Source organism: Oceanobacillus caeni (assembly GCF_019037185.1).
GTDB classification, from domain to species: Bacteria; Bacillota; Bacilli; order Bacillales; family Amphibacillaceae; genus Oceanobacillus; species Oceanobacillus caeni.
Genome location: NZ_JAHHXM010000010.1, coordinates 1 through 57671, shown reverse-complemented (window position 1 = coordinate 57671; position 57671 = coordinate 1). Strand labels below are relative to the sequence as shown.

Genomic DNA, 57671 nt, shown 5'->3' with positions numbered 1-57671 from the left:
CGCAAGTAACTCTGCATGTCCACTCACATCATGTCTTTTGTGTAATTCATTGACTCCTTCTGCAATCACTTTTTCATTTTTTACAAGGACTGCACCAAAAGGCTGTCCACCTTCTTCTACATTTTGAAGTGCTAACTCCACTGCTCGGTTCATAAATTTATCCATACTAAACCCTCCCTTGTATTCATTCCTTATTAATAAACTACTAAAAACCATCCATAAAAGAAAGCAACTTATTCATAAGGCATTAATGATATACGCCTTTAGAAAAAGAAGTTTCCAATCTTATTTTAAATCTTGCTTCCGATGAATCAAGCTAAGTACTGGTTCAGAATTAGTAATGGATGGTGGAATTGCTGCCCAATAAGTATTATAATAAAAAGTGAGTAGTTTATATTACCATGTAATAAACTTTATAGTTAAACATTGTTTTTAATATCTGATAGTGTGTTTTCAAAAAAGAGGATGAAAAGCAAGCCAACGAACTTTTTTAAAGGAAGGCCGACTAAAAACGGGCTTTGCGCCCAACTCACGCCTCTCCTTTTTTAGTGGCATGTCATTTTCACCGGTTTTTTTGAACATCATCTAATAAAGATACTAAATATCCTCATCTGTTTATTGAAGGGCTTTCCATTGTACTTTTAGGTTATTCCGTCCTTCATTGACTTGATGAAGGATTTTTTTCACTGTTTCTAAGTTATTCGCCTTATAAACAATTAGAATCAATATTAGACAAAAATAATATTCCAATAACGTATCACGGTGCTAACTTGAACCAATCGAGACATTAGATATTTTTTCCACAATTAACTATTAAATTACTCCATATAATACAATTGTTTACATCATGAATAAGGACGGTGGGAATGTTGAAATGGCAAAAGCAATTATTAGATTTAATCAACAAATCACAGGATAAGAAAATTGCTCTAGGTGTTGATGTATCCACAGACGAATACCCAATTGAAACAATACGTCAAATCATTGAATTATTTGAGCAAGTGAGAGCAGAGACTCCTCTCGTTTTAGCTGATTTTAAACTTAGAGAAGTAACAGACACAAAACAAGCAAAAAACATTACATTTCATACGCATGGAAGAGCTTCCTATACGGAGGCATTAGAATGGGGACAAGAAAATGGGATTGAAACTTTCTTTTACATTACAGATGTCACCGGATATTTTTGGGATGAGCTAAAAATTGACTATGAAGTGATTTGGTTAATTCCAGACAAATTTAAACCACAAGTTCCGTTTGGAAAAACATTGAATTTGGTTTAATAGGATAAAGCCGCCTTTTAAATAAGGCGGCTTTATTCATTTAACTAACTTTACCTTTACGTTTTTCATTTTCCGAAATAATATAGGCACATACAGCATCCCCGGTTATATTTAAAGAAGTTCTAAGCATATCCAATAAACGGTCAATACCAATAATGAGCGCAATCCCTTCCACTGGGAGACCAACCTGTGTGAGAACCATGGCAAGCATGATCAATCCAACACCAGGTACACCAGCAGTTCCAATACTAGCTAAAGTAGCAGTAATAATAATCAAAATAATGTCGGTAAAATCAAGAGGTATAGCATAGACCTGGGAAATAAATACTGCAGCTGTTGCCTGCATGATAGCCGTTCCATCCATATTAACAGTAGCCCCCAATGGTTGGACGAAACTACTAATACTTTTACTAACTCCAAGATTCTCCTGGGCCGCTTTCATGGAAATTGGTAAAGTTGCATTTGAACTAGCAGTACTAAAAGCAACCGACATCGCCGGAAAGAATCCTTTATAAAAAGTTATCGGATTTCCCCTACCAAGAAACCAAATAGCTATCGTATACGTGACAGCCGCATGAATAAACAGACCTAAAATAACAGTCCCCATATATGCACCCATCGATCCAATGGCATCTAAACCCGCTCCCCCAATCGCGGAAGCAATCAATGCAAACGCACCATATGGAGCTGCTTTCATAATTACGTTCACCAGGTACATTAAAACCTCATTTGCTTGATTAAATAAACGGTGAATCCCGCTGGTTTTATCTCCTAAAATGGCAAGAGCAATTCCGACAAAGATAGCGAAGGCAATAATTTGTAGCATATCACCAGCGGCCATAGAAGAAACCGGATTCGTTGGAATAATATTTACGAGCGTTTCCATAATTGGAGGGGCTTCATTTACTTCATAATCCGCGATACTTACATCAAAAACCCCTTCAGTACCGGGTTTAATAGCAAATGCTAACGCTAGACTAATACATAATGCTATGGCAGTTGTTACAAGGAAGAAAGTAATCGTTTGTATTCCAATTCTCCCCAATTTTGCCGGTTCTCCTAAACCAGCTGTCCCAAGAACGATGGAAACAAAAACAATTGGTACTACAAGCATCATGATTAGATTAATAAATATTTGACCAACTGGAGTTAAAAGATACGTATCTAATTTAGAAAAAACAGCTTCTGGCACAAAAGTTAATATGATACCCGTTACCACACCAAGAACAAGGGCAATTAAAATCTTTTTGGTTAAACTCATTTTACTACCACCTTTCGTTATAACAAAATTGGGAATTTAACCAGAATGGCAGTTTAATGGACGTTTTCTTAGTTAACTTTTTTATAACTTCTTTAAATAAAAAAGTACACCTCCCTTCATTAGTTGAATTGAATTCATTCCCCACACTGACTTGAGTGCGGTTACAATTCCAGCAGCAACTAAACATGAATGTAGCGTGTACCAGGCCATGTATTGTGAATATTATATATTAATACGAAAAACGAAGATATAATAGAACATCTTTTTGTCTTTTTTATTAGGCCTTTACGGGCAGTTGATCTCCCACCCGCTTTCTTTGTTACCCCAGAAGCTCAAGGTGGGATAAAGTAAATTTTATTCACTACCGAATGGCCTTCCTTATGATATGATTTATAAAATAATTTTTTATTATAATTCTTACAAAAAGAATGACGCTTGGGCATTTAAAACGTCCCAAGCGTCTTTTACTTTCTCACCAATTAAAAATATGGAACTTCTTTCATAACACCGTCTTTCACTACAGTATATTTGAAATTGGGGAGTTTTGCTTTTTCTTTTATATATTCCAACAACTCATAATGCATGGAATGAAACACAAAACGAAGTACATCATCAAAAACATGATAAAACAGGGTATAGCAACTTTTTATAATTGGTAATTTCCGAATATAGACAACTAATTCATGTTCATTATTTAATTTATCAAACAAATAATTTCTTTCTTCGTCATTAATATTATCTAATATTTCAGTTGGTTTCATTAGTTCCTCTATCGGATGAAAAATAAGAATATTACTGTTTTTTTTTCCAGAATATATCGATAGTCCGTTTGACTGTTTCGATAGTAAAAGGAAATCATCTTTAAGTCCTGTTAGTCTCATTGATTATTCGTCCTTGTCATCGTTGTAATAATGCGTGTTCAAAAAGGATTGTTGTCGGCTAAATGCACAATGTCCATTGCGGATATTGCCGGCGTTAGCCACAAAGGCTGTTTTTAGTCGGACTTCCTTCATTCTTTTCCTGTGCGTCGCAGTTCGAGACGGCGTAGCTTTGAGCACTAGAAAAAGCCTCTTTGATTCCACGACTTACTAGGAAAAGCAAGCCAACGTCGATGTGTCATTTTCACCGGAGTTTTTGTACATCCTTTTATAGAAACCTATAATCCATACTTTTATCAGGTCGTTGACTAATCTCAACGCTTAGTCCCATTTCATTGTTTAATCTATGATACAAATACTTCCGTTTAATCTTGGGTATTAGAGCTAGCATCTTAATAGGATCATCTGTCCGCTCGTTTCGCAAAAAAATTAAGTGATTCTTATTGTTTTCGCCTAAATAGGCAGCAAATACTTCTTCTGTCTCATCATCTATCTGCTTATAATCATCCTCTAAACCAAGTAGCTTTACGATGGTTTCTTCCATGGATAGCGCCTCCTTAAATACACAGGATTTTTTAATCATTTTATCCATCTGGGTTAAATATAAACTTCGAAAATGACCGATTAGAAAAGATGATGAAGCAAATAAATTTTAGAAGAATGCATGAAGTAAAGGCAGATATTATAAAGGGACTTCCATCAGTGGGAGTTTCCCTTCATCCCATACTGATAGTTATTATTGGGCCATTATGGGCAGTTGACCTCCCACCTACCTTCTTTGTTTCCCCAGAAGTTTGAGGCGAGATAAACATTCAAGAAAATATGAGGTAAAAGTAATTGAATGCGTTAACATTTTCGAAAGTGCATGGTAGATACTGCCATGCACTTTCATTATTATTTACTATTTTCCCTACTCTTCATCACTACCACGATAACGCTTGTACGGTAATGGATTCCAAATGCGGTATTCTAAGTCTTTCTCACGTAATGCTGCTGGGATATCATCAAAAATTTTCCGTGCTACTTCAAGTTCGTGCTGGGCTTCTCCCCGATCTTGATACATAAATTCATCTGAAGCCTTCTCTGGTGCTTTATTCACTTTTTCTTCCAAATATTCTACAACCATTTCCTGTTGTTTATAAATAGACTCACGCGCTTCTGAAACCCAATCATCTTGAGTGGAACGCAATGTATCGGTTACATAACTAAATTCATCAAATATTCCTTTGTAAACTCGGTCTGCATTGGTACGAACATCACGAATTACATTTTCCAAGTCTTCAATCGTTAATTCTTCAACTTTTAGAGGACTTTTTCTCTTCGGCCCTCCAATCCGTGAAGATTCTAAGTAATAAGGGAAAATACTTTTAATTGTTTTTCCAACTGGATTAATTGCCTGATTGTTCTCATCCACCCCTTTAGGTTGCACCCCTTGCATCGCAATCCGAGCTGATTCCGGACGAACGATTTCTTTCGGTGGAAGAACCCCATAACGCAGAAGCTCCCTGATTCCAGTTCCAGAAATATTTATGCGATATTGTTTACCATGCGGACATGTTTGCTCCGTTGCAGGGTTATCGCATCGCGTACAATAAAACACTTCATGGAACAATCGAATATCAATACCTAACTCATCGGCTGTGAATTCATCGAAAATGGAATGACTTGCATATTTATCATAATAATCTCCAATACCTGCATGGTCGCGGCCAATTAGCGCATGTGTGCATCCATAATTTTTCATGATTAACGCATGAAGAACCGCTTCACGAGGACCAGCAAAAATATACGTAACACGCAATGGCGCAAGCACGGTTCTGTCTTTCGGATAGTACGTATCTAGCACACTACGATAAGATAACATGCGAAACTCATGCCTTGTGTACTCACGTTTCGCCATTTCTACTAAGGGCTGTACAAATAAACCATCCAATTCTTCAAGTGCATTTCTATGAATATACTCATGACCACGGTGCAGTGGATTTGCTCCAGTAATAAATCCGCCGACAGAGTGAAATTTCTTTTGTTCATAAAACAATTTCCACGTATCCTTTGGTTCCATTCTAAGGTTTTCAAATGGTCCCCAATGCACCCTTCTAAGTAATTGAATTGGCCCACCTAAAGCCGTATCCCCCATCCTTCTATAAATAGAATCTACACCTGGATGGTTCCGATCCTTCGTACCAAATAGATGTGTAGCCCGAAAATCTCTTTCATAATGAAAAATATCATCTAATTTAAGAATGGCGACCGGTTCCTTCGTTTCATCCGCTAACACTACTTCATCTCCAACGGACAACGTTTTTATCACTTCTTTATTTCGATCTCCAATTGGAGCAAAACTTAAAGGAACTGGCCAAACAACCCCATTTTTCAGACGACCTTCTGTTAAAACGGAAATGTAATCTTCCTCAACCATAAAACCTTCATTTGGAGATAAAACACCAGTTGCAATCATTTCCAATGTAATAACTGCCTCCAAGTCTACCATAATCATCGGTAGTTCCTTCGCTTTCTCCATAGCCTTTTCTAGTTCTATTCCCGTTAAAACACCATTTACCAATTTTCCACCATGAGGCTTCTGGGGAAAACTCGCAAAATTTATTTCAGACATTATATCCCCTCCCTACTATTTTGTATATTCAAACAAAAACTGTTATATTCTAAAAATAAGAGCTAGTGGACAAGTTCTCTGTTCTTGTTAAACGAGATTATTTCACCCTATTATGGAGGTTTTATAATGGTAGAATCGGCATCAATAAGTACTTTAAAAGCATTAGTTGAAAAGAAAACAAAGAAAAAAATATTGGTTAAAATAATGTGGAATGACAATGAAAAGTTAACACTATTCATTACGCCAAACATGAAAATCAATTCATTTATATATGATGAAAAAGAGGGTTATTTATTTTATGATTTAGAAGGAAAACCAATAAAATGGGTAATTCCATGTGTATTATCGGAAAATATGTTGATGGATGGGAAAGCACTCCTTAAGGAAGATATACAAATTAACGGACAATCTCTATCTAAAGATGATAAAAAATTTTTAATGGAACATTCGGATTAAACATCCTCGGGAACAATTAGAAAACCTGTCATTCACCATCCAGGATGTGCGAATGACAGGTTTGTACTTGTGTAGGAAGTCCGATTTGAACGGTAAACTAGATTAATTGGATTTGACTAAATCAACAAACTTTTCAATAACACTATCTAAAAATGTTAATGTATCCTCATCTAACTGGCCATTTTCCTCGATTTTCTGTTGAACAAAATTAATAAGAACTTCATTGCCACCTGGGGAAAGAACATTTGCCTGAATCCCAGGTGCAGATAAAATTTGTCGTAAATGTGTTTGGGCACGAAGCGTTCCAACCATTCCTGAACTAGCTCCTAATGGCATCACGGGTTTCTTCATAAACACCCTTTTCCCACGAGAAGCCCAATCTAATGCATTCTTTAATACTCCTGATATAGACCAATTATATTCTGGTGTTACAATGATAATCCCATCGGCAGAAAGAATTTCTTGTTTGAAGTCTTTCACGACGGACGGTGGATCTAATTCCTCGTCTTGATCAAAATGGGGCAAAGAACGAATATCTGCTATCTTTATGTTCATTTTATCCTTATAACGTTCTTGCATTATTTTTGCGATTTGCATATTGTACGACTCTTTTCTAATACTCCCAACAAGTGCAACAATGTTCACTATTACATCCCCTTTTCCAATGATTGTTATGTTTAATAAATTCATGCATAACTTTGCATTCCGGCACTCACCGGACTTTTGAGTTGCGGAACTCCTAATTGCTTTTTCTTTCAACTATGTTGTTTAGAGTGGTGGGAGCGACTTCATGATAGTTAGCCTCTTATTACTTATCGTCCAATGAATGGTATTTCCCACCGTAAAATATAAGTGGTTTCTTTTCTTCTACATGAGTATCAGTCACTTTTCCAATAAAGAGGATGTGATCCCCTTCTGTATGTTCTTGAGTGACCTCACACGTTATTTGTGCTAAAGATCCTGGTAAAACTGGTTTTCCGTCTAGATAGTCAAATTCTATGCGAAAATCATCTTTCAATTTTCCCGAAAACACTCTTGAATATTCTTCTTGATTGGAAGCTAATATATTAACCGAGAATACTTTACTACTTTTAATTTTATTTAGAAGACGGGCATTTTCACTTATCGAAACAGTCACTAATTTTGGATGTAAAGACACGGACATGAAAGCGTTTGCTGTCATTCCATGAACTGCCCCGTTCACCTCAGTTAAAACCACTGTAACCCCTGTCGCAAACTTTCCCATTGCATTTCGAAATTGGTTGTCATCCATTAAAAATCCCCCTTCACTTTCTTTAAAAATAATAATCCCCTTTATTTTAAAATATTCCCACTATACAAAACCATTGCATATATAGTATTATATCATATAATATACTATTCCTAGTTACAAACTATGGTTAATTCTTTCAAATACTATGAAATCGTTTAATAAGTAATGGAATAATAGTTCTAATTATTCAGATTGAATTTACTAAATCATCACTGGAGGGAAAACAATGAATTTACTAGAACTAAATACAATGGAAGAACGGATTGAATTATTAACAAAAACAGTAGAACCTTTTACCGCACGCGCTTTAGGCCATGATAAAAATGGAACATTCCCTTATGAAAACTTTAAGGAATTAAAAGCAATTGGATACCCTGCATTAGCAGTACCAAAGGAATACGGTGGGCTAGGAATATCTCTTTATGAAATGTTATGCTACCAAGAAGTAATTGGGAAAGCGGATGGATCAACTGCCCTTTCCATAGGATGGCATATGGGACTTATGAAACAACTGGGTGAAAAAAGAAACTGGAAGAAAGAAAAGTACGAGTCTGTTATTCGTGATGTTGTAAAAACGGGTGCATTACTAAATAGTGCCGCATCTGAACCAGCAACAGGCAGTCCTACCCGTGGGGGAAAACCAGAAACTTTTGCAAAAGAAGTAGATACCGGATGGGTGATCAACGGAAGAAAAACTTTTACAACACTATCCCCCATTCTTAGTTATTTTATTGTGAGTGCGTCCATTGATGGCACGGATGATGTGGGGAATTTCCTAATCAAGCGTGATAGAAAAGGAGTAAGTGTGGATGAAACATGGGATTCTATTGCCATGCGTGGAACTGGAAGTCACGACCTTGTATTAGAAGATGTTCATGTGGAAAAAGACGATCTTGTTGAAATCATGACACCGGGTAATAAGACACCTGCTGGTTGGCTTTTACACATTCCTGCATGCTATTTAGGAATTGCACAAGCTGCACAAAAGGCTGCATTAGAGTTCGCAACTACTTACTCACCAAACAGTATTAAAGGAACTATTTCGGAATTACCAAATGTAAAACAAAAATTAGGAGAAATGGAACTTGGTATATTAGAATCGAAACATTTTCTGTACTCCGTTGCGAAGAAATGGGATGAAAGTAATGAAGAAACAAAAGCAACAATGGGACCAGAACTTGGTGCTGTTAAGTTATCCGTAGTAAACAAGGCTGTAAACGTTGTTGATTTGGCTATGAGAGTTGTTGGTGCAAGAAGTCTTTCAGAGAAAAGTAATCTTCAACTCTACTACCGTGATGTTCGAGCAGGACTTCATAACCCGCCTATGGATGATATGACCATCATGCAATTAGCAGGAAAATCTATTGCTGAATTTTAGAGACGGAGGGACAGATCCCTTGTCTCACTTCGTCACTAATCCGACTAAACAGGGGTAAATTATAATAATAATTTCATTTTTAATTATATAAGTTTGTTCAAAAGAACCGAGGTCGGCTAAATTGCCAACGAGAAACGTCGAAGTGTTTTTCACCGAACTTTTTGAACAACCTCTATAAATATGAAAATAAAAAGTGGATGAGGAGAATGTAAAGATGAAAAAGGGGAAGTTTCTAAAAGGGATAGTAACAGGAATTGCTTTAATCACCTTGTTAGCAGGTTGTGGTGGATCAGATAATGCATCCAATACGGATTCAGGCAATTCGGGGGATTCAGATGTTAGAACAGTAAAAGTAGCTTACGACCAAGCCTCTAAACCTATTTCTTGGTTGGATGATAACGGAAATCCTACCGGTTATGATGTTGAGGTATTAAAATTAGTTGATGAGCTATTACCAGAATATGAATTTGAATATGTAGGGACAACTAGCGATGACTTACTAATCGGTGTTCAGCAAGGGAAATATCACGTAGGAGTTAAAAATGCTTTCTGGACAGAAGAAAGGGCAAAAAACTTTATCTATCCTGAAGAATTTCTTGGTTTAAGTAGCATCGGTCTTGTGCTGAAGAAAGAAAATGAACATATCAAATCCTTATCAGACTTTGCTTCTAATGGCATGACTTTGGCACCAATTGCAGCAAATAATGCACAATACACTGTCATTGATGAATACAATCAAAAAAACCCTGACAATCCAGTTCAATTAGATGCGGGAGATCAATTCACTGTTGATGTGGTGCAATGGGTGAATGAAGGACGTGTAGATGGAGGAGTCATCATTGAAGGTCCCTTTAAGAAGCAAGTTATCGCTGAAGATGGTCCATATCATAATTTAGTAGAAAATGTTGTTTACAATGAATTCGATGTGATTAAAACATGGCCATTATTCAATTTAAATGAAGAAGAGTTCGCCGCTGCATACGATGAAGCAATCAAACAACTTAAAGAGGAAAAGAAACTGAATGAACTTAGTGAAGAATTTTATGGCAGAGACTTATTCGAAGTATTAGAATCTGTGGACAGATAAACAAGAAAATAGAGGTGCAAAATGGAGAAATATTTTGATGCCACATATATATGGGAATCGATCCCTACGCTCATCCCCTATTTAAAGGTAACCTTTATCGTAGCAGGCCTTTCCGTCCTATTCGGAAGCCTGCTAGGATTAATCTTAGCTGTGATGAAACTAGGAAAAAACAAGATTTCCCAAAATATTGCCCATGGGTATACAACCGTATTAAGATGTACCCCATCCATCGTTCTACTATTTTTAATATATTATGGGGTTCCAGCAATTGCTATAAACTTTGGAATCAATCTGAACGATATGAGTGCAGCTTTTTTTGTCGTAATTACTTTCACCCTTCAATTTGGTGCACTCATGTCTGAAGTCATTCGATCAGCCTATGAATCTATTGATAAGGGACAATATGAAGCAGCAGTATCTGTTGGTTTAAGTAACACTCAAGCATATTGGCGAATTATTTTCCCCCAGGCTTTTGTAGTAGCCTTACCAAACTTTGGAAATAGCTTATTGGAATTAATGAAAGAAGGGGCTCTAGCCTACACCATCGGATTAATCGATGTAATGGGTAAGGCAAATCTTATTATAGCAGGGAACTATAATTCACATGCACTAGAAATCTACATTGGACTTTCTATCATTTATTGGATCCTTTCCATTCTAATAGAACAGTTTTTCTTAAAACTGGAAAAAATTTTTAGTAAAGGGAAGAAGAATCTGAAAACAGTTTAAGGGGGTGACAGTGTGTCAAACGGATTGGATTTTGAGTTTCTAATAGATACCTTTTTCATAGCACTATCTGGGGTTCCTGTGGCCATGATTATTACAGTTATTTCATTACTCATTGCCTTGCCACTAGGATTTTTGCTAGCGTTAACACGTATCAACAAAATGCCGATTTTAAGTCAATTTTCTCGGGTTTACGTTTCATTTGTTAGAGGGACGCCTGTCATCGTTCAGATCTTTATCATCTACAATAGTGTTCCCCTTCTACTCGCAACCATATTTGAAAAATATAATATCCAAATGAATGTTTATGATGTCAACCCTATTTGGTATGCATTAATTGTTTTTTCATTGAATACAACGGCAACATTAATAGAAGTATTTCGTTCGGCGATCAATACCGTTAGTAAAGGACAACTAGAAGCTGCTTATTCGGTTGGACTAACGACTGTTCAAGCATTTATTAGAATTATTATTCCGCAAACATTAGTAGTCGGACTACCTAACATATGTAATGCTACCGTCAATCTTATTAAGGCAACTTCTTTAGGATATGCCATGTCTCTACCAGAAATCACGTTAAAAGCCCAAGTAGCGGCAAATGCTAGTTACAACTATATCGAGGCTTACATGGATATTTTTATCATATACCTAATTATTTGTAGTTTAGTAGAATACGGATTTAAACGAATGGAAAAACGATTAAGAAAATACAAAATCGCTCCCGCTGCGTAAATCTATTTTGGTGGTGAAATCATGTTAGAGATTCAAAGTATCAAAAAATCATTCGGAAAAAACACAGTTTTAGATGGGGTAAATTTAAAGATTGAGAAAGGCGATGTGGTGGTCGTCCTTGGACCAAGTGGTTCTGGTAAAACAACCTTACTACGATGCATTAACTTTTTAGAAAAAGCAGATGAAGGTAAAGCCATTTTTGGGGATATTCAAGTAGACCTTCATAAGGCTTCTAAAAAACAAATAAATACCATCAGAAAAAGAACTGCTTTTGTATTTCAAAACTACAATCTCTTCAATAATAAAACTGCGTTAGAAAATGTAACAGAAGGACTTATTATTGGCAGAGCTATTCCTAAAGATAAAGCAATAAAAATGGGAAAAGAAGCATTGGATAAAGTAGGATTATCTGAAAAATACAATGCCTATCCTAGTGAGTTATCAGGTGGACAGCAGCAACGTGTTGGGATAGCAAGGGCTGTCGTCTTAAATCCAGACATCATCCTTTTTGACGAGCCAACATCAGCATTAGACCCGGAATTAGTCGGTGAAGTTTTAGAGGTGATGAAAACCATCGCTAAAGAAGGAACAACCATGCTAGTCGTTACCCATGAAATGTCTTTTGCTAAAGATGTAGCGAACAGAGTAATCTTTATGGATGGTGGTGTAGTTGTGGAAGAAGGTTCACCAAAAGAATTCTTTGAGAATCCGAAAGAAGAACGAACCCAACGTTTTTTAAGAAGAGTTTTACCTGAGGATTACATTTATAATATTTAAGAACTTTTACCCTACAAATGTGTTTTTGTCACATATGTAGGGTTTTATTCTTTCAACGCGCTTCAATCATTCCATATGATGGCTGGCATTCCCTTTTTAAATCCTCACAGAACGTTTTAACCAGACCTCCATTAACGATAACCCACCTAAATGTGCAGTAAGTGCGACTAATCTTTATAAGGAATTTTAGTAATTTTTGAATACTAGACATCTCTTTCAACATATTGTATAATACAAAAGTTACCCATGATAACTATTACCGAAGATAACTATTTAAGGAGGTGCTTTCAATTAAGACTTCACAAAAGTTTTTTCACAAGCTTATTTTATTATATCGGCCATTTGAAAATCGTCTCAATGAACAACTCAATAAACACCAATTACATCGGGCACAGTGGACTGTGCTTTACTATTTATATAATAATGGTTCTGCGACGAATGTTGAGATTTCCCATTATCAAGGTGTTGAAAAACCTACCATCACAAGAACAGTTAGCCGCCTAGAGGAATTGGGTTATGTGGAACAAATTCCCGGAAAAGATAAGCGTGAAAAAAGAATGAAGCTTACAGAAATCGGTATGAACATTTATGAAGATGTTCGTGTTACCATTGATCAATTTGAAGAGAGTATTCTAAAAGGAATAACTGAAGAGGAACGGTTAGAGGCCGTTCGAATTATGGATGTAATTAGAAATAATATCAATAAGTAAGGAGTTAGATTTTAGTGAATCAATCGAAAGCAAAATTATGGACCAAAGACTTTACTATCGTTTCTACTGCAAACTTTTTCTTATATTTGGTTTTTTATTTACTATTAGTAACAATGGCAGCTTATGCGGTAGATCAATTAAACGCGTCAGAGAGTCAGGCTGGACTTGTAACAGGTATTTTTATTATCGGAACATTAATTGGCCGACTTTTTCTCGGACGTTTGATTACCACCATTGGTAATAAGAAAATGTTATATTTTGGACTTATCTTTTTTATAATTACTTCACTCTTATATTTTGTAGAATCCGGAATAACATTCTTACTTTTTAACCCGTTTTCTTCATGGACTTGCACTTGGAATGGCTAGTACTGCAACAGGAACCATTGTAGCCGAAGTTATTCCAGAGTCACGTAAAGGAGAAGGAATTGGATATTACAGCATGAGTATTACACTAGCTACAGCAATCGGCCCCTTCTTCGGTCTATATATGGGGCAACATACAAGCTATCAAACCATTTTTAGCTTTTGTACTGCGTTAGGAATTATTAGTTTTATAATCGCACTCTTTGTAAATATTCCAGTAATAGAAAGGCTAGAGGAAGATACAGTACAAAAACATAAACATGCGTTTAAATTTTCCAATTTTATTGAACCAAAGGCATTGCCAATTGGATTAGTTGTTATTATTCTATCCTTTGCCTATTCTAGTGTTCTATCATTTATTAATTTCTATGCAATGGAGATTGACTTGGTTAATGTGGCAAGTCTATTTTTTGTTGTCTATGCTGTGGCTATATTGGTTTCACGACCTTTCACAGGCCGATTAATGGATAAAAAAGACGCTAATTCGGTCATGTATCCAGCTTTTATAATTTTTGGGGTAGGTTTACTACTTTTAAGCGGAGTAGCAACAAGCATTCCATTACTATTAGCTGGTGCCTTAATTGGACTCGGATATGGAAATATGCAATCAACCGCTCAAGCGATTTCTGTTAAGTCGACCTCTCCAGAGCGTGTTGGCCTTGCAACATCAACCTATTATATCGCACTTGATGCAGGACTTGGTTTTGGACCATACGTTTTAGGATTTATCATTCCACTAACTGGTTATCGTTATTTATACGTGACAATGGGAATATTAGTGCTAGCAACTACCATCCTTTATTATTTCATGCATGGAAGAAAGGAAGGTTCTATTCTTCCGCGCGATAGTAAAGCTAAGGTAGGAGAGATAGAGGAGATTTAATGATTAACTCTCTTATATCTTCATAAATATATAAAGAACAAAAGAGGCGATCACTGTTTGATCGCCTCTTTTGATTTATATAACATAACTATTATTCATTTGGTACCTAACTATTTTCTTAATTCCTTAATTTCCTCTAATTCCTTTAATACTGTCTTAACTAATGGATGGTCAGATTCTAGTCCAGATACTGTTTGTAAAGTTTTTTCATAACCATCTTCTGTAATCATCTGCTGAAGTTTTTGCGCCTCATCATCCTGTTCATTTTTATATTCAAGGACTGCTGCGATAACTTTAGCTAGATAGATTGGCTCTTTTCCAGTTACATCTAGGTACATTGTTGCTGGTTTGACTAAGCGGTCTTGGGACCCGAGTTTACGGATTGGTCCTCTAGCAACTCTTGTTACTTCGTCAGATATATATGGATTTTTGAAGCGATCAATAATTTTGTGAATATACGCTTGATGTTGTGTACGATCAAATTGATAGGTTTGAATCAATGCTTCACCAGACTCATTTAATGCACCTTCAATAATCTCCTGAATATTTTTATCCTTCATTGCCTCATTAATGGTTGCGTAACCCATGTAACGACCTACATATGCTGGTACGGAATGTCCTGTATTCACGGTAAATAATTTACGCTCAATATATGGTTTTAAATCTTTCACATAGGTAACACCATTAATTTCTGGTTTATCTCCTTTAATGGCGGTTTCCTCAACTACCCATTCAAAATAAGGCTCCACGGAAACTTGGAGGAGATCATCATTTTTCTGGTTTGGTACAATGCGATCTACTGCTGCATTTGGAAAGGCATAAAGTTCATTAAACGTAGCTTTTTCATCTTCTGAAATATGTTCAAAGACTTTTTCCTTTAATAAAGCACTTCCGCCAATCATATTCTCACATGCAATCAAATTTAATTCCTTTGGATTGGTTTTCGCACGTTCTCTTAATCCTTTAGCAATTAATTCAGAAATGATTGCTAGGATGTTCGGACCTACTGCTGTTGTAATAATATCTGCTTTTGTAATTGCTTCTACTACTTGATCTGGATTCGAAACACTGTTTATTCCAGAAACATTTTTAACCGTTAATGTTTCACTAGCTTCTGAAGCAAGGACAACATTATATTCTTGTTTTTGATTGATTTCATTAATAATGGTCTCATTCACATCGACAAACGTGGCATGATAATTTGCTTGGTAAAGTAAGGCGCCAATAAACCCACGGCCAATATTCCCAGCACCAAAGTGTACAGCTAGCATTTAATTCACCTCTTCTAATAGGCTAAGAATTTCATCTTGGGATGTTGCATTTACGATTTTTTCAATATTTTCAACTTCAGAACAGATAATCGCAATTTTAGATAAAATTTCTAAATGCTCGTCTCCTTTTCCAGCAATACCGATTAATACTTTGACAATATTTCCACCGCCAAAGTCAACCCCATCAGGAACCGTGACAACGGATAAACCTGTTTCTAATACATTTTTCTTTCCATCTTCCGTACCATGTGGAATGGCAAGATAATTTCCCATATAGGTTGATGTTACTTCTTCTCTCTCTAACATTTTTTCAATATAAGATTCTTCGACATAACCACCATCGACTAAGATCTTACCTGTATAGCGAATGGCTTCCTCTTTTGAATTTAGTTTTACTTGAAGATGAATATTGTCTTTACTTAAAATTTCTTTTGCCATGTTGTCACACACTCCTAAGTTAAATTTTCTCTTTTATAAATTCATAAAGTTTCTTTGCAAGAAACTGTTTTAACAATGGTTCGTTTTCATGTTCAAACATTTTGACCGTTTCCTGCTCTTGTATCATTAAACTACTTAAATAACTAAATACTTCCAACACTTCATTATCGGGCGCTTCTGGTGCAAGCATGAGTAAAATTCGATGCATCTCCATAGGATCTCCATCCATACCTTGTACAATTAATGGATTCTTTAAAGAGTAAATACTAAAGTTCGGAATCACAACATGCTCTGAACGCGCATGGTAAAGGGATAGGTATGTATTTGGTATACCAAGACCACCTAATTTCTCCCTATTAAGTAATTTAACTAAAATTGCCTCTTTATTATCTATTATTTTACATTCCTCTAGTTCCATACAAATAGAACTTAAAATAGACTCTATTGACTTACGTTCAGAAACAGGTTTGACAGAAAAGTGCCCTAATAAATCCATAATTGCCTTAGAGTAGCTTTGAATGGATTCTAATTTTTTTAGGGATTGAATATGCACTTCTTCGTTATGCCTTTTTTTCTTTGGTATAAGTGTTTTTTTCCTTATTTCCTTCTTAATTCTTTGAATTTCCATTTCCGTTAGCATTGGTGATGCTAAAATATAGTTTCCTTCAAACCTTTCCAACGGGATAGTTGAAATGATAAGATCATATTCCTCCGTCACATCATCTTCAAGATCAAATAACGATTTATTTTCAACTGTACGGATCTCAGGGATTATCTGCATTAGCTTGGTAGCTAAGATTTTAGATGTACCAATTCCACTTGAACAAATGACAAGTGCTTTCAAGTTAGATTTTCCTTCTATTTGAAGTAACGTTGCAGCAAAATGAAGCACAAGGTACCCTATCTCATCTTCCGGAAAATTTATATCTGGAAACGTTTCTTCAACACCCTTTTGAACCATTTGGAAAAAATCCAAGTAATCCCTTTTAATTTCCTTTAGCATCGGATTTTTAATGGTCATTCCCTGCCTTAAGCGAAAAACTGCCGGTTTTAAATGAACGGTTAAATCATGTAATAGTTTATTATTATCCGTAAGATCTTTGTTTAACAGTTTACTGACACTTTGAATCAGTTCATTTGCTTTTAAGGCTATATCCAAACTAGTATCTTCCATCAGATTATTCCGGTCCGTCCGTAATTTTGCACCAAGTAAATGCATGGTAATATATCCTATTTCATCATTTGGGATGTTAAGGGAAAGATCGGACTCCAATTTTTGAATGATTTTCTTTGCAATCCTATATTCTTCTGTTCCCTCTATTTCTCGCAAATAATCATCATCGAAATGAATGACATCTCCATTTTGTATCCTTTGTATCGCTAAAGTAAGATGAACCACTAATCCAATATATCCGCTATCAGCAAGTTCATAAGGAAGGTCTTTACTAGCTTGTTCCACTCGCTTTTCAATTATTACTAGGTGTTTAGGATTTACAAAATCCATTAATCGATCCGTTATATGGTTTCGGCGTTTTGAGTTTTGTTGGATATGGTTTCTTAACTGATTTGCAAGTCCAATTGGGGGAATGTTTAGTGAAACTAAGTAACTAAGCGCAGACCGTTTTTTTGCTTCATTTCCTGCAATCGTAATCCCTAACCCTTTTTTTCGGACAACGATGAGATCAAAGGATTGAAGCTCATCTTCTAGATGTTTCAGATCACTACTGACGGTAGCGCTTGTTACCCCCAATTCATGTGCTAGGGTGAATAACTTAATTGGTTCTCTCTTTTCAAGAAGCATCGTAAGTATGATTGCTCTTCGTTCTTCTGGTGTAAAATCTGTAGTAGCTTCACCTGTAATGATAGATTGAAGCTGCTCTTTATCTTTACTTTTTCCTTCAATACGTAAACCCAGCCCCATTTTCTTGATGAGTTTCAAATGATAGTTAGCTAAAGTGTGCTCAATCTTTTTTAAATCACGGTGAATGGTTCTTTCACTGACTTCAAGAATTTCGGCTAAATCCTTTACCGTTACTTCCTCTATGGTAGTTAGCAAATGTAAAAGTATTTTCCGTTCTCGACCAGATATATACAAACCACTCACCCCTTTTGATTACACTTATTTTTTAAGCCGTTCGATTAACTCATCGTATTTCGGACTGTTTAAGAAATTATCAACTGAAATATGTTCTGCATCCGGAATTTTCGCTTTTGCACGGTCAGTTAATTCCTTCTGAGTGATAACAATATCCGCATCATTCGGAATTTCGTTAATTGCTTTATTTGTTACGTCGATGTTAATATCGTTCTTTTTAAATTTATTTTTTAGTAGGGAAGCCCCCATCGCGCTAGATCCCATTCCAGCATCACACGCAAAGATAATTTTGTTGACTTCTTCCGCTTGTTTTTCTTTTTTCACTTCTTCTTGTGGTCGATTTTCCTCTACTTGGTCTTGGCTTAAGACATTAGCAACCGTACTCTTCTTCCCTTTCATCGCTTCCATCTTGTCTGTTGCTGCACTTAAATCTTCTTCCTCTTGTTTACTTGATTTTAGAATAAATGCTGCAACGATAAAGGTAACTGCCGCTGCGACAAGAACACCTAGGATAATACCTAAATAACTATTTCTTTCAGCCATGGCAAGTAACGCAAAAATACTTCCTGGTGAAGCTGCTGCAACAAGTCCTGCATCAAATAATTGGAACGTGAATACACCACTAACGCCACCTGCAATTACCGCAAGAAATAACATTGGCTTCATCATTACATAAGGGAAATAAATTTCATGAATCCCACCTAAAAATTGAATGATTGCTGCACCAGGTGCGGAACTTTTGGATGCACCTTTTCCAAAGATTGCAAATGCAAGCAAAATACCTAAACCAGGTCCTGGGTTAGATTCTAATAGGAACAGAATAGATTTTCCTGCATCCGCAGCCTGTTCAACCCCAATAGGACTTAAAATCCCATGGTTAATCGCATTATTTAAGAAAAGAATTTTTGCTGGTTCAATAATAATATTGGCAAGTGGCAATAAACCAGCACCGATAATTACTTCAACACCACTAGCTAAAGCATGGTTTAGGCCTTCAACTAGTGGCCCAATACCAAGTACTGCAGCAATTGCTAGGATAGCTGCTAATATACCTGCAGAGAAATTATTGTAAAGCATTTCAAACCCTTGTCTGACTTTCCCTTGAAATGCTTCATCAATTTTTTTCATTAAATATCCTGCTAAAGGCCCCATGACCATGGCACCTAAGAACATCGGTATATCTGCACCGACAATGACACCCATGGTTGCCGTGGCACCAACTACACCACCACGAAGATCGTAAATCATTCGACCACCAGTAAAACCAATTAATAATGGTAGCAAATATGTGATCATTGGGGTAACTAAAGTAGCAATCGTTGCATTTGGCCACCAACCATCTTCTATAAAGAGGGCAGTGATAATCCCCCATGCAATAAACGCACCAATATTCGGCATAATCATACCACTCAAATAGCTTCCAAAACGCTGAATCTTGGCACGCATTCCTTTATTTTCAGCCATTACTAGCTCTCCTTTCTTATCGAAACATATATATTATTGTAACTCTGCTTCATTTTCGTATTCAACGACATCCAAAAGCATTTTTGACAAGTCTCATGTTGACAATAGTTTATTTAGTATATGGAAAGAGAGTTTTTATAATTAAAAAAGCTGACAGATTGGAAATTCCAAATCTGTCAGCTTTACAATAATTTAGTTTATCTTATTTTCTTTCCTTTAACCTATTTATTGAGACGATGAACCCTGCGTCCCTGATTTCTCTAAATCCGCCTCAATTCTACTATAAAACTCTTCCGCTGCATTGTAGCCTTGCTGTTTTAAATACCAATTATTCGCAGCTGCTTCAATTAATCCAGCCACATCACGTCCGGGTTGAAGCTGAATTTCCATAGAAGGAATTTTCACGCCCATATAGTCTGTGTAACTAATTTCCTGTTCCAACTCATTATACAAGGCATCTTTCTCCCATTTTGTCAGATGAATATCAAGAGTAATACGTGTCTCATCTTGAAAAGCCCTGCGTCCATACATTCGCACTACATTCATTAACCCAATACTACGTAATGCTAGAAACTCCTTGGTTTTTTCATCATGGGTACCTAGGATTGTTTGTGGACTAAGCTTTTTTAATACGATGATATCATCCGCTACTAAACGATGACCACGACGAATTAATGTATGGGCTGTTTCGCTTTTTCCTACTCCAGAATTACCTCGAATTAAAACACCTATTCCTGATACATTCATACAAACTCCGTGTATGGCTATTTCCTCCGCTAATTGCTTTATTAAGTAAGCATCTAATTTTGGGATAAAGTCCGATGTGATCTCCGGTTGTTTTGTTACTAATAATGGAATTCCCTCTTCTATACAATGATGCGTTAAATAAGTTAAACCTTCCTCACCACTAGTTACGATAAAACATGGTGGATGGTAATGAACGATATTTCCAATTCGTATCTTTCGTTCTTCTTCACTTAATTTATGTAAATAGGTAACTTCTTTTCTACCCAAAATCTGAACTCTTTCTGTTGGAAAAAAATCGAAATGTCCAACAAACTCTAATCCTGGTCGATGCACACGTGATTGTGTAATCACATTTTGTAATCGGTTCTCTCCTGCAAGCACTTTCAATTGAAACTTATGAACTAAGTCCTCAACTGTTATTTGTTTCATCCTACATTCACCGTCCAATAAAGATATTAATGAATAGAATTATACTTTAGAATATTAGAATAGTCACCTTAGTTGCACTTATGCAGATTTTTACGGCAATCCCCGGACGAGAAAGATTTCCCCTAGCTGCCAAATAAATAACCCAATATTCATAATGAATATTATGAATATTGGGCTACCATCATCTAAGCTTTTTGATAAATTTTCTGATTATCGTGTTGTTTTTCTCTTAATCTCTCTAAATCTCTTTTCTCCACTTCTTCTTGAGATGTTTTACTATCCCTCACGAAAAACGAGGTCAATAGTCCAACAAAAGCAAGAACAGTTATCACGATAAATGCGACATTCACTCCATAGATAGCTGGATTAGGAATATCTGCTCTAGCTGCCGTTTCTCCTGTTGTTGTCATAACTGTAACAAGAATAGCTGTTCCAACAGAAGCGCCGACCTGCCTCATTGTATTATCCATTGCCGCCCCGTGTGGAATTAGTCGTTTTGGTAATTGGTTCAATGCCGCTGTTGAAATTGGCATCATGACCATAGATAGTCCAAACATTCTAATACTGTACATGATTGTCATGAAAGCCAAGGATGTTTCCGTATCTAATCTAGTAAATGGAATGGAAGAGACAGCGACAATTAGTAGTCCAGTCATCGCTAGCTTACGCGCACCATATCTATCAAAGATTCTACCTGTAATAGGAGACATAAACCCTGAAATCAACGCACCTGGTAATAACGCAATCCCCGCTTCAAAAGCAGTGAATTCACGCATGTTTTGCATATAAAGTGGGATAAGTGTTTCTGTCCCGATTAGCCCCATAAACGAAATGATTCCAATAACAACGGCTAGTGGGAATAGAGAATACGTAAAAACCCTGAACTCTAACATTGGATGCTGCAGTCTTAACTGTCTTAAAATAAACATAAAGAGTGACACTACTCCAACAGTGAGTGAAATGATGGTTAAACTTGCTCCCCAACCGTTATTCCCAGCTGAAGTAAATCCATAAAGTAATCCACCAAAACCAAAAGAGGATAAAATAACAGATGGAATATCTAATTTTGGTTTCTTTAATTCCGTTACATTTTTCAATGCGAAAAAGGCGATGATAATATCTACAATTGCAATTGGTAGGATGATAAAGAATAATACCCTCCAAGAATAATGCTCTGTTACCCATCCTGATATGGCAGGACCAAGTGCTGGTGCAAATGATATAACAAGACCAATTAATCCCATAGCTGATCCACGTTTATGAACTGGGAAGATTAAAAGAAATACTGTCTGCATTAGTGGCAGCATAACCCCTGCTCCAGCAGACTGGATGACTCGCCCTACTAATAAGAAAGAGAAATTAGGCGCAATCCCAGAAATTAATGTGCCTATAGCGAAAATACTCATTGCCGTTATAAACAATTGTCTTGTCGTAAACCGTTCTAATAAAAATGCACTAATGGGAATCATAATACCATTGACAAGCATAAACACCGTGGTTAGCCACTGACCAGTGTTTGCCGTAATTCCCATTTCCTCCATAATTGGGGGAATTGCAGTAATCATCAACGTTTGATTTAAAATGGAAATAAATGCCCCAGCAAGCAACAATGCGACAATCGTTTTTCGGTTATAACTTACCGTTTGCATATCCTTCCCCTCCCCTATTTCTTCATAACAATTCATAAATTATAATGCATTTCAGGTAAAAAGGAAATAGGAATTTTGCTAAATTTCAGCTAGATAAAGAAGACTTCCATCAGCGGAGGCTTTCCTTCATCCCCCACTGATGGTTAGTCGGCACTTATCGAACCTTTACGGGCAGTTGTTCTCCCACCTATTTGTATCCCCAGAAGTTTAAGGTGGGAGTCTTACTGCCCATTTAGGTGGGGTAATTAGAACAGGTAATTTAATAGGAAGGAAAAATTTTTTAAACGTAAAATCATATTCATAAACAATATCAAGTTGTGCAACTTTAAAAGAATCGTCAAACTTTTACAAATTTCTTGCTATATTAGAAAAACTATGCAATACTTAATTGTGTAAATTACAACTTAAGATGACTGTGGGGGTACCAGTGTTGCTGGTTGAGATTGTATCCGTTAGATACTAACCCTTAGAACCTGATCTGGCTAAGACCAGCGTAGGGAACATACCTGATACGTACATAACTAAAGTATGCACCCTAGGCAATTTGTCTAGGGTGCTTTTTGTTGGCTACTAATTCGTGTTATTCCCTACTCGAGTTTTATTCTTTTAGTTAAAAACAGGGAGGACTATTTATTATGAGGAAATTATCTGTTTTTTGCCTGTTGCTAATTGTACTAGCTGCATGCGGTAACAACACAGATGAAGAAAGTACAGATCAAACAGGTGAAGATGCAAAGCAACTAAAAAAAATAACCCTTGTTCTGGATTGGACCCCAAACACCAATCATACTGGTCTCTATGTGGCTAGGGATAAAGGGTATTTTGAAGAAGAAGGTTTAGATGTTGACATTATTCAGCCTGGAGAAGCAGGTGCTGAGCAATTAGTCGCTACTGGAAATGCTGATTTTGGTGTTAGCTACCAAGAAGGAATTACGGAAGCACGAATACAAAATGTACCTATTGTTTCGATTGCTGCTATTATTCAGCATAATACGTCTGGTTTTGCTTCCCTAAAGGAAAATAATATTACAACTGCAAAAGACTTTGAGGGTAAATCTTATGGTGGATGGGGTGCACCAGTGGAAAAGGCTGTACTAGATTCGATTATGCAGGAGGATAATGCCGATGTAGAGAAGGTTGAAATCGTTAATATCGGAAATACAGACTTTTTCACAGCACTTGAGCAAGGAATTGATTTTGCTTGGATTTACTATGGTTGGGATGGTATTAAAGCAGAGCTCCGTGACCAACCGCTTCATATGAATTATTTAACGGATTATAGTAAGAAATTAGACTATTATACTCCGGTATTAGCAACCAATGAAAATATGATACAAGATGATCCGGAAACTATTAAAAGCTTCTTACGTGCTGTTTCCAAAGGTTATGAGTTCGCAATAGAAAACCCAAGCGAAGCTGCAGACGTACTTATTGAAGCAGTACCAGACCTTGACCCTGAACTAGTTAAAGCAAGTCAAGAGTGGCTGTCTCCTAAATATCAAGATGATGCAGAAAAATGGGGAATTCAAAAGCTAGAAATATGGGAAAACTATGCAAATTGGATGTATGAAAATGATCTATTAGAAGTTGAACTGGATAGTGAAAAGGCATTTACAAATGACTTTTTACCTTAAATGATAAAGGAGAGATTTTAATTGGCAAACGCATTATTAAGTATTCAAATGATTCCTAAAGCAGAAAACGGAGTAGACACATATCCATTAGTAGATGAAGCAATTAAAGTGATTGATGAATCAGGTGTGAAATACCAGGTTAATCCACTTGAAACAACCATGGAAGGAAACCTTTCTGAATTACTACAAATTGTGGAAAAAATGAATGAGAAAATGGTTGAGAAAGGTTGTGCTAGTGCCATTTCTCAAATTAAGATTTTTTATAAACCAGACGGTGCATCCATGGATCAATTAACGGAGAAGTATCGTTAATGAGTACCATGGCAAAAAAAGGATGGAGGCCGGTTCTGGCTATCATCCTTTTCTTCATCTTGTGGGAAGTTGGAACTAGAATTTTTGACATGCCATCATGGCTACTTCCTGGACCAATTCAAATTTTCCAAGAAGCATGGACTAGCTGGTCAATTTACACGGAACACCTTCCATCTACTATTCAATTGATTGTTCTTGGGTTTTTAATTGGTAGTGGGGTTGGCGTTTTTGTTGCCATATGTCTCCATTTAATGCCTCTACTAAAGGACTTATTTTATCCATTTATCATTATTTCACAAAACATTCCTGTTATTGTCCTAGCACCATTACTTGTTATTTGGTTTGGATTTGGCATGCTACCGAAGCTAATTGTTATTTCGCTCGTTTGTTTCTTTCCGATAACCATTGCTCTACTTGATGGCTTTCGTCAAACAGATGCTGATTTAAAACACTATATTCAAATGGCTGGTGCGACAAAAGGACAAACTTTTCGGAAACTAGAATGGCCGAACGCTTTACCATCCCTATTCTCAGGACTAAAGATTTCTGCAACATATAGTGTGATGGGCGCAGTCATTTCCGAATGGCTAGGTGCAAGTAAAGGTATTGGCGTGTATATGACATTAGCATCTTCATCCTACCGAACCGATCGTGTCTTTGTAGCCATTATCGTTATTGTGGCACTCAGTTTATTATTCTTTTTACTAATAACCCTTATCGAAAAAAGGGTCATTAAGTGGAAACCAGAGGAAGGAATAAATCCATATGAGTCTTGAAATTCATGATATATCCAAATCGTTTGAAGACAATCATGTATTATCCAATATCAACTTCTCCGTCAAAGACGGGGAATTCGTTTCTCTATTAGGTCCATCTGGAAGTGGGAAAAGTACACTCTTTAGCATTATTGGTGGAATGAGCCAGCCATCGGGAGGTTCGATCTATTTAGATAGAGAAAAAATCAATGGGAAACGTGGTTCGATTAGCTATATGCCACAATCCTCTTCCCTCTTTCCATGGCGAACGATTTTGGACAATGTAGTTCTTGGGCAAGAAATTGCAGGAAAGGTTGATAAGGAAAAAGCATTAGAAATGATTGAACGGGCCGGGCTTAAGGGCTATGAAAACTCCTACCCTCGTCAATTATCAGGTGGAATGAAACAGCGTGTTTCTTTTATTCGAAGCTTGTTAAGCCCACAATCTCTAATCTTGTTGGACGAACCATTTTCTGCCTTAGATGAATTTACCCGTACAAAAATGCAAAAATGGCTTCTTTCTATTTGGGAAGAGCATAAACGTTCCATATTATTTATTACTCATAACATAGAAGAAGCTATTTTTTTATCCGATCGAATTATTATTTTATCGAATAAGCCGGCAACTGTTAAAAAGGAATTCATCATCCCCTTTGACCGTCCAAGAGACGTAAACTTGTTGTTGTCTGAAGAATTTCTAACCTGGAAAAAGAAAATATATGAAGAAATGTAGAGACAGATCCATCGTCCCAGCAATAGCCGGACAATGGACTGTCTCTTTTTCATATATCTTTAACTTATTATTAATGGATTCGACAAAATCAACCATTACTTCCCATTTCCTAATCCCAAAACCATGTGTTATAATTAGCATTTGTAAGTACTAAAAATAATTTAAAATTTAAATTAACCTAGAAACCATTCGAGGTGAAGAATAAGTGAAGAAATTAATTTCTACGAAGATGGGATTCTTCTCAATTGTATTAGTTCTTTATTGGTTGAAAACTTATTTGATTTATAAAGTGGAATTTGATTTGGGTGTGAAGGGGGCTATCCAAGAATTTCTATTATTCTTAAACCCTTTAAGCTCAGGTTTAATTCTCCTAGGAATTACACTATTTTCTAAAGGACGTAAAGTTGGTAGACGCTTAATCATTATGCAAGTGTTACTCGGCCTCATTCTTTATGCAAACATTGTATTCTATCGTTTTAATAGTGACTTTATAACGTTAGCGACAATGATGCAAACAAATAACTTTGGCAGTTTAGGCGGTAGCATCATTAGTTTAATGCAATGGCATGACCTTTTATATTTAATAGATATTGTCGTTTTAATAGTTTTATATAACATGGTTAAAGGGAACTGGTCTGAAACACGTATAAAAGTACGTAAACCCCTTACCATTCTAGCAATGGGGGTCTTAGTATTTACTATTAATCTAGGTTTAGCGGAAGCTGATAGACCACAATTGTTAGAAAGAGCTTTTGACCGTAACTATTTAGTGAAATATTTAGGTATATACAATTTCATTGCTTATGATACGATTCAAAGTGCAAATACTTCCACACAACGAGTTTTAGCAGATAGTGATGATATTACCGTTGTTGAAAACTATACAAAAACTAAATATGCTGAACCAAATCCTGCTTACTTTGGTGTCGCAGAAGGTAAAAATATTATTAAGATCCATTTAGAATCTTTCCAATCTTTTCTAATAGATTTTAAATTACATGGTGAAGAAGTTACACCATTTCTCAACTCATTAGTACATGATGAAAGTCAGAATTTCACATATTTTGATAACTTCTTCCATCAAACGGAGCAAGGGAAAACAGCTGATGCTGAATTAATTATGGATAATTCGCTTTATGGTTTACCACAAGGATCTGCGTTTGTAATGAAAGGTGACAACACGTACCAATCCTTCCCAGCAATTATTGGCGAGCGTCAAGGGTATACTAGTGCAGTTTTACATGGTGATGGTAAATCATTCTGGAATCGGGATGAAATTTATAAACACTTTGGTATCGATGAATTTTATCATGAAGATTATTATGATATGAGTGAGGACAATGTTATTAACTATGGATTAAAAGACAAGCCATTCTTTGAAGAGTCTATTAAATATCTAAAAGAAATGAAACAACCATTTTATGCGCACTTAATGACATTGACGAATCATCATCCTTTTACAATTAATGAAGAAGAAGCAACACTTGCACCAGCCGAAACTAATGATAAAACGGTAAACAATTATTTCCAAACCGCTCGGTATTTGGATGAAGCACTAGAACAATTCTTTAACGATTTAAAAGAAGCTGGTTTATATGACGATTCTGTTATTATGATATATGGTGACCATTATGGTATTTCGGATAATCATAATAAAGCGATGGAAGAGATTCTTGGTGAAGAAATTACTCCACTTAAATACTCTGAATTACATCGTGTTCCATTTATGATAAAGATTCCTGGAGTAAAAGGCCAAGGAACTAATCATGAATATAGTGGACAAATTGATGTTGTACCAACTATGCTGCATCTTCTAGGTATTGATGCACAAGATTATATTCTAATGGGTACGGATATGTTTTCCGAGGATCACAAAGATTATGTACCGTTCCGTAAAGGGAATTTTGTAACAAAAGATTTCACTTATCTAGACGGGGTATATTACGATAATAAAACAAAAGAAGTAATCGAAGAACCTACAGAAGAAATGATTAAACAAAAAGAAACAGTGCTTCATGAATTAGATTTATCTGATAAAGTAATGTATGGTGATCTATTACGTTTCTACAAACCAAACGATGAATGGAAACCAGTTGATGTTAATAGTTACTCTTATAAAAAAGAATAGAATGAAAGAACCCGAACAATCATAACTGTTCGGGTTTTTCTTTTATAATGATCGGTTACTTTAAAGGAGATAAAATCCAACTCCCATGATTAAATAAGCAGCTAATAATGCCAACCCTTCAAACCAATTCGATTCTCCATCAATAGAAATCATTATCGTTAGGAACACCGCCGTAACCATACTAATTAACTCAGGCCACGTAAATACAAGCGGCATGGAAGTTTCAAATAAAAGAGACACTAATACCAACACAGGAGCAACAAACATCGCAACCTGCAGGGTAGATCCAACTGCAATTTCAACTGCAACATCCATTTTATTTTTTAAAGCCATCAAAACAGCGGATGCATGTTCCGCGGCATTACCGACAATAGCTACAATGATGACTCCTATAAATAACTCCGTCCATCCAAAGGTTTCCCCAACTTCTGAAAAAGTATGAACTAAATTTTCCGACACATAAGCAACAGCCAACGTAGCTAAGGCAAGAATAATAATTGCTTTCCCTTTCCCCCACTCTGGTTCTTCCTCATGAGTAGTAGATTCCTCTTCATGACTTGATGGATAAACCCCACGATGTGTAAAAAGTTTAAAGAATAATGTAGCCAAATATAAAATAATCAAAATAATCGATACAGCCACACTAAGATTCATCGTTTCTTGGGCTGTCATATTAGAAGAGAATACTTCTGGAATAACGAATGCAACGACAACCGCAAATATCAATAGAGCCGCATTATTTCTTGCATCATGTACGTTAAAAGGCTGCCTCTTATATTTGATTCCCCCTATAAGGAAGGACAACCCCCCTACTAATAACAGGTTTCCTATTATCGAACCAGTTAAAGAAGCTAGTACAATTCCGATTAAACCAGCTTTTAATGAGAATATCGAGATAATAAGTTCTACCGCATTACCAAATGTGGCATTTAAGAGTCCACCAATTCTTGGCCCCATCACAATGGCTAAACTTTCAGTTGCCCTCCCCATATAACCTGCTAATGTAATAATAGTTAAACAGTAAATGATGAACATAAGTACCGTTGACCAATGCAACAAAGTACCTGCAACAGAAAGCGGTAGTCCAATGATAAGCATTATTAAGAATAATTTATTTACCATAACTTTTCATTCCTCTCACTTGTGAATCTTTTTTAATTTACCCTTATTCGGGAAAATTATATGGTGTAGTGAAAGATTTGTCTGTGGATATGAAATAAATCTTAATTAGTTCAGAAGTATTGCAAAATTAAATATCCTATGTAAAATAGCAATATAACGTGAAACATCAAGTATTTTTTTATTTTTCATCTTAAGAAAGTCTTCCAGCCACTTCACGTTAAAAATGTAAATCGGAAAGAAGGATTTGAATTGGAAAAAGCGCTACATAAAGATGTTGGCAAGCCCCATGATGAAAACCAAACTCTTTACCGTATTTTATTCATCATCGGAGCTTGTCACTTATTAAATGATTCGCTTCAAGCAGTTATTCCAGCTATGTTTCCCATTTTGGAAAGATCGATGGGGCTATCGTTCACACAGCTTGGACTTATTGCCTTTACCTTAAATATGATTTCTTCTGTGATGCAGCCCTTAGTCGGTACATTCACGGATAAAAAACCTCTACCCTACTCATTACCAATTGGATTAACCAGTAGCATGGTAGGAATGCTTGGTTTAGCACTAGCACCGAATTTCTGGCTTGTTTTAGTGAGTGTTGTTTTTATCGGATTAGGATCCGCGGTGTTTCATCCAGAGGGTTCTCGTGTGGTATATCTTGCTGCGGGAAATAAAAGAGGGCTTGCACAATCGATTTTCCAAGTTGGCGGAAATTCAGGGCAAGCATTGGCCCCGGTTATAACCGCATTAATTCTCGTTCCACTTGGACAAATTGGAGCCGCTTGGTTTACATTGATTGCGGGCTTAGCTGTTGTATTTTTAACGTATATTGCTAAATGGTATCGTGGACAAATTCAATCAATTCAAGCGAAAAAGAAAAAGTTAGCAGCTAAAACACATAGTAGAGCTGTATCCAAGGCAATTAAAAGCGCTCTTATCGTATTAATTTTCCTTGTTTTTGCCCGTTCTTGGTATGCAGCAGCCATTTCGAACTTCTATGCATTTTATGCGATCGATTCGTATGATCTTACTATCGCCAAATCACAAATCTATATCTTTATCTTTCTAGCAATGGGGGCTGTTGGGACATTTCTTGGAGGACCTTTAGCCGATCGTTTTGGTAGAAGAAATGTTATTTTATTCTCCCTTGTTGCATCCAGCCCTTTATCGATTTTATTACCCTATGTTGGACCCATTTTTGCTATGATTCTCTTAGCAACAATCGGATTATTCTTAATGTCTAGCTTTTCCGTAACGGTTGTCTATGCACAGGAACTTGTTCCAGGTAAAATTGGTACAATGTCTGGTTTAATTGTCGGTCTAGCATTTGGTATGGGTGCCATCGGGTCTGTTGCCCTTGGTTACTTTATTGATTTATTAGGATTATCAACAACGATGATTATGGCTTCCTTGTTGCCATTACTTGGATTTCTCACTTTCTTATTGCCTACAGATAAGAAGGTTCAGGAGTGGTATGAGTAAGGTATTCATAAGTTAGAAAGATATAAATATATTGACATCCATTTATGAATACATCATAGTTAATATACAGAACATTAGTTGAAATAAGGAGATGTTAAGCTACATGCTCAAGGATCTGTTCATCGCTTTTTTTCGCGCGGGTATGCTTGGCTATGGTGGTGGACTATCGGCAATCCCTCTTATGCAAAGAGAAGTAGTAGAAAGATATAAATGGATGGATGATGATGAATTTTCCAATATATTGGCACTTGCGAACACATTGCCTGGTCCAATCAACACAAAAATGGCAGGCTATATTGGTTGGCGTCTCAAGGGATTTTTTGGAATGTTAATTAGCATCATAGCAACCGTAGTACCTACAGCAATTTTAATCATCCTTTTACTTACTGCGTTACATACATATAAAGATAAGCCTTGGGTGCATGGCATGTCTAAAGGCGTTCTTCCTATAGCTGGTGTCATGATTGGGGTACTTGCCTGGGATTTTTTCCGTAAATCAAAAATAAACCTAGGCTGGGGTATGGCAATTTTTTATACAGGTATTAGCGTAATCGTTATAGAATTAATGGGTTTGCATCCGGCCATTGTTATTGTTGCATTAATTTTATATGCACTACTATTCCCTTCAAGAGAAGAACGAGAAAAAGATAAACGTGTTAATCAGGAGGGAGACTCGTGATTGTTAAGTACTGGCAGATTTTTTATACCAATTTTATTTCGAATATTCTTGGCTATGGAGGCGGTCCCGCAACAATCCCCCTCTTACAGCATGAAGTAGTTGATAAATATGGATGGTTCACCAATCAAGAATTTAGTGAAATGGTAGCTTTAGGTAATGCTTTACCAGGACCTATTGCGACAAAAATGGCTGCTTACGTCGGGTTTAGTCAAGGTGGAATGATAGGATCTATCATTGGTTTATTCGCATCGGTTGCCCCTTCCTTAATCTTATTAATAGTCCTTTTAGGTATTTTATTAAAATTTAAAGATTCACCTCGAGTTAAAAAGCTAACCCATATCATCCGCCCTACGATTGCAGTACTTCTGGGAGTCATGACGATTGAGTTTTTCTTTGATTCGTACATAGATGTTGGCGTAATTCATACGATATTATTAATTATTGCAGGTTACTATTTCTTAGAAGTAAAACGGATTAGTCCCGTTTATGTTGTGCTTGGTGCTCTTATTTATGGGGCTGTATTTTTGGGTTCCTAAAAGATATGTACATAACTTTAGTGGCTTGGCATTCGCCTAAGTATTTTAGCGAATGCCTTTGTTGCCCACCCTAAATATAAGGTTTCCTATCATTTTTATAATAACATTCCTAAATATTTCTCAAAATTTACGCCTTCTATTTCGGCAATTTGTTCCAAAGTGGAATCATGGATTGCCTCTCTCAAGAAAGCCTCTGCAAGCTCTACAGATTTTTGCAAGTCTTCTCCACGTAACATGCTTCCCATAATTACGGATGCAAATAAATCACCGGTACCAGAATAGCTTTTTCCGTTATACGGCATCGCCCGATAAAAGGTTTTACTTCCATCCAAATACATATTTCCAATAAACCGCTTATGTGAATCTGTTGATGGTGGGTTCACTCCAGTGACGATAACTTGAGCACCAGTTTCTTGCTGCAAAACATTCCCAGCCTCTTCTAATGCTTTCAAATAATCCTTTTCATCTGTATAATGATGTAGTTTTTCATAAGATAATCCTGCCAGCAAACAGCACTCCGTAACATTTGGTGTAATCACCTCTGCGCGTTTCACCAATTCTTTCATTTGTACTAACAATTCATCCGTAAAAAGCTTATAGACTTCCCCAGTATCCCCCATTACTGGATCAACCAGTAAGGTAGTTTCATTTGTATGGAATCTATCTAAAAAGTGGAAAATATTATTAATTTGCTCACTACCAGTAACAAAACCAGTATGGATTCCATCAAAGGTTACAGGAAGCTTACTCCATTCCTCCGTGAAATGATTCATTTTAGATGTAAAATCTTCGTAAAAGAAACTTGGATAACCAGTTTGGGCAGTTAAGATTGCCGTTGGTAAAGGGCATGCCTGTACACCCATTACAGAAAGAACCGGAATCGCAGCTGTTAACGAACATTTCCCAAATGATGATAAATCCTGTATGACAGCAACTTTTTTCATAATAACCTCCTAAAAAACTACTATGTACGTGCTACAATTATAGCACTCCGTGAAAAACAGAAACACTTTAACGCATCATCCCAAACTGACCCTAACGTTTTTTGTTAAATTGACACTTTTGAATAGACCAGTTGTTTGCTAAAGTAATAAGAAAAATACTAGATAGGAAGGTATACAGATATGCAAACGACGCAAAGTACTTTAAAATCACGTCAAAAAACCCTAGATTTAATTATAACATCCATGTTAATTGCACTTGTTTTTGTTTCTACTGTCTTTTTAAATATTAGACTACCAATCGCGGCAAATGGTGGTTTAGTTCATCTAGGAACAGCTATGCTATTTATTTCATCTATTTTATTTGGACCTAAAAAAGGGGCACTTGCTGGTGCGATAGGAATGGGATTGTTTGATATCATTGGAGGTTGGGTGCTATGGGCGCCAATCACGATTGTCTCTCGTGGTTTACAAGGATATATCGTTGGTAAAATTTCATGGTTAAATGGTCACAAAGGTAATAGCCTGGCATTAAATTTAACGGCAACCATCATTTCCATTCCATTTATGGTAGCTGTTTATTATATTGGTGAAAGCTTTCTATACGGTAATTGGATTGCACCTTTAGCCTCCATACCTGGAGACCTTGTTCAAAATGTATTAGGTATTATCATTGCCATTCCAATTTGTATTGCTTTGAAAAGGGTCTCTTATTTCAAATAAAAAGGCTGTATGAATAATTCTAAGGTATAGTGCAATTCCTCATTTGGGATTGCACTCTTATGTAAGTCGTTAATAACTTTCTTAGATTATTAGAATCTAATGTGTAATTAAATACCGGATTCCCCTTTGAGGTATATCAAACCGTTCATAAGATATCAGCACTCATAGCTGGTTATCAGCATTCACTCTTGGGATATCAGTACTTGTGGCCGAGATATCAGCACTCACTCTTGGAATATCAGTATTTAGGGCCGAGATATCAGCACTCATCTTAGGATATCAGTATTCGTGGTCCGATATCAACACTAACCTAGAGCTTTTCCTTCTGTGCTTTTCAATATCATTAATTTGACATCTCCACTTATTAGTCTAACAACACTTCCAATAGGTAAAATTTCCATATCATCTATCTCCTTTCTTTATATAATTCAAATCTTGCTTTTGGTAATCCACATATTGCTACCACAACCCCTGATAATAGAGGATATGAAAATAGTAACCACATCAATCTATAACTAACTAAAAACAAGATTAAAAAGATGATAACAGCTATAGACACAATAATTGTAACTATTACTTCCTTTTTTAATAAACCCTTTGCTTCATAAATATAATCCTCTATCATATCTTTTGTTGGATAAATTTCTTTTAAATCTTTATAGTAGTTTTTATAAATAAAAACACCACTTAACACACTTAATATACCCAATACAATTACAATTATTAAGTTTACTGGATTGCTCATAGGTAAATGTATATCTTGAATCGCTCTTATTATCCCTAATACTAAAGCGAAAGCAATCCAATATGCAACACCATTCCCCTCCTTGTGTATAACTTTATATACACGCTGAGAATGTACATCTAAAAACAAAGTATACCCTTGTGTATCTCTTTTTTGGTATCTATAAAAAGGGATTAATTTTTCTTTCTCATTATCACTCATATCATTATTAAATTCTCCTTTTAACTAAATACAGAGCCTAAGTCCCCAAAGAATCCAGAAACAGCTTCTCCTATTTTTTCTCCTGTATCAGTGACTTTATCGACAATAGCATTTCCTACATTTTGTGCGCCTACAATTAACATATCCGCATTGTCATAACACCAATCAAATGCCATAGATCCAAGAACCCCTGCTGTAAATCCTGCAATTGGCCCGAGAACAGGAGCTGGGATTGCTGATCCGATTATAAAGCCAGCTAACCCAGCACCTAAATGTCCAGTAGCTTTAATTGCTGCTTCGGTTGCGTCTTTTCCACCAGCTAATAAAATACCAAAATCTAGCACTGCTCCTATACCTGGCGCAGCATATCTTGTTCCTGTTACAATCGTTCATGCTTATGTTCGACTACATCGATCCTAATGTTGAGTGTATTTGCTGTGCTCCCTATTCTCCGTTAAGTAGTTTACCTACTAATTTTTATAAATAAAAAACTATGATTTACGCTTTTTCAAGCTAGAATTATTTTTATCTATATACTTTTCCCATACCACTTACTCTTGTCTATTCCAAATTTAAGTCTGAACTCTTCTGAATATTTATATAGGTAGTAGCTTCTTATCACGACATTATTTAAATACAGAAATACTAAAATAGTTAAACAGGCAAGCAGCTGTAAGAAATCGATCAGCCCTCCAATCAAACGAGTTTTCAAGTCTCCTGCTGCAGGAAATATTACCTTACCAAGATAATACAGGCCACCAATACCTGCCAAAACACTTAGCACACTTTTTTGATTTCTACTGAACCATTCCACGATGGCACTTCTTTTCTTTTTCTCCCCAAATACCATTTCTTTCGCATTTTGGTAACTCCGGACAAAAACATAAACGAAACACAGAATATATAAAACCGTATGCACCATACGTAATGGAAAGGAATATACAACTAATTGTGCAAACTTTAAAAATAATAATATAAACAGGAGTACAAAAACTGTAAGAAAAGTATTATAAATATAAAATGCTTTCACATTATTTTTCCTCCTATAATATCCCCCCCAAATACAGTAATTAAAAATAATATACCTTGTACTATTGGATACCAAATATTTGTTAGGAATGGAATGTACTCATTATTCATATCAAGTACAATTGATCCACTATCCATATTATTTCCCAGATATATACTTACTCCATAAAAAGCATAGAACCCACCCATAAAAATTACTAGAACTATCATAGCCTTTTCAAAAGAAAACCTCTCTATTGTATCAATAGAGTTTTTTGCAAAGCTCTCACTGACCGTATCTTCCAGTTGGGAGAATGACCCTGAGAATATATTTTTCATATAACATTTCCTTTCTTTTTTGCATAATGTTTCTTGCTTCAAATTATGTCAAAGATTAATCTCTCTTCCGACTTAATTCACCCCACAAAAGACATTATACCGTTTTTTAATGAATCCAACCCAGACTGAAGAACTCTGCTTCTCAGACATTATCTGCAACAAGAACCACGCATAAAAAGACTAAAACGATCATATCTCATAATTCTTTAGTCGCTTCTCACCACTTAATGAGCTTTTCATCATTGGGTGAAAAGGAGGCTAAATCACTGCGTCTGTCCCTCTATCGCTCTTTTTATAAGGTAAATAGTTAACAAGTGCTGTTTCAAATGAATTCTCATTGACCCATTCAGGGGATAATGGCAAGACACAGACTATACGGTCATCTTGTTTTGCTGTGATATATGCTGCTTGAATTGTGTCAAATTTATCTGAAACCTCATGAGGCAATGATCCAACCTGTTTCTCCGCATATTTAACTTCCATACGCAATCCACCAAGAATTGCTTTTCTTTTCTTATTTACCTTTTCCAATTGCAGATTATGCTGATAGACACTTAATGGCGCAATTTTAAAATGACTAAGCTCTTCCCAATGTAAGAAAACCTTTCTGCTTTCATCTTCTGTGTTAAAAACATTTATACAAATGCCTGTAGAATCAATAAAATAAAATGGAATTATTTCATCTCTTGGGGCGTGGTGAATCTTTTCTTTGGTTCTTCTAAAAGTGCGCTTAAGCGAGAAAGTGTAGTATAAGGACCATATATATATTCCAATCCCGGCTAAAACACCTACTGTTCCTATTGTTAGCATGGGGTTTGAATTTAGTAAAAAGGATAAAAATAAAAGTACAACACTGGTGACACCTACTATTTTAGCAAGTGTTTTTAATAAAAGTTCTATCATTGCAAATTTCTCAAGCTGAATAGTTTCATTTTTTAGTTCCTCAGATAAGTCACTTTCTTTTAAGAGTACATTCCGTAAATATATTCGTAAAAAGTACCATTCCTGGGCACTTGTCTTAAATACTTTCATAACTTTATCATCCTATCTTTTGTTTCATTTAGAAAAAATAAGTAAAAAGGCAAAGGAATCTCCCTTGCCTTGCATCTATATAAATTAAATTCCATCTATATTTTTAATCTTTAATCGTAAATTTTGGAAACATGACGTTTTTTATTTTTTCCTCATATTGTTGCTGAAACAGTTCTTCTTGCTCATCTACATATCCCCTAAAATACACTTCCTCGATGTTTTCATTATTAAAGAAATAGACTTGTTCTTCCACTTTACCAGCAGGGTATACGCATGCTGAGTAATCAAAGTATCCTATTTTTCCATCTTGATTATATAATGGGGCTCTATTTAAAATCATTAATTTTACATCCCCGTTATTTAATTTAACAACACTGCCAATTGGTAAAATTTCCATAGTTAAAAACTCCTTTTCTAACCTGAATGAATTTTGAAGTTTTTCATCTTATTTTTCTTCACTTCGCACTGACTTGTATCACAATAAACGGTTCACAAAATCATCGTCTATATTTATATAATTTCCATCTATCTATGGACAGACTGTTGAACATCATTCCCGATATAGCAAAAGACATAAAAGAAAACAGAAGCCAAACAAGCCAATTATAAATGATAAACAAGCCAACTAAAATAACAGAAACTAGTAAAAGAATTGCTGCAATAATGACCTCTCTTTTAAATAAAGTGCTGCCCTCATCTATAAAATCCTCTACCATTGGTTCGGATGGATAGATCTCTATTAAATCTCCCATAAATTTCTTTTGAATTATCATGCCGATGTAAACACTAATAGATGCTCCCGTTAAAATGAATATTAATATCAAAAATGGATGAAAATCAGGAAGTGAAACATCAGTTAGGAATCTCATCAAAATGATAGTTGCAAAAAAACTTATCATAAACGTTGATTGACTGACTTCCTTATGAAACGCTCGATATACTTTTTTTGTATGTAAATCTATAAATATAGTGTACCCTGATTTCCCTTTTTCTTTTTTTCCATAGATAGGAATAATTTTTTCACTCATCTAATTCTCCTCATAAAACTCGTTAAAAATAGTGATTTAACCAAACACAGAACCTAAATTTCCGAAAAACCCAGAAACAGCTTCTCCTATTTTTTCACCTGCATCCTTAACTGTATCAACAACACTCTCTCCTATATCTTGGATGTTTTTTGCAATTCTATCTTTATTATTGTAGAACCAATCAAATGCCATCGAGCCACCAACAGCAAGGCCGAATCCTATTGCACCACCAATGATTGTTCCGCCTACAGGTATAACGGAGCCTATTGCCCCTCCTATCTCCGCCCCAGTTAACCCGATAGCAGTATGACTTGCTGCTTTCACTGCTGCATCCGTCACATTCTCGCCTGAATATAATTGAATCCCAAAATCAATTGCTGTACCTACAATTGAAGTACCATGCCTTGCTCCCGTGCGTATTGCGTTAGTCAGACTAGAAGGTGGTTCCGTAAATGTTTGAACATTCCCATATACAGGTGCTGCTACTAAACCACGATTAACAAATTTGAAGGTATTATGTTGCAACCATTGGTGCACTTTCGTTGCGATGCCTTCTGACATTTTATCACTAACTACTTGTTGAATTGAGTTTTGTGTAAAACTAGAAGTAAATCCTGAATTAATTAAAATACCTTTGATCGAATCATAAACAGCCTCATCAATTACTCCGAGTTCATAATCTTTTTCTGCTTTTTGCAGAACGGATAAAGTCTCGTAGAATTCAGCTTTATCAATCTCCCCATTTTTCAAGTCATTATAAACTTTATTTAATACTTCTTGGGAATCTTCATCCATATCGTTAATTGCCTCGTCCTTGACTTCCCTGGCCTTTTCGACTTCCGCTTCCCTTTGCTTTTCTTCATTATAAGCCTTCAATATTGGCAACCCTAGAGTCATAGAGGTTCCTGTATAATCCATAAATCTTCCGCTTCCTGAAACAGCTCCGGCATCATTGATCGTCATCTCAATATTACTCAGCAAGGTGTCTATATCAGAAATCTGATCTTCTCCTTCACTCGTGAAAGAATTCAAGTTTTCCTCTAATTCTATTAAGGTATCCACTGCGTCATTTTTAGCGGTATCGATAGATGCAGTTGATGGTGCAGTGGCACTGCTGATATCTTCAACACTATTAATAATGTCTCTTACGGTTTGTTGTGCAGCATCTAATTTTTTATAGTCATCGTTCATATCTTCTTCTTTGTTCTTTAAATAATCACTTTTTATCAATGCTGTTTCGCTTTCATCTACCTTTGAATGGAAGGTTTTTATATGCAGTTCTAAATTTTCATGAAGATCCGTGAACAGTCCCTTGAAAGATGTTAAAACAGTTTGATGAAGATCTTGATAATAATTTTTTGCCGCGGTTGCAGTTTCTCCTGAAAACGAATTTAAGGAAATTAGACTATCAATGCTATCTTCAACACTCGTTAAACTGTCCTTTATTTCTTCCGAAGCGGATTTCAAGTCATTTGACAGTTCAATAACTTCTGAGAGATCCACTTTGTTTCCCATTTATCATCACTCCTAATCTTTAGCTTATTGGCTGTGAATCGATTGCATTGTTATTTGCTTGAGCTATTTGTTCATCATTCTCTTTCATCGTTTCTCCTGTATCTTTCAAAATTGTATTATCTGACTCAAGAAGGGCTTTATATTTTTCTAGTAATTCAATGGCTGTTATTGTCTGTTCCAAATCTTTTGTGAATGGATTAATGTTCGTCATTTCCAATGTTCGGTTTGTTTTCATACTGCTTGATATATTTCCAGTTGAAGATTTCAACGACGATGTAACTGTCAGAAATTCATCCATATTAATTTTTATCTCCATGCTTATCACCCCTTCTCTGTTTCAGCTCTGCTAATTTGATTTTCTAATGAAGTCAGTGTGTTTTCAAGATTATTCAATCCAGTTATATAGTTCGTTCTGGAGACCTCGTAACGCGTGATTTCTTGTTCCATTGTCTCTTTCGCATCTTCTGCTTTGGAAACATAACTTTTGACAGATTCCTGATATTCACTGTATTGATCTTCAAAAGTCTTTCTGGATTCACCTCTCCAGTTGTTATCACCAATGGTTAACCTATCGTCAATAGATGTTTTTGTAGTTTCCAGCTTCTCAATACTTGTCTGGAGTTCCCCTACAGCCGCTTCTAATCGTGCAATTTTATCCTCTACTGCAGAAATATTATCTTTAGCATTTGTAATTCCATTTTGCACATTCCGCTTTTGTGAGTTTAATAGGCTCAATGAAGTACTCAATCCACCCTCTCCTCCTAATCTGGTATTTTAATTTTCAAATGATCATGATCCATTGCAAAATAAACTTCATATGCTTTTGGATACTTTTCATTCCTGATAAAAGGCTGTTTGAATATATCTTGATCACCTAAGCGCATGCTGACTAAACCAACTGTTGCCTGACTTCTGGCGTATTTTGCTATTCGTTCATAACTGATTCCAATATAACTATAGTCACTGCATAGAATAAAGTGGATGCCGGATTTTACGCCGTCATTTAAGAATTTCTCTATTTCTTCTTCTTCCAGGTTGCTGCGTTCGGTGAAGTCTTTGAAATCGGCAATCATCACCAACCATGGCTCCGACCCCTCTTGACTTGTTTTTCGGTTATTTATTTCTTGCAGCAAATCCACTTTTACAGCGGCCACACTGTCTTTTACGGATATATAAGCATTCACGTCTCCGCTTAAACTGGCAAGCTTTTGTTCGTCTGTATCGATGATCATTGTTTGATAGTTTTCCATAAGTGTCATGTTTTTGGCTAATGCCTGGTTCATTCTATCCAGTCCGTCTTTCCGGTCACTGACAACGGTTAAGTGACCATGTTCCTGTGGCCGAAAGGCGATTGGTGCTACTTCTTCAAATTCAAGGCCAAGTGGCAATAATCCTTTTTCTGCCATGGCTTTCGTTTTTCTGTTTTGCTTAAATTTCTCAAAGTCTAGCACTCCTTCAGGCATCATCGGGATTTCCTCAGGAAGGTCGCCATCCCAATGTTCATTCATTTGTTTGGCCGTGTCCTGAATCCCATCAATTATGGCTAGTGCTTCTTCCCCTTCTGCCGGTAGCATCGTCTGGAATAATGCAGGTTCCTCTAACTTAATTAACCCGCGTCCAGGGATTTCTTCTGCTTCTATATCGGTTCTGCCGACAATCGTTCTTGCTTCTGTTTGTTCAATCAAGTAGAGAGCAACTTGACGTTTAATATTCGATAATAAAGGCATTCGCATCGCACTTTGTCTTCCTGCACTAATACTTAAGTGGATGCCCAGCCCTGCACCTTCTCTCGCAATTTGAGTGATGATTTTCGTGAAATCTTCGTCAAAGTCACTATCCCGGACGGAATCATAATTATCAATGACAATTAGCGTGTTCGGTACGGTTTCTCCACTTGCTTTTTCATACATTTCCATATTAGCAACACCGTACCTGCTTAAGCGTTGCTTGCGTTCCTTGACTTCATTCGATAATAGACGCATCCATTTGCCAATCTTTTCTGTTTCATCAACTAGCATCGTGTCTGCAACATGTGGCAGGTTTTTCAATGGCAATAACCCATTTGTTCCAAAATCTAATAGATACACATGTAAATGTTCAGGATGATGCTGTCTGGCAAGATCCATGACAATCGTTTGCAAGAAGGTGGATTTGCCGTACCCGGGACTTGCGAAAACAGCAACATGTCCGTCTTTCGTTAAATGAAGGGAAAGCGGTGTTTGTGCTTGCAGTTCCGGTTGATCCAACAGACCAATGGTTGCTTCCAGCGGTTTCTTCGGTTCCTGCCAAGCCTCTTTGAAATCGACTGGATGCAGTTCATGAGCAAAGATCCGCTCTGAAAGTGGTGGCAGCCATGGCCTTGGTATTGGTGTAATTTGCTGTTCTTCGGTATAGTCCTGGATATAATCAATCACTGCATCTAGCTCTGTTGGTGTTTTTTCAATGGTTTCTCGTTTATCCAACCCGCTTAAGTCTTCCGTTAAAATATCATATTGTCCAAGTTCATTAATGGCATAAATGGTTGTGTCCACAAAGTTCTGATCTTCTTTTTCCGGAACATAGTCCGCTCCACTAAAGGCACTTTGGAATAATTCATAGATTTCATTGTTGCCTACTTGCAAATAAGCTCGTCCGGGTAAGGTGATTTCTGCCGCATCTGGTGTTTTCAAAATTTCATTGGAATCACTAGCATTCTGTACTTTCAGTGCCAGTTTAAATTTCGAGTTGGACCAGATTTGGTCATCCACAACCCCGCTTGGTTTTTGTGTTGCCAAAATCAAGTGAATTCCTAGTGATCGACCAATTCTGGCAGTGGAAACGAGTTCTTTCATGAAATCTGGCTGTTCGGATTTTAGTTCCGCGAATTCATCGGAAATCAGGAATAAATGGGCCATCGGTTCCTTTGCTTTTCCTTGTTTATACAGTTTTTGGTATTGATTAATATGGTTCACGTCATGTTCCCCAAAGAGACGCTGACGCTTTTGTAGTTCCGCTTTAATCGAGGCAAGGGCACGCATTGACTGTGCCTTATCCAAGTTCGTGATCGCTCCCACTAAATGCGGCAAGTTTTTAAATAAGTTTGCCATCCCGCCACCTTTATAGTCGATTAATAAAAAGGCTACTTCATGGGGATGGAAATTGACTGCAAGGGACAGAATATACGATTGAATGATTTCCGATTTCCCTGAGCCGGTTGTACCTGCAACCAATCCATGAGGTCCATGTGCTTTTTCATGTAAATTTAATTGGACAAGATCTTCTTTTCCCCTGAGGCCAAGTGGGACGGCAAGGGATTTATAGGTTTCATTTTTCATCCAACGCGCTTGGATGCCCAATTGTTCTACTTTCTCTACCCCATACATTTCTAAAAATGTCACACTTTCCGGGATGGAGTTCTTCAATCCCTGCAGATGGTTGAGCGGTGCCAACGCACGAGAAACATCTTCTTTCTGGAAGTTTTCAGGGAAGTGATCAGGCACAAAGCTTCGGTTCACAAGCTCCCCTTCTTCCAATAGTATATTGCCGTTTTTGGCGTCACGAATATCAATAACTGTTGTCACATGCTCTGGCAACGACTGTAGCACGTCCTGTACAAACACAAGGGAAACACCCATTTCCGTTGGGTCCTCATTAAAGAATTCCATGATTGTATGATCCAGTATCAGCTTTTCGTCTGTAATCAGAACAACATAATGTGGGCTGAAATAAACTTTTTCATTTCGGTTCTCTTTCTCGTCCAACACAAGTTTTCGCTCTTTTAAAATTTGATACAAGGAATGCAATACCTGATCACGAGTTCTTTCATGGTAAACAAATCCTCTTACGTTTACATCTCGTAATCTTGCGTGGGGTAGCCAGCGCATCCAGTTCCATTCTGACTTCTCTTCTTCCGGAAAAATCGTAATAAACTGCACATCGTAATAACTGTGAAATAAAGCCAGTTGCATGACCATTAATTGCAGTTGCTCCACCACAAGAGGGCGTCCACCAATATAGCCGACAGGTCCCTTTATCAGCGACGTGACAACTGGTACATCGTTTAATTTCTCATATTGGGAATGAAGCTTTTGTGCCAGTTCAACGAGTTCATCCTCTTCCAGTGTGAATTCTTCTTCTTTAAAATCAATTTCAAAGCTTGCGTCCACTGGTCCGAGCCCCGTACGATAATGTAGAAAATCATGGTGGAAGTTGCTTTTCTCATAAACACGAGCATCTACCTTCTTCGCCATTTCCCGAATTTGTGTAACATCTGGATAATGGTATTCCAAGGCATGACGCTGCTCCTCTGCTTTTATGTATAAATCCTTTGTTTTTCGTTTCAGATATTCTTTATAACTTTTATCCCGATGCTTCATATCGGCTTTATATTTTCTCACACTGCGCACATAGTAAACGATCGATATAATAATCGTCGTTACGGTCATTGCAAGCATCACGATAATGAAAATCCCTCTTGGCTGGATCATGGTAATGATCACAAATGTAATAATCATAACGAGTGGTGGGATGATCGTCCGTCCTAATTGCTCACTTGGCTTTGCCGGTTTATTGGTTGGCTGCGCAATTGTTTGTTTCTCATCAGGCTCCCTGTAAATAATCCGTGGGGATCGATGATAATCCGGATATTCTTCCCAATAAGGATGTTGCCCTTCAACAAGTGGCATTAATTTGGAATGGATATCCTTCCCAGATGGGTAAATATAGGTCGCTTCCTCGTGAATAGAAAGGGTGACACCATGGAAGAATAGTTCATCCCCGGCTTCAAGGACTTTCCGCTTATTTACAAGGAAATAATTATGATAGACACTTCCTTGATAAACTTCCAGCTGAAATGAATCCTCCAAATCATCTCGTGTGATAACAAAATCAACTGGGATCCCTTTTATTTGAATATCATCGTACGTCTGCTCACCAACCGTGATGATTTGCTTACCAGCAGTATCCAATAGATGTTCTTCCGTTGCATCGGTCACATAAAGATGGACAGGACTTTCTTGATTAATTGTCAACGGTTCCTGTAAATGAACCGGCTCATCGCCCCAAAAACAAGCATGCCCATCCCATTTAAGGAGTATAGATTCATCCAGCCCAGTAAATGTTAATGTATCTGACCAATTTATACTAACTGTTACTTTTCACCTTTTTGCAACAATTAAGAACATCTGCTTATATTTCCAAAAAATGAATAAAAATACCTAATAGAGGCAACAGTCCATATAAACGGATCTAACTAGGTAAAAAGTGGCATATATTAAGTGCAAACCATTTTTATGCAGCCGATGTATAGTCAGGTTGTAATCGTACATGCTGGTGGCTACATTGCATATGAAATCACTCGTTAGGGAGGATAATGTGCGATATTCCTATTCAGGAAAAATATGCAGGTTTTGACAACATGATACAACCAAAGAAACAGAAGACGGCCTAAAGCCTTATTTATCAACAAAATCGAGTAATCTCGTGTTTAGAGATTACTCGATTTTGTTGAATTAGCTATAGTCCCTCCTACTCGAAGTGGCACGAGAAACCTGTACAACTCACTACATATCCCAATGATCCGCTCTAGCTTGTTTTGCTTTTTCCTTATGTGCTTGATTTGCCTTCCCACTACCGAACTCCTTGGAAAACTCTGTATCCTGCTTGCTGGAATCAAATCCTTGTTTATTCTTTTGCTGTGGATCGTTTTTCTTTGTACGTTTCGCCATAATACTCCCTCCTTCCTCTCTTTATTATGAAGAGGGAATTTGGAAATATACGCGAAAAACGGGAAAGCATAAGCAATCCCGTTTTAGAATAGTTTACCTGGATTTAATATTCCATATGGATCCAACAATTGTTTTATACCCTTCATCACCTTAATAGCTGGACCATGTTCGATTTCTTGATATTTTATTTTCCCGATACCAACACCGTGTTCACCGGTACATGTTCCGCCGACCTCAATTGCCTTTTTAGCAAGAGCTTCATTCGTTGATTCTGCAAGCTCTCGTTCTCCTTCTACATTTGGATCAAAAAGAACGAGGGTGTGAAAGTTTCCATCCCCAACATGCCCCCAGACACCACCTCTTAGTCCTGTGTCCTGAATAAGTTTGCGCGCATAGATCAATAATTCAGATAATTTGGATACTGGAACACAAACGTCGGCACCGACTTCATCCATTCCTTCCTGAACAAAGCCTAGAGAAAGTTCTTTACGTGCTCTCCATAGCTCCTGTTGCTCTCGGGGATCATTAGACACAGACCAATTTTCACATCCGAGTTCATGGAGTAAATGATTTACATGCTCCACTTCTTGCTTTACTATTTGTTTATTCCCTGCAAATTCCAAAAATAATGAATGCTTCTCTGGAAAATGATAACCATTTTGTCGATTGATTTCTTCGATACTTTCTTGATCAATTAATTCTAAACGCAAAATAGGAATACCTTTTAAAGAAATAGCTTGGGCTGCCTTTGCACACATTTCCAATGTATCAAATGTACATCTTGCCATAATCGTTTCTTCAGGAATTCCGTAAAGCTTCAGGGTAACTTCCGTAAAAACTCCTAACGTACCCTCTGAACCAACAAATAAATTGGTTACAAGATAGCCAGAAGATGATTTTCTTGCCTTTGTTCCGGTATGAATCACGGTTCCGTCTACCAATACTACTTCTAAATCAAGAATTTGATCTTTCATCGCACCATAACGAACACCGGTTGTACCACTTGCATTCGTCGCTACCATTCCACCAATGGAGGCATCGGTATTTGGATCAATTGGAAACATGAGACCATATTCTTGCAAATATTGATTTAATTCCACCCGAGTAACCCCTGGTTGGACCGTTACCGTCAAATCCTCAGGTGAGAAGTCAATAATCTGTTTCATATTTTTAAAATTAACAGAAATGCCTTTATGTATAGGAATAGAAGCTCCTTCCAGGCCACTACCAATTCCATAAGGTGTCACCGGTATTTCGTGTGATCGAGCAATTTCTAAGATACCCTCAATATCTTGCCGGTTTTCCGGGAAAACAACAACATCGGGTTTGACCGATTCATGTGGTGATTCATCATGACTATGTTGTATTAAAACACTATCCTCTACATTAACTTTATCTGATCCAAGCTTATTAATAAGTTGTTGAATAAACATAAATACTCCTTCTTTTTAGGACAAGGAACCCTCGTCTCAATAAATCATATGAGCAATAAGTACAATAATTGGTAAAGAAATTACGGTACGTTCTATGAAAATAACAAGTAAATGCCATAGTTTAACTGGGACTTTAGAGATCAGTAGCAACGTTCCCATTTCCGTTAAATAAATAATTTGCACAAGGGATAATGCTCCGATTACAAATCTAGTAATTTCCGCTTCAATACCAGATGCTAAAACGGCTGGAAGGAACATGTCAATAAAACCAACAATCGTTGCTGGTGCTGCCTCAGCTGCTTCTGGTAGTCCCATAAGTTCTAGCACTGGAATAATTGGTGATGATATAATTTGAAAAAATGGAGTAAACTCAGCAATGATCAAAGCAATCGTACCAATCGCCATTACTTGTGGCATAAGGACAAATGCAATACCGAGAAAAATATCATTTCCTTGTTTAATTTGATCTTTAAACGTTCCTGCAACTTTTGCGCGTTTCACAGCTTGTTCTACTGCCCAACGGAATTTAGATACATTTTCAGGTACATTTTCTTCATAATGATTTTCCGTATAATACGTATCTGGTATTTTTGAAATGGGTGGTATTCTTGGCATGATTACCGCACTAACCACACCAGCAATGACAATCGTTAAGTAAAAAATCGGAAACATGTGGTCGACACCAAGCATGCCCGCTATAACTAAACAGAATGGAAGAGATACTGTAGAGAAACACGTAGCGATAGCTGCAGCCTCACGACCAGTATAATAACCCGTTTCATATTGTTCTCTAGTAATTACCACCCCAACATTAACATTTCCTATCCAAGAAGCTAGTAAGTCAATGGCTGAACGTCCCGGTAATGTAAATAATGGCTTAATGACCCCTCTAAACAATGTTCCGAAAAACTCCATAATCCCAAAATTAATTAAATACGGCATTAAAAAGGATGCGACAAAAAACCAGACAATTAAACTTGTAAGTAAGCCATACATTACCTGTCCAGTGCCTTCCGAATAAATAACCTCCCACCCTGAGCCCCAAAATGTCATGACGGCAAAAATACCGCCAATCGTTCGAGTTATAGTCCAGAAAATATTCACATCAAATAATGAAGTTAATGTTTCGCTTTTTTGAATAAAGGACGGTTTAAATATTGCTGAAATCAAGCTCATTACCGTTGAAGCGACAATAACAATGGTTACGATTGTAGGTAAAAATGCCGCTAATAAATCAATAAAATATTCCGTTATAATACCTAAAGGGATGTTAAAAGCACCCCCATCAATGATTGGGAATAGAAAAATAAACGCACCAAATAAAGATGGTAAGACAAATTTCATTAATCCTTTTCTATCAATGGAAGCATTTTTTTCTAACTTATGTACTTCATCCGCCTGTTTCAAACTTTCACTCAATGGAAAAACCCCTTCTTGTTTGTCTATTTTTTAAAATAGGAGGTTTAGCTTTCTATAATTCTCCCAATGCCTCATCAAGCCACTCGATACCTTGATCGATTTGTTCTTTTGTTACGGTTAAAGGTGGTAACATACGTATAACCTCACCCGAGTTACCACATAGATAATAAAGAACCCCTTTTTCTAAACAGCTGTTTAATACCGTCATCACGGCATCCCCATCTGGTTCCTTAGTTTCCGCATTTTGAAGCTCAATCCCTAGCATTAATCCAACACCACGAACATCTTTTACGGCATCGTATTTTTCCTTCAGTTTATTTAATTGAGATAATGCATATTCTCCCATTGCTTTCGTGTTATCAAGTAATTTTTCTTCTTTCATGACGGATAAGGATGCAAGTGCTGCTGAACAAGCAATTGGATTTCCGCCAAAGGTTGTCCCATGGGAGCCAAGTGGCCATTGTTGCATCAATTCTTTGGATGCAACGGTAGCACTTAACGGTAATCCAGCTGCAATCCCTTTAGCAATTGCCATAATATCCGGAGTGACATCGAATGTTTGGGCAGCAAACCATTCTCCAGTTCGGCCAAAACCTGTCTGTACCTCATCAAAAATAAGTAAAATTCCATACCGATCACAAATCTCACGCAATTTTTTCATCCATGATTTGGGTGGAATAATATATCCTCCCTCCCCCATTACAGGTTCTAAAATCATACATGCCACTTCTTCTGGATCCACTTGATGTTTGAATAACGACTTCACGTCTTTTTCTAATTTTTCCGGAAAAAATTCTTCAGGATCCGCTCCTTCCGGTAAATATTCTGGTAATGCATACGGCAACTGATACGTTAACCAAGAAGGTTGTTGGTATTTACGGTATTTACTTTTTGACGTTGTTACACTTAGTGCACCAATTGATCTTCCATGAAAATTACCGGTAAATGATAGGACATATGGTCTTCTTGTTACATGTTTTGCAAGTTTAATACATCCTTCAATCGCTTCCGTTCCACTATTTGCGAAGAAAAAGTTATCTAAACCAGATGGCAAAATTTCCTGTAATTCCGCTGCTAGTTTTAAAATAGATTCATAGATGATGACGCCTGATGGACCGTGAACTAAAGAATCCGCAGCTTCCTTTATCGCTTCTACAACTTTTGGATGGCGGTGACCAACGTTTTCCACCGCAATTCCCGAAGTAAAATCTAAATATGTTTTTCCGTCTGCACCATAGTAGTAGCACCCCTCAGCCTTCACAACAGGCAGATTGGGATGATCTTTTGCCATACTCGGTGCTAAATAATTCCCAATGGAGTCCACCAAATGTTGCCAATCATAACTCGTTGTTTTTTCCATATGTACTTCTCCTCCATGTAAATTTTTTCATTTATTCCAATATTAACTTATGTAATTTTATACATTTTATTGCATGAATATAAATTATTATATATAAAAAAAGTTAAATATACAATAACTATTTTAGGGTCGTGGGGACATGGGATAAGGATCCCGTCCCCACTAGCTCTATTCTAGCGCCTGTTCTAAATCTTCTATTAAATCTTCACTATCTTCTATTCCAACAGAAAGGCGGATTAATCCATCTGTAATTCCGAGCTCTTCTCTTCTTTCTTTTGGAATGGAAGCATGCGTCATTTTTGCTGGTACGGATATGAGACTTTCCACCGCACCTAGACTCTCCGCAAGTGTAAAATATTTCACCTTTTGTAACACTTGATCTGTTAATTCTCCGCTTCCAACATCAAAGGAAATCATCCCGCCAAAACCACTAGATTGTTGTTTTGCAATATCGTGACCGCGATGGTCGGTGAGCCCTGGATAATGGATGGATGATACTTTATGATGTGATTGTAGAAATGCTGCAATGCTCCTTGTATTTTCCTCAATTGCTTCCATTCGCAGTCCTAATGTTTTGATCCCTCTCATTAATAGCCAAGAATCATGTGGACCTAAAACCGCACCAACTGAATTCTGGATGAAATGCATTTTTTCCGCTAATTCAATGGAATCAACAACAACTAATCCCGCTACAACATCACTATGTCCGCCAATATATTTCGTTGCACTGTGTAAAACAATATTGGCACCTAAGTCAATAGGTTGTTGCCAGTATGGTGTTGCGAATGTATTATCCACAATTAATAAAAGATCATGCTTCTTAGCGATTTCAGACATCTTTTGTAAGTCAGTGATTTTTAACAATGGATTTGTCGGTGTTTCAATATACAATGCTCTCGTTTTTGGGGTAATAGCCGCTTCTACCTTTTCTGGAACACTAGTATCAACATACGTATGGTCCAATTTGAAACGATTGAATACCTTTGTCATTAAACGATAGGTTCCACCATAAATATCATCTGTCATAACAACGTGATCCTCTGCATCCAATAACATCATGACGGTGGTAATGGCTGCCATACCAGAACCAAAAGCAAAACCGGCTACCCCGTTTTCTAAATTAGCAATTGTTTCCTCAAGGGCATATCTTGTCGGGTTTCCTGTTCGTGAATATTCATAACCGCGATGTTTGCCAGCAGCATCCTGTTTATACGTACTTACTTGATAAATTGGAACAGATACAGCACCTGTTTGTTCATCCGAAGTAATTCCACCATGCACCATTTTAGTTCTATTTCTCATTTTCTTTTCTCCCCTTATATACGATAAATATTTTTACTTAGATATCTGTCACTACCATCTGGAAAGACTATTACAATATTCGTTCCCTCTTTTGCTTGTTCTGCCTCTTTTAACGCGGCTACCATGGCAGCACCAGAAGAACTTCCGACTAGCAGTCCTTCTTTTTGAGCCAATTCTTTAACCATCCGAAAAGCATCTTCATCCGAAATGGTGTGAATGGCATTTAAATAGGACCGTTCCATATAATCAGGTAAAAATTCCATCCCAATTCCCTCTGTTTCATGTGGTCCCGGCTTTCCTCCTGCAATGATTGATCCTTCGGGTTCCACAATAGCTGTCTTCACATCTGGATTCTTTTCTTTTAAATACTGGGAAACTCCCATAAAAGTACCGCCAGAACCTGCACCAGCAACAAAAATATCTACTTTTCCATTTAAATCATTCCAAATCTCCGGTGCGAGGGTTTTATAATATGCTTTTGGATTAGCGGGATTAGCAAATTGTTGCGGACAATAGCTGTTTGGAATGTCATGTACTAATTGCTTTGATTTCTCAATGGCACCAACCATCCCTAAATCTCGTGGTGTATGGACAATTTCTGCACCGAGGGCTTTCATGATCATTTGTTTTTCCCTACTAAAATGTTCCGGTACACAAAAAATAATATGAAGTCCTTTTTCTTTCGCTGCAAGGGCTAAGCCAATCCCAGTATTTCCAGCGGTTGGTTCAATAATGGTACCGCCTTTTGTCACGACACCACGTTCGAATGCATCCTCTATTAATTCCATTCCGAGACGATCTTTCACACTTCCTCCAGGGTTAAAAAATTCTAACTTAGCATACAACCTAACCCCTTTAGGTAAGGAAAAATGGCTAAGCTCTAATAATGGGGTCTCACCAATTAATTCTTTAATTGCGTGATAAACTGCCATGTCACTTCCCCCTTACCTGATCATGCTTCGTAGCAATGAATAGCCAGACAAAGTCATTCATTTTTTCAAATGTTACATCAAAGTGATTTCGGTTAAAAATCTGACGCAATACTTCAATCGTTGTATAATATTCGCTCTTCAAATCATTGGCTAACCGGTGATATTCTTTCTTCATTGCATCTTCTATCATGTCTTCCTTTGCTTTTTCAGTTTCAAAAACAGTATCCGCAAAAATAATTTTTCCATGTGAAGGAAGTAAGGAAGCATATTTTCTTATTGCATCTTCTTTTTCCAAATCTGTTAAGTGATGAAAAGCATAGGTGCTTACAATCGAATCAACGGTCTCGCGGATAGTTGGAAATTCTAGAAAATCTCCATCAAAAACTTGTATAGACGGATATTTTTCTTTTACAATCTTCCGCATTGCTACGGATGGCTCAATGCCAATCAGTTCCTGTCCCTTTTCCATGATTTTCTTAGATAAATTTCCTGTCCCAACTCCAAACTCCAATACATTCCCTTCTGCTTTATTGGCTACTTCTTCCAATATTTCATCATAACGTTCGAATACGGTTCTATATTCCTTATCCGATCCACTAATCGTGTCGTCATAGGAATTTGCCCATTCATTAAACAACGGCAGAAATTCTCTTCCCATTTTTATTCAACTCCAATATTAATTCATTGTTTACAACTCGTATTAATATGAATTATATGTCTAATGATTCCAAATGTTACTGCCTCCCCTTTAATCATCCCATAGGTTTAACATGATGAAAAAAGAGATATAGTTAGAAAAGAAGAATTAGTAAATAGAAGGAGCTTATACAACATGATTACATTTGAAAATGTTAGTAAAGTTTATGAAGATGGGACTAGAGCAGTGGATTCGATAAACTTTACGATTAACAAAGGAGAATTCTTTGTTCTCATTGGTCCCAGTGGTTGTGGTAAGACGACTACTTTAAAAATGATGAATCGACTCATTCCATTGTCAGATGGTACGATTTTCGTCAATGGAAGGAAAATAAGTGATTTTAATATTCACGAACTTCGCTGGGACATTGGTTATGTCTTACAACAAATTGCATTATTTCCTCATATGACGATTGAGGAAAATATCGCGATTGTCCCTGAATTAAAAAAATGGAAAAAAGATAACATTTATCGCCGCGTTACGGAACTATTAGAAATGGTGGGGCTTGACCCGGATACATATCGAAATCGTAAACCGAGTGAACTATCTGGAGGGGAACAGCAGAGAGTTGGAGTAATTCGCGCTCTAGCAGCTGATCCAGAAATCATTTTAATGGACGAACCCTTTAGTGCACTTGATCCACTTAGCCGGGAGAAATTACAAGATGATATCATTCATTTACAAAAAAGTATTAAGAAAACAATAATTTTTGTTACGCACGACATGAAGGAAGCAATGAAATTAGCGGATCGAATTTGTTTGATGAATGATGGGAAAATCGTACAATTGGCAACTCCAGAAGAATTGATAAGTCACCCTTCCAATGACTTTGTTAGAGATTTTGTAAGTGGGGCATCATGGATGAATTCTGATTTCAGCTTAGAGGATCTGATGGAACCTGCACATCATAATAATCTGTCGTCTTCTCCATCATTAACTGCCCATGCGTCACTTGAGGAAGTTTTAACGCTTTTATCTGAACACGAACAAATTAGGGTAGAAAAAAATGGACAAGCGATTGGGTATATCAACAGACAAATGCTCATCCATTATCTTTCTGAAAGTGTACCGGTGGGAGGAAACAATCATGTCTAACTTCATAAATGTATTCCAAAACCGCCAAGATCAATTGATTCAAGCACTTTTTGAACATATTCAACTATCTTTTATCGCGTTATTCTTTGCTGTCATTATTTCCATTCCATTGGGGATTTACTTAACAAAAAAAGCACGTATTGCTGAAAGTATTATTGAAATTACCGCTGTTTTACAAACCATTCCTTCGTTAGCATTATTAGGTTTATTCATCCCATTATTCGGTATTGGAAAGGTTCCTGCTATCATTGCGCTTATTATTTACGCACTTCTTCCCATTCTACGTAATACATATACCGGAATAAAAGAAGTGGACTCTTCTTTAATCGAAGCGGCCATGGCAATGGGAATGAACACACCGAGAAGATTGTTGAAAGTAGAGTTACCTCTTGCAATGCCAGTCATTATGGCGGGAATTCGTACGGCAATGGTGTTAATAATTGGTACTGCTACTCTTGCCGCATTAATAGGCGCAGGTGGTTTAGGTGATCTTATTTTACTAGGAATCGACCGAAATGATTCTTCTCTTATTATTCTTGGTGCTATTCCCGCTGCACTATTGGCCATTATATTTGATTTGTTGTTACGAGGAATGCAAAAACTTTCTTACAAAAAATTACTGGTATCGATTCTTGTAATTGTTATATTGGCTGCCGGTATTTCCATCGCACCTAACGCCTTGAAGGGAAGCCAAGAAAGCATCGTTATTGGCGGAAAATTAGGTTCTGAACCCGAAATTCTGATTAATATGTACAAATTATTAATTGAGGATGAAACAGATTTAAACGTGAAATTAGAACCTGGACTTGGGAAAACATCTTTCTTATTTAACGCTTTACAGTCAGGTGAAATTGATATATACCCTGAGTTCACTGGAACGATTGTAACACAATTTTTAAAAGAAACTCCGATAAGTAATGATAAACAAGAGGTATATGAGCAAGCACGAGATGGATTATTCGAGAAATTTGATTTTACTTTACTCGAACCAATGCAATATAACAATACGTATGCACTAGCTGTTTCTGCACCATTCGCAGAAAAACATAGTCTTGAATCCATATCCGATTTACATGGTATAGAAGGTGACGTGAAAGCAGGTTTCACTTTGGAATTTTCTGACCGTGAAGATGGTTATGTTGGGATTCAAGAAAAATATAATCTTGAATTTCCTAATCTCGTAACAATGGAGCCGAAACTTAGGTATACAGCTATGGAGCAAAATGAAATCAATTTGATCGACGCCTATTCAACAGATAGTGAATTGAGAAGATATAATCTTAAAGTTCTAGAGGATGACCAAGAATTATTCCCACCATATCAAGGAGCTGCTTTACTTAGGAGTGAAACATTAGAGAAGTATCCGGAATTAGAAGCTATTCTAAACCAACTTGCTGGAAAGATCACCGATGAACAGATGCGCGAGATGAACTATCAAGTAGCAGTTGAAGGAAAAAGTGCTTATAAAATCGCACAGAACTATCTTGAAGAAGAAGGGTTAATTGAAAAGAACAATTAATATAATGAAAGGAACAAGCCATTCCCTTACACCAAATAGGGAATGGCTTTTCAGCTACTTTGTATAAAGAAGACTTCCACCAGCGGTGGTTTTCCCACATCCCCCTCTCACGGTTAGTCGCACTTATCGGACCTTTACGGGCAGGTGATCTCCCACCTACCTTCTTAGTTTCCTCAGAAGCTTAAGGTGGGAGTCTTAAAACGGGTCAAGAACCTTATATTTGAAGCGGGGTAACGGAAATCCTGATCATATACTTACGAATCCTGATTTCTTGCTCCCGTGTACTGATATCCCAATGGTGTTTACCGATATCTTGCTTCCGTGTACTGATATCCCAGCAGTGTTTACCGATATCTTGCTTCCGTGTACTGATATCCTAGTGGTATTTACCGATATCTCGCTTCCGTGTACTGATATCCTAGTGGTGATTCCTGATTTCTTGCCCTCGAATACTGATATCCTAGTGGTGATTCTTGATAAAAATTTCATCAAAGCAAGCGGGACATGGAACCCACTGACCCACTGTCTCTACACCTTTCTCGCCATTTGTTGCGTTGGATCCCACACTCCATTGTACGGTGGAGCATAGGCAAGGTCTAAATCTAGCAGTTGGTGAATGGTCATTTTATTATACAGTGCAGTAGCTAACACATCGATTCGTTTATCCACACCTTTTTTACCGATTATTTGACCACCAAGTAATTCACTAGTCTTTGTATGGTAGAGAAGTTTAATATGCAATGTTTCCCCACCTGGGTAATACCCTGCATGTGAATTTGCTTTCGTCGTCTGTATGGAATACGGCAGATTTAATTGTTTTGCCTCTCTTTCCGATAAACCTGTTCTTCCTAACGTTAAATCAAAAAATTTCACAATCGATGTTCCTACAATCCCTTTAAACGATAATGGATTTCCTGCCATATTTGCTCCAGCGATTCTTCCTTGTTTATTAGCAGTTGTCCCTAATGGAATGTGATCATCTAGTTGTTTTACTATATGATACTGCGTCGCACAGTCTCCTGCTGAATAAATATTTTTAATCGATGTTTTCATATATGCATTCACATGAATGGCTCCTTGTTCATTCATATGGATACCTGTATCTTTTAAGATGCTTGTGTTTGGCTGCACCCCAATAGCTAATAGAACGAAGTCAGTATCATGTGATCGCTTGTCCGTTTTTACCGCTTCTACTCGGTCCTTACCTAAAAAGGCTTCAACGGATTCCCCTAATATCAGTTCAATATCGTTTTTCTTTGCTTCCTCATGAATAAGCTCGGCCATATCCTCATCAAAAATCTTCGCCACTTGTTGGCCACGTTGAATAAGGGTTACATTTTTGCCGAGTGTTTTAAAACTTTCAGCCATTTCTAAACCGACATATCCTCCACCAACAATCGTGACATGGTTTACATTGTCAGTTAAATCGTTCATCATTCCTTCCGTATCACGTAATGTTTTCAATGTATGAATCCCTTTTAATTGAACTCCTTCCCAATCCGGAACAATTGGGTCGGAACCTGAAGCGATTAGTAAGCGATCATATGGAACTTCAATAGTCTCTTTCGTTTCTGTATCGATCCCTTTCACCTTTTGGTCTTGCACATCTATGTTAGTTACCTCTGTATTTACTCTTGCATCCATATGATATTTTTCTCTGAATGTCTTAACACTTCGGGCAACTACATCATCTAATGAAGGAACTACTCCATTTACTACATAAGGTAACCCGCACTGCCCTATGAATAATCGGTACCTCGTTCTAAAACCGTAATTTCCGCTGATTCATCCGTACGAACAATCTCCATTGCTGCACTCATCCCTGCAGCAACACCACCTATAATGACGTAATGCAATCTTATTCCCCCCTTTTCTATACAATACCCCTGTTAGATAGAAAATAACCATTGTATGCTTAGTTTTAATTAGTACTCAGACAATATTTCTACTATTAAAAAACTTGGCATTTTAGGTTAGGCAAGTGCCTTAGTTGCACTTATTCAAATCTTTACAATGTGGTAAGTAATCGGAGCCCCATCGTAAAGATGTTTATGCTTTCCCTACCTACTAAAAACTGGCCAAAAATGGATATGAATAAGGTAGTTGGGAATATTATGGTTATCACGAAAAAAAGGAGTTCTTTTGACCATGTCTTCCAAACTACGATATATCCTTTTTAATATGTTACTTATAGTAATTCCTTGGTTATCTGTCATTTTTATTGGGAAACGAAGCTTTAAACGCTATTCCATTTCCGGACTAATCATCGTGATTTTCGAAACCATTAATCATATAATAGGTAATAAAAAGAAGTGGTGGATTTTTTACAATAAGAAAGGAAGCTTTTTAACCAATGAGCTTCCGTTTAGTATTGGTCCATATATGCCAGCTTCCATGTGGATTCTGAAATATACGTATAGCAATTTCAAGAAGTTTGTAATTGTTAATATAATATCTCATGGATTATTTGCATTCATTTTTATGGGTATTCTAAAGAAAATAAGGATTGTCAAACTTCATAGGTTAAACAAATTACAATTTTTCTGTTATCTCCATTATAAAGCTTATTTATTATATGGACTTCAGTACTTAAAGGAAAATTTTAAAAATCCCTTATACGAAACAAAAGGTAAATTAAAAGTATGATTTGTCATCTTATAAACACTTGAAAAGCCATCCAATTTTCTTGGATGGCTTTTCCTGTTCATGCTATGTGTAAAATAGTTCTCGGGGATTTGAAACAAAATTCTAGAAAAAAAAGAAAAGGCGCTCTATCATAAATGTAT

General features: G+C 36.8%; 53 protein-coding genes, 3 pseudogenes and 1 riboswitch (1 of these 57 running past the window's edge). Of the genes and pseudogenes, 21 read left to right on the top strand and 35 right to left on the bottom strand.

The window, feature by feature from the left end; all coding sequences use genetic code 11:
* Positions 1-165: the 5' portion of a nucleoside deaminase gene (locus tag KM885_RS07955; RefSeq protein WP_047184241.1), read on the bottom strand. The gene continues 288 nt to the left of window position 1, outside the view; 165 of the gene's 453 nt are visible here — the first part of the coding sequence; the start codon lies at positions 163-165; the stop codon falls past the left edge of the window.
* 701 nt (positions 166-866) lie between these two features.
* On the opposite strand from KM885_RS07955, the gene KM885_RS07950 reads away from it, so the two are divergent.
* Positions 867-1280 (top strand): VWA-like domain-containing protein, encoded by a 414-nt coding sequence (locus KM885_RS07950; RefSeq protein ID WP_225344071.1) that lies wholly within the window; start codon positions 867-869, stop codon positions 1278-1280.
* Positions 1281-1320: 40 nt separating this feature from the next.
* Here KM885_RS07950 and KM885_RS07945 read toward each other — a convergent pair whose 3' ends face one another.
* The 4 genes from KM885_RS07945 to KM885_RS07930 form a co-directional block, all read right to left on the bottom strand.
* Complete coding sequence (locus KM885_RS07945; RefSeq protein WP_047183937.1) at positions 1321-2541, bottom strand: dicarboxylate/amino acid:cation symporter; 1221 nt, start codon at positions 2539-2541, stop codon at positions 1321-1323.
* A 479-nt stretch (positions 2542-3020) separates the two neighbouring features.
* On the bottom strand, positions 3021-3422 hold the full coding sequence (locus KM885_RS07940; protein WP_047183936.1) for a hypothetical protein: 402 nt from the start codon (positions 3420-3422) through the stop codon (positions 3021-3023).
* A 265-nt stretch (positions 3423-3687) separates the two neighbouring features.
* Positions 3688-3963, bottom strand: coding sequence for a hypothetical protein (locus KM885_RS07935; protein ID WP_047183935.1), 276 nt, complete (start codon positions 3961-3963; stop codon positions 3688-3690).
* Positions 3964-4329: 366 nt separating this feature from the next.
* The gene (locus tag KM885_RS07930) at positions 4330-6033 is read right to left on the bottom strand and encodes a sulfate adenylyltransferase (protein WP_047183934.1); all 1704 of its coding nucleotides are present in this window, start codon (positions 6031-6033) and stop codon (positions 4330-4332) included.
* A gap of 126 nt (positions 6034-6159) precedes the next feature.
* Here KM885_RS07930 and KM885_RS07925 point away from each other — a divergent pair, with 126 nt between their 5' ends.
* Positions 6160-6489: a hypothetical protein gene (locus KM885_RS07925; protein ID WP_047183933.1), complete on the top strand. Its 330-nt coding sequence runs from the start codon at positions 6160-6162 to the stop codon at positions 6487-6489.
* A gap of 102 nt (positions 6490-6591) precedes the next feature.
* Here the strand turns inward: KM885_RS07925 and KM885_RS07920 are convergent, their stop codons facing one another.
* Entirely contained in the window at positions 6592-7134 is a 543-nt protein-coding gene (locus KM885_RS07920) for an NADPH-dependent FMN reductase (RefSeq protein WP_047183932.1), read from the bottom strand.
* Positions 7135-7297: 163 nt separating this feature from the next.
* Complete coding sequence (locus KM885_RS07915) at positions 7298-7762, bottom strand: flavin reductase family protein (protein WP_047183931.1); 465 nt, start codon at positions 7760-7762, stop codon at positions 7298-7300.
* Positions 7763-7988: 226 nt separating this feature from the next.
* Between KM885_RS07915 and KM885_RS07910 the strand changes: the two genes are divergently transcribed.
* The 7 genes and pseudogenes from KM885_RS07910 (at position 7989) to KM885_RS07880 (ending at position 14420) form a co-directional block, all read left to right on the top strand.
* Positions 7989-9140 carry an acyl-CoA dehydrogenase family protein gene (locus KM885_RS07910; protein ID WP_047183930.1) on the top strand — a complete coding sequence of 384 codons (1152 nt, stop codon included), beginning with the start codon at positions 7989-7991 and terminating at the stop codon, positions 9138-9140.
* 214 nt (positions 9141-9354) lie between these two features.
* Complete coding sequence (locus KM885_RS07905; RefSeq protein ID WP_047183929.1) at positions 9355-10227, top strand: transporter substrate-binding domain-containing protein; 873 nt, start codon at positions 9355-9357, stop codon at positions 10225-10227.
* Positions 10228-10248: 21 nt separating this feature from the next.
* Positions 10249-10956: an amino acid ABC transporter permease gene (locus KM885_RS07900; RefSeq protein ID WP_047183928.1), complete on the top strand. Its 708-nt coding sequence runs from the start codon at positions 10249-10251 to the stop codon at positions 10954-10956.
* 12 nt (positions 10957-10968) lie between these two features.
* Positions 10969-11685 (top strand): amino acid ABC transporter permease, encoded by a 717-nt coding sequence (locus KM885_RS07895; RefSeq protein WP_225344073.1) that lies wholly within the window; start codon positions 10969-10971, stop codon positions 11683-11685.
* 21 nt (positions 11686-11706) lie between these two features.
* The gene (locus KM885_RS07890) at positions 11707-12462 is read left to right on the top strand and encodes an amino acid ABC transporter ATP-binding protein (protein ID WP_047183927.1); all 756 of its coding nucleotides are present in this window, start codon (positions 11707-11709) and stop codon (positions 12460-12462) included.
* Between the two features lie 281 nt (positions 12463-12743).
* Positions 12744-13172, top strand: coding sequence for a MarR family winged helix-turn-helix transcriptional regulator (locus tag KM885_RS07885; protein ID WP_312030830.1), 429 nt, complete (start codon positions 12744-12746; stop codon positions 13170-13172).
* A gap of 14 nt (positions 13173-13186) precedes the next feature.
* Positions 13187-14420, top strand: a pseudogene (locus KM885_RS07880) (MFS transporter).
* Positions 14421-14530: 110 nt separating this feature from the next.
* Here the strand turns inward: KM885_RS07880 and KM885_RS07875 are convergent.
* The 6 genes from KM885_RS07875 to KM885_RS07850 form a co-directional block, all read right to left on the bottom strand.
* Positions 14531-15691: a mannitol-1-phosphate 5-dehydrogenase gene (locus KM885_RS07875; RefSeq protein ID WP_047183926.1), complete on the bottom strand. Its 1161-nt coding sequence runs from the start codon at positions 15689-15691 to the stop codon at positions 14531-14533.
* Positions 15692-16129, bottom strand: coding sequence for a PTS mannitol transporter subunit IIA (locus KM885_RS07870; RefSeq protein WP_047183925.1), 438 nt, complete (start codon positions 16127-16129; stop codon positions 15692-15694). It abuts the gene before it with no gap.
* Positions 16130-16148: 19 nt separating this feature from the next.
* The gene (locus KM885_RS07865; RefSeq protein ID WP_047183924.1) at positions 16149-18224 is read right to left on the bottom strand and encodes a BglG family transcription antiterminator; all 2076 of its coding nucleotides are present in this window, start codon (positions 18222-18224) and stop codon (positions 16149-16151) included.
* A 24-nt stretch (positions 18225-18248) separates the two neighbouring features.
* Positions 18249-19688, bottom strand: coding sequence for a PTS mannitol transporter subunit IIBC (locus tag KM885_RS07860; RefSeq protein WP_204798425.1), 1440 nt, complete (start codon positions 19686-19688; stop codon positions 18249-18251).
* Between the two features lie 225 nt (positions 19689-19913).
* Positions 19914-20864 carry an HPr(Ser) kinase/phosphatase gene (hprK, locus tag KM885_RS07855; RefSeq protein ID WP_047183923.1) on the bottom strand — a complete coding sequence of 317 codons (951 nt, stop codon included), beginning with the start codon at positions 20862-20864 and terminating at the stop codon, positions 19914-19916.
* Between the two features lie 185 nt (positions 20865-21049).
* On the bottom strand, positions 21050-22513 hold the full coding sequence (locus tag KM885_RS07850; RefSeq protein ID WP_047183922.1) for an MDR family MFS transporter: 1464 nt from the start codon (positions 22511-22513) through the stop codon (positions 21050-21052).
* Positions 22514-22920: 407 nt separating this feature from the next.
* A riboswitch (TPP riboswitch) is annotated at positions 22921-23030 on the top strand.
* Between the two features lie 118 nt (positions 23031-23148).
* Between KM885_RS07850 and KM885_RS07845 the strand changes: the two genes are divergently transcribed.
* The 5 genes from KM885_RS07845 (at position 23149) to ltaS (ending at position 28075) form a co-directional block, all read left to right on the top strand.
* Positions 23149-24147, top strand: a complete 999-nt coding sequence (locus KM885_RS07845) for an ABC transporter substrate-binding protein (RefSeq protein WP_204798426.1) — start codon at positions 23149-23151, stop codon at positions 24145-24147.
* Positions 24148-24168: 21 nt separating this feature from the next.
* Positions 24169-24459, top strand: coding sequence for a thiamine-binding protein (locus KM885_RS07840; RefSeq protein ID WP_047183920.1), 291 nt, complete (start codon positions 24169-24171; stop codon positions 24457-24459).
* Entirely contained in the window at positions 24459-25235 is a 777-nt protein-coding gene (locus KM885_RS07835) for an ABC transporter permease (RefSeq protein ID WP_047183919.1), read from the top strand. Before KM885_RS07840 ends, KM885_RS07835 begins: the two co-directional genes overlap by 1 nt.
* Positions 25225-25947, top strand: coding sequence for an ABC transporter ATP-binding protein (locus KM885_RS07830; RefSeq protein ID WP_047183918.1), 723 nt, complete (start codon positions 25225-25227; stop codon positions 25945-25947). Before KM885_RS07835 ends, KM885_RS07830 begins: the two co-directional genes overlap by 11 nt.
* A gap of 205 nt (positions 25948-26152) precedes the next feature.
* Positions 26153-28075, top strand: a complete 1923-nt coding sequence (gene ltaS / locus KM885_RS07825) for a lipoteichoic acid synthase (RefSeq protein ID WP_338113673.1) — start codon at positions 26153-26155, stop codon at positions 28073-28075.
* A gap of 60 nt (positions 28076-28135) precedes the next feature.
* Here the strand turns inward: ltaS and cax are convergent, their stop codons facing one another.
* Positions 28136-29197 (bottom strand): calcium/proton exchanger, encoded by a 1062-nt coding sequence (cax, locus tag KM885_RS07820; protein ID WP_204798427.1) that lies wholly within the window; start codon positions 29195-29197, stop codon positions 28136-28138.
* Positions 29198-29446: 249 nt separating this feature from the next.
* Between cax and KM885_RS07815 the strand changes: the two genes are divergently transcribed.
* From KM885_RS07815 to KM885_RS07805, 3 genes are all read left to right on the top strand, one after another.
* Positions 29447-30676, top strand: a complete 1230-nt coding sequence (locus KM885_RS07815) for an MFS transporter (RefSeq protein ID WP_204798431.1) — start codon at positions 29447-29449, stop codon at positions 30674-30676.
* Between the two features lie 103 nt (positions 30677-30779).
* Complete coding sequence (locus KM885_RS07810; protein ID WP_047186485.1) at positions 30780-31355, top strand: chromate transporter; 576 nt, start codon at positions 30780-30782, stop codon at positions 31353-31355.
* A complete protein-coding gene (locus tag KM885_RS07805; RefSeq protein WP_047186490.1) occupies positions 31355-31891 on the top strand; it encodes a chromate transporter in 537 nt (178 codons plus the stop codon). The genes KM885_RS07810 and KM885_RS07805 overlap by 1 nt, the downstream gene beginning before the upstream one ends.
* Before the next feature lie 95 nt (positions 31892-31986).
* Here the strand turns inward: KM885_RS07805 and KM885_RS07800 are convergent, their stop codons facing one another.
* Positions 31987-32835 carry a pyridoxamine kinase gene (locus KM885_RS07800; RefSeq protein WP_047186484.1) on the bottom strand — a complete coding sequence of 283 codons (849 nt, stop codon included), beginning with the start codon at positions 32833-32835 and terminating at the stop codon, positions 31987-31989.
* Positions 32836-33015: 180 nt separating this feature from the next.
* Between KM885_RS07800 and KM885_RS07795 the strand changes: the two genes are divergently transcribed.
* Positions 33016-33555 (top strand): ECF transporter S component, encoded by a 540-nt coding sequence (locus KM885_RS07795; RefSeq protein ID WP_204798432.1) that lies wholly within the window; start codon positions 33016-33018, stop codon positions 33553-33555.
* A 305-nt stretch (positions 33556-33860) separates the two neighbouring features.
* Here KM885_RS07795 and KM885_RS07790 read toward each other — a convergent pair whose 3' ends face one another.
* The 19 genes and pseudogenes from KM885_RS07790 to KM885_RS07700 form a co-directional block, all read right to left on the bottom strand.
* Complete coding sequence (locus KM885_RS07790; protein ID WP_145524048.1) at positions 33861-33956, bottom strand: DUF4176 domain-containing protein; 96 nt, start codon at positions 33954-33956, stop codon at positions 33861-33863.
* A gap of 5 nt (positions 33957-33961) precedes the next feature.
* Positions 33962-34501 (bottom strand): hypothetical protein, encoded by a 540-nt coding sequence (locus KM885_RS07785; RefSeq protein ID WP_060667851.1) that lies wholly within the window; start codon positions 34499-34501, stop codon positions 33962-33964.
* Positions 34502-34521: 20 nt separating this feature from the next.
* On the bottom strand, positions 34522-34845 hold the full coding sequence (locus KM885_RS07780; protein ID WP_244986951.1) for a hypothetical protein: 324 nt from the start codon (positions 34843-34845) through the stop codon (positions 34522-34524).
* A gap of 185 nt (positions 34846-35030) precedes the next feature.
* A complete protein-coding gene (locus KM885_RS07775; protein ID WP_216883754.1) occupies positions 35031-35531 on the bottom strand; it encodes a hypothetical protein in 501 nt (166 codons plus the stop codon).
* Complete coding sequence (locus KM885_RS07770) at positions 35528-35848, bottom strand: hypothetical protein (protein WP_204798217.1); 321 nt, start codon at positions 35846-35848, stop codon at positions 35528-35530. The genes KM885_RS07775 and KM885_RS07770 overlap by 4 nt, the downstream gene beginning before the upstream one ends.
* Positions 35849-36106: 258 nt before the next feature.
* Positions 36107-36880: a hypothetical protein gene (locus tag KM885_RS07765; protein ID WP_204798216.1), complete on the bottom strand. Its 774-nt coding sequence runs from the start codon at positions 36878-36880 to the stop codon at positions 36107-36109.
* Between the two features lie 103 nt (positions 36881-36983).
* Positions 36984-37277: a DUF4176 domain-containing protein gene (locus KM885_RS07760; protein ID WP_244986950.1), complete on the bottom strand. Its 294-nt coding sequence runs from the start codon at positions 37275-37277 to the stop codon at positions 36984-36986.
* Positions 37278-37377: 100 nt separating this feature from the next.
* Positions 37378-37908, bottom strand: coding sequence for a hypothetical protein (locus tag KM885_RS07755; protein WP_204798215.1), 531 nt, complete (start codon positions 37906-37908; stop codon positions 37378-37380).
* A 36-nt stretch (positions 37909-37944) separates the two neighbouring features.
* The gene (locus KM885_RS07750) at positions 37945-39423 is read right to left on the bottom strand and encodes a T7SS effector LXG polymorphic toxin (protein WP_204798214.1); all 1479 of its coding nucleotides are present in this window, start codon (positions 39421-39423) and stop codon (positions 37945-37947) included.
* A gap of 19 nt (positions 39424-39442) precedes the next feature.
* On the bottom strand, positions 39443-39739 hold the full coding sequence (locus tag KM885_RS07745) for a TIGR04197 family type VII secretion effector (protein ID WP_204798213.1): 297 nt from the start codon (positions 39737-39739) through the stop codon (positions 39443-39445).
* A gap of 5 nt (positions 39740-39744) precedes the next feature.
* A complete protein-coding gene (locus tag KM885_RS07740; RefSeq protein ID WP_216883753.1) occupies positions 39745-40170 on the bottom strand; it encodes a YwqH-like family protein in 426 nt (141 codons plus the stop codon).
* 14 nt (positions 40171-40184) lie between these two features.
* Positions 40185-44555 (bottom strand): annotated as a pseudogene (essC, locus tag KM885_RS07735) (type VII secretion protein EssC); the annotation flags it as partial.
* A 408-nt stretch (positions 44556-44963) separates the two neighbouring features.
* Entirely contained in the window at positions 44964-45128 is a 165-nt protein-coding gene (locus tag KM885_RS07730; protein WP_204798205.1) for a hypothetical protein, read from the bottom strand.
* An 83-nt stretch (positions 45129-45211) separates the two neighbouring features.
* Entirely contained in the window at positions 45212-46561 is a 1350-nt protein-coding gene (locus KM885_RS07725; RefSeq protein ID WP_047184001.1) for an FAD-binding oxidoreductase, read from the bottom strand.
* A 36-nt stretch (positions 46562-46597) separates the two neighbouring features.
* Positions 46598-47980, bottom strand: coding sequence for a YjiH family protein (locus KM885_RS07720; protein WP_244986949.1), 1383 nt, complete (start codon positions 47978-47980; stop codon positions 46598-46600).
* 52 nt (positions 47981-48032) lie between these two features.
* Positions 48033-49340, bottom strand: a complete 1308-nt coding sequence (locus KM885_RS07715; RefSeq protein WP_204798204.1) for an aspartate aminotransferase family protein — start codon at positions 49338-49340, stop codon at positions 48033-48035.
* 168 nt (positions 49341-49508) lie between these two features.
* Positions 49509-50642 carry a bifunctional cystathionine gamma-lyase/homocysteine desulfhydrase gene (locus tag KM885_RS07710; RefSeq protein WP_060667848.1) on the bottom strand — a complete coding sequence of 378 codons (1134 nt, stop codon included), beginning with the start codon at positions 50640-50642 and terminating at the stop codon, positions 49509-49511.
* A gap of 14 nt (positions 50643-50656) precedes the next feature.
* Complete coding sequence (locus KM885_RS07705; RefSeq protein WP_047183998.1) at positions 50657-51574, bottom strand: PLP-dependent cysteine synthase family protein; 918 nt, start codon at positions 51572-51574, stop codon at positions 50657-50659.
* A 1-nt stretch (position 51575) separates the two neighbouring features.
* Positions 51576-52232 (bottom strand): class I SAM-dependent DNA methyltransferase, encoded by a 657-nt coding sequence (locus KM885_RS07700; RefSeq protein ID WP_047183997.1) that lies wholly within the window; start codon positions 52230-52232, stop codon positions 51576-51578.
* A gap of 174 nt (positions 52233-52406) precedes the next feature.
* Here KM885_RS07700 and KM885_RS07695 point away from each other — a divergent pair, with 174 nt between their 5' ends.
* Positions 52407-53366: an ABC transporter ATP-binding protein gene (locus KM885_RS07695; protein WP_060667846.1), complete on the top strand. Its 960-nt coding sequence runs from the start codon at positions 52407-52409 to the stop codon at positions 53364-53366.
* Entirely contained in the window at positions 53359-54885 is a 1527-nt protein-coding gene (locus KM885_RS07690; RefSeq protein ID WP_204798203.1) for an ABC transporter permease/substrate-binding protein, read from the top strand. Before KM885_RS07695 ends, KM885_RS07690 begins: the two co-directional genes overlap by 8 nt.
* A gap of 528 nt (positions 54886-55413) precedes the next feature.
* On the opposite strand, the pseudogene KM885_RS07685 reads toward KM885_RS07690, so the two are convergent.
* Positions 55414-56741 (bottom strand): annotated as a pseudogene (locus KM885_RS07685) (CoA-disulfide reductase).
* A 292-nt stretch (positions 56742-57033) separates the two neighbouring features.
* Here KM885_RS07685 and KM885_RS07680 point away from each other — a divergent pair.
* On the top strand, positions 57034-57531 hold the full coding sequence (locus KM885_RS07680) for a hypothetical protein (protein ID WP_047183993.1): 498 nt from the start codon (positions 57034-57036) through the stop codon (positions 57529-57531).
* The last annotated feature ends 140 nt before the right edge of the window (positions 57532-57671 follow it).

Bases quoted from the DNA above. Each gene is read 5' to 3' on its own strand.
- KM885_RS07950 (WP_225344071.1), top strand. From the start codon at position 867: ATGTTGAAATGGCAAAAGCAATTATTAGATTTAATCAACAAATCACAG.
- KM885_RS07945 (WP_047183937.1), bottom strand. From the start codon at position 2,541: ATGAGTTTAACCAAAAAGATTTTAATTGCCCTTGTTCTTGGTGTGGTA.
- KM885_RS07940 (WP_047183936.1), bottom strand. From the start codon at position 3,422: ATGAGACTAACAGGACTTAAAGATGATTTCCTTTTACTATCGAAACAG.
- KM885_RS07935 (WP_047183935.1), bottom strand. From the start codon at position 3,963: ATGGAAGAAACCATCGTAAAGCTACTTGGTTTAGAGGATGATTATAAG.
- KM885_RS07930 (WP_047183934.1), bottom strand. From the start codon at position 6,033: ATGTCTGAAATAAATTTTGCGAGTTTTCCCCAGAAGCCTCATGGTGGA.
- KM885_RS07925 (WP_047183933.1), top strand. From the start codon at position 6,160: ATGGTAGAATCGGCATCAATAAGTACTTTAAAAGCATTAGTTGAAAAG.
- KM885_RS07915 (WP_047183931.1), bottom strand. From the start codon at position 7,762: ATGGATGACAACCAATTTCGAAATGCAATGGGAAAGTTTGCGACAGGG.
- KM885_RS07910 (WP_047183930.1), top strand. From the start codon at position 7,989: ATGAATTTACTAGAACTAAATACAATGGAAGAACGGATTGAATTATTA.
- KM885_RS07905 (WP_047183929.1), top strand. From the start codon at position 9,355: ATGAAAAAGGGGAAGTTTCTAAAAGGGATAGTAACAGGAATTGCTTTA.
- KM885_RS07900 (WP_047183928.1), top strand. From the start codon at position 10,249: ATGGAGAAATATTTTGATGCCACATATATATGGGAATCGATCCCTACG.
- KM885_RS07890 (WP_047183927.1), top strand. From the start codon at position 11,707: ATGTTAGAGATTCAAAGTATCAAAAAATCATTCGGAAAAAACACAGTT.
- KM885_RS07875 (WP_047183926.1), bottom strand. From the start codon at position 15,691: ATGCTAGCTGTACACTTTGGTGCTGGGAATATTGGCCGTGGGTTTATT.
- KM885_RS07870 (WP_047183925.1), bottom strand. From the start codon at position 16,129: ATGGCAAAAGAAATTTTAAGTAAAGACAATATTCATCTTCAAGTAAAA.
- KM885_RS07860 (WP_204798425.1), bottom strand. From the start codon at position 19,688: ATGGCTGAAAATAAAGGAATGCGTGCCAAGATTCAGCGTTTTGGAAGC.
- hprK (WP_047183923.1), bottom strand. From the start codon at position 20,864: ATGAAACAAATAACAGTTGAGGACTTAGTTCATAAGTTTCAATTGAAA.
- KM885_RS07850 (WP_047183922.1), bottom strand. From the start codon at position 22,513: ATGCAAACGGTAAGTTATAACCGAAAAACGATTGTCGCATTGTTGCTT.
- KM885_RS07845 (WP_204798426.1), top strand. From the start codon at position 23,149: ATGAGGAAATTATCTGTTTTTTGCCTGTTGCTAATTGTACTAGCTGCA.
- KM885_RS07835 (WP_047183919.1), top strand. From the start codon at position 24,459: ATGAGTACCATGGCAAAAAAAGGATGGAGGCCGGTTCTGGCTATCATC.
- KM885_RS07830 (WP_047183918.1), top strand. From the start codon at position 25,225: ATGAGTCTTGAAATTCATGATATATCCAAATCGTTTGAAGACAATCAT.
- cax (WP_204798427.1), bottom strand. From the start codon at position 29,197: ATGGTAAATAAATTATTCTTAATAATGCTTATCATTGGACTACCGCTT.
- KM885_RS07810 (WP_047186485.1), top strand. From the start codon at position 30,780: ATGCTCAAGGATCTGTTCATCGCTTTTTTTCGCGCGGGTATGCTTGGC.
- KM885_RS07800 (WP_047186484.1), bottom strand. From the start codon at position 32,835: ATGAAAAAAGTTGCTGTCATACAGGATTTATCATCATTTGGGAAATGT.
- KM885_RS07795 (WP_204798432.1), top strand. From the start codon at position 33,016: ATGCAAACGACGCAAAGTACTTTAAAATCACGTCAAAAAACCCTAGAT.
- KM885_RS07790 (WP_145524048.1), bottom strand. From the start codon at position 33,956: ATGGAAATTTTACCTATTGGAAGTGTTGTTAGACTAATAAGTGGAGAT.
- KM885_RS07785 (WP_060667851.1), bottom strand. From the start codon at position 34,501: ATGAGTGATAATGAGAAAGAAAAATTAATCCCTTTTTATAGATACCAA.
- KM885_RS07770 (WP_204798217.1), bottom strand. From the start codon at position 35,848: ATGAAAAATATATTCTCAGGGTCATTCTCCCAACTGGAAGATACGGTC.
- KM885_RS07765 (WP_204798216.1), bottom strand. From the start codon at position 36,880: ATGAAAGTATTTAAGACAAGTGCCCAGGAATGGTACTTTTTACGAATA.
- KM885_RS07760 (WP_244986950.1), bottom strand. From the start codon at position 37,277: ATGGAAATTTTACCAATTGGCAGTGTTGTTAAATTAAATAACGGGGAT.
- KM885_RS07755 (WP_204798215.1), bottom strand. From the start codon at position 37,908: ATGAGTGAAAAAATTATTCCTATCTATGGAAAAAAAGAAAAAGGGAAA.
- KM885_RS07750 (WP_204798214.1), bottom strand. From the start codon at position 39,423: ATGGGAAACAAAGTGGATCTCTCAGAAGTTATTGAACTGTCAAATGAC.
- KM885_RS07745 (WP_204798213.1), bottom strand. From the start codon at position 39,739: ATGGAGATAAAAATTAATATGGATGAATTTCTGACAGTTACATCGTCG.
- KM885_RS07730 (WP_204798205.1), bottom strand. From the start codon at position 45,128: ATGGCGAAACGTACAAAGAAAAACGATCCACAGCAAAAGAATAAACAA.
- KM885_RS07725 (WP_047184001.1), bottom strand. From the start codon at position 46,561: ATGTTTATTCAACAACTTATTAATAAGCTTGGATCAGATAAAGTTAAT.
- KM885_RS07715 (WP_204798204.1), bottom strand. From the start codon at position 49,340: ATGGAAAAAACAACGAGTTATGATTGGCAACATTTGGTGGACTCCATT.
- KM885_RS07710 (WP_060667848.1), bottom strand. From the start codon at position 50,642: ATGAGAAATAGAACTAAAATGGTGCATGGTGGAATTACTTCGGATGAA.
- KM885_RS07705 (WP_047183998.1), bottom strand. From the start codon at position 51,574: ATGGCAGTTTATCACGCAATTAAAGAATTAATTGGTGAGACCCCATTA.
- KM885_RS07700 (WP_047183997.1), bottom strand. From the start codon at position 52,232: ATGGGAAGAGAATTTCTGCCGTTGTTTAATGAATGGGCAAATTCCTAT.
- KM885_RS07695 (WP_060667846.1), top strand. From the start codon at position 52,407: ATGATTACATTTGAAAATGTTAGTAAAGTTTATGAAGATGGGACTAGA.
- KM885_RS07690 (WP_204798203.1), top strand. From the start codon at position 53,359: ATGTCTAACTTCATAAATGTATTCCAAAACCGCCAAGATCAATTGATT.
- KM885_RS07680 (WP_047183993.1), top strand. From the start codon at position 57,034: ATGTCTTCCAAACTACGATATATCCTTTTTAATATGTTACTTATAGTA.